The organism is Massilia aurea (assembly GCF_040790145.1).
GTDB lineage: Bacteria > Pseudomonadota > Gammaproteobacteria > Burkholderiales > Burkholderiaceae_D > Telluria > Telluria aurea_C.
Map to the genome: position 1 here is coordinate 1,035,605 of NZ_JBFMMP010000001.1, position 57,671 is coordinate 1,093,275.

Here is a 57,671-nt window from a genome sequence, read left to right on the forward strand (position 1 = left end):
CTGGCGATCCGCTTTGGCGAGCTGCCCGACCAGCGCCTGGTGGCGCGCCGCATCATGTCGAACCGGCGCTTGCTGTGCGCGTCACCGCGCTACCTCGAACGGCACGGCGCGCCATCGGCGCTGGCCGACCTGGCCAACCACCGCTGCATCGTGCACCGGCAAAACGACGATGCGCACGGCGTCTGGCGCCTCGAGCATGAGGGAAGGAGTGTGTCGGTAAAGGTCGAGGGCGCGCTGTCGAGTAACGATGGTGACATCGTGCTGGGCTGGGCGCTCGATGGCCACGGCATCCTGGTGCGCTCGGAATGGGATCTGGCGAAGTATGTCGAGAGCGGCCGGCTGCGGATCGTGCTGCCCGGGTATGCGCAGCCCGAAGCCGACCTGTTCGTCGTCTATCCAAGCAAGCGCCGGCAATCGGCGCGGGCGCGCGCGTTCATCGATTTTCTGGTGGAGCAGTTCGGGGCGTGACGACTTTACGCAGTCCCCGTTAACGCAAAGACGTCGTTCCCGCGGAGGCGGGAACCCAAGTACCCGGCGCTGCCACTAATGCAGATGCTGGTAGCTACGCATGAAACTTGGGTTCCCGCCTTCGCGCAGTGCTGTCCGGAATATTTATACGCAAAGTATGCACGTCATTCCCGGCCTCGTCGGCCACCTTGGCGGGAATCCAAGTGGAGTTACAGAATGCTCATTCTTTTGCGTGGCCCGAACGTTCATCGAAGGGCGCTTTTTAGGCCGCTAGCCGGCGACACTTAGGTTCCCGCCTGCGCGGGAACGACGTGCGTGGGCTGGCGGAGAAAGCGATCCCCGCCAGCGTTCTTACTTCACACCCGCCGCCGCCAGCGCCGTCATGTTGACGATGCGGCGCACGGTCGCGCTCGGGCTCAGGATGTGTACCGACTTGGCTGCGCCCAGCAGGATCGGGCCCACGGTCACGCCCTTGCCGGCTGCGACCTTGAGCACATTGAACAGGATGTTGGCAGCGTCCAGCGACGGCATCACCAGCAGGTTTGCGCTGCCCGAGTAGCCGGCGTCGATCTGGTACAGGTCACGGATTTCTTCCGACAATGCGGCGTCGCCATGGATCTCGCCCACGACTGCCAGGTCGGGCGCCTGTTCGGCCAGCAGTGCGCGCGCTTCGCGCATGCGCTTGGCCGATGGGCGCTCGGACGAGCCCTGTGACGAGTGCGACAGCAACGCCGCCTTTGGCTCGAGGCCGAAGTGCTGCAGCGTCTCGGCCGCCAGGCGCGTGATCGCGGCCAGCTCTTGCGCGCTCGGTTGCTCGTTGACGTACGTGTCGGTGATGAACAGCGTAAGCTTGTCGAGCACCAGCGCGTTCATCGCGGCCAGCACTTCGGCGCCCGGCGCCACGCCGATTTCGTTGCGCACGTGGTTCAGGTGACTGTCGTAGCTGCCGGTCATGCCGCAAATGAGCGCATCGACCGTGCCAGCCGCCAGCAGGCGCGTACCCTGCAGCGTGGTATCCGGTTCGGCCGCGATCACCGTGTAATGCGTGCCTTCCTGCAGGCGCAGGCCGGCGTCCTTGATGGCGCGCTGCAGCATCGCCGTATCGCCGATCAGCACCGGATGCGCGATGCCTTCGTCGACCACGGCCTGCACCGCGCGCAGCACGCGCGGCTCGCTCGCTTCGGCATACGCCACCTTGCGCAGTTCGGCGCGCGCCTTGTTGAACACTGGCTTCATGAAGAAACCGGTGTGATAGATCATCTGACCGAGCTTGTCGCGGTAGGCGTCCATGTCGGTGATCGGCCGCGTCGCCACGCCCGATGCGGCGGCCGCTTCGGCCACGCGCGGTGCGATCGCGGCCAACAGGCGCGGATCGAACGGTTTCGGGATGATGTATTCAGGACCGAAGGTCAGGTCTTGCCCTTCGTAGGCCAGCGCCACCACGTCGCTCGCTTCGGCTTCAGCCAGTTCGGCGATCGCCGTCACGCAGGCCAGCTTCATTTCGTCGGTGATGCGCGTGGCGCCGCAATCGAGCGCGCCGCGGAAGATGTACGGGAAGCACAGCACGTTGTTGACCTGGTTCGGGTAGTCCGAACGGCCGGTGGCGATGATGACGTCCGGCCGCGCGGCCTTGGCCACTTCAGGGCGGATCTCTGGCTCGGGATTGGCCAGGGCCAGGATGACCGGCTTGGCGGCCATCGTCTTGACCATCTCGCCCGTCAGCACGCCGGCGGTCGAGCAGCCCAGGAACACGTCGGCATCCTTGACGACGTCAGCCAGCACGCGCGCATCGGTCGCCTGCGCGTAGCGCGCCTTGTTCTCTTCCATGTTCGCGTCGCGGCCCTGCCAGATCACGCCGCGCGAGTCGACGACGTAGATGTTCTCTTGCTTCACGCCGAGCAGCACCATCATGTCCAGGCAGGCGATTGCTGCGGCGCCGGCGCCCGAGGCGACCAGCTTGATCCGGCCGATGTCCTTGCCCACGACTTTCATCGCATTGAGCAGCGCGGCGGTCGAGATGATCGCGGTGCCGTGCTGGTCGTCGTGGAAGACCGGGATGTTCATTCGCTCGCGCAGCTTCTTCTCGATGTAGAAGCATTCCGGCGCCTTGATGTCTTCCAGGTTGATGCCGCCGACGGTCGGCTCGAGCATCGCGATGGCGTCGATCAGTTTATCGGGGTCGAGCTCGTCGAGCTCGAGGTCGAACACGTCGACACCGGCGAATTTCTTGAACAGGCAGCCCTTGCCTTCCATGACCGGCTTGGCGGCCAGCGGACCGATATTACCCAGGCCCAGCACCGCAGTGCCGTTGGTGATCACGGCCACCAGGTTGCCGCGCGAGGTGTAGTCGAACGCGGTGGCCGGGTCGGCGGCGATTTCTTCGCAGGCGTACGCCACGCCCGGCGAATACGCCAGCGACAGGTCGCGCTGGTTCGACAGCGGTTTGGTGGCGATCACTTCGATCTTGCCACGCGTCGGGCTGCGGTGGTATTCCAGCGCGTCGATACGCAGCTGGGTGTTCTGGGCTTCGTTCAGATTGCTGTCGGTGCTCATGGTCTTCCTATAGCTTTTGATGATGCGGTGCGGGAGGCGGCGCGGCGAAACACGCGCACGCAACGATCCCCCCAATCTTGGGCAAACATTCTAGCCGAAGCGACACCATCGCGTGCGGGTCTGCTTCAGCACGGTCGTTCGGTTTCGCTGTGCATTCAGCAATTAGATGAAGCGCCTGGCCGCGATGCCCAGCGGCCGTTCTTCGGTCCAGCCGATGTCGACGAAGAAGCGCAATACGTTGGTGTGCAAGCTACAGGCTGCTCAACAATTGCGTGGCGTCCGGTCGCGGGCGCGGCGTCTTGACGGTCGACGCCGTGCCCAGGCCGATGAAGCAGATGGCCCGCTCGTGCGCGGCCAGCCCCAGCAAGGTACGCATGCCGGCGAAGTCCATCGCTGCGCCGCTGGCCAGACCGCTCGCAAAGCCGAGCAACTGGCCCGCGACGAGCATGTTCTGGATCGCGCAGCCGAGCGATACAAGTTTTTCGTGCGTCGGGACGATGGTGCCCGGCTCGTCGCGCAGCACGGCCACCAGCAAACACGGCGCGCGCAGGGCCTTGTCGTGCGCCGTGGCGAGCGCTTCGTCGCCGCAGGCCGGATCGCGCGCCAGCACGGCGGCGGCGAATACCTCACCCAGCAGATGCCGCTTGTGTTGCGGGATCAGGATGAAGCGCCACGGCCGCAGCAGACCATGGTCGGGCGCATGCGCCCCTGCTTCGACGATGCGCAGCAGGGCCGCGTCGTCCGGACCGGGCGCGGCAAGGCGGCGCAGCGTGTAGTTACGCCGCGCCGCCAGGATCGTCAGGAATTCATCGGCGCCAGCCTGGTGGTCGGTTTGCATGGCGCCAGTATAGCCACAGCGCCGCCGGCCTGCCGGAATGGACTAGTACACGTCGCGCCGGTAGCGGCCCGCGTCGAGCAGGCGATCGCGCTCGGCCTCGCCCAGAATGGCCGCCAGCGCCGCATCGACCTCCCCCGCCATGCCCTGCAGGCTGCCGCAGACGTGGATCACCGCGTCGCGCTCGACCCAGACCCGCAGCGTGTCGGCGCGGGCGCGCAGGCGGTCCTGCACATACTCGGGCGCCGCGTCGCGCGAGAACACCAGGTCCAGTTCAGGCAACGCGCCGTCAATGCGCCAGGCGGCGATTTCGCGCGCGCACAGGCTGTCGAACTCGCGCTGGCGCTCGCCGAACAGCAGCCAGTTGCGCCGCTGCCCGGCCAGCACCCGGCTGCGCAAATGACCGCGCAAGCCGGCCAGGCCCGAGCCGTTGCCGATATAGATGCAGGGCCGCTCATCTTGCGGGCCGTGGAATCCGGCATTGGTCGCCAGGCGTGCACGCACCATCCCGCCGATAGCCAGGTGCTTGGTCAGCCAGCCGGAGGCCAGGCCCATCCCCTGCTCGTGGCGCTGCTGGCGCACCAGCAGCGTCAATGCGCCATCCTGCGGGATGCCGGCGATGGAGTAGCGGCGCGGCGCCGAGGTTTTGAGCGCATCCGCGCAGTCTTGTGGCGTGGCGAATGGATGCTCTGCGCCTGGCAGCTCGCTCCAGGCCAGCGCCTCGGACAAAGCCTGCGCCTGGCCCTGCCAGGTGACGGTCACCGCGCCATCCAGGCCGCTGGCCGCGAGCCAGGCATCGACGGTCGCCGGCGCGTGGCGCACGGCGACGTCGAGCAGGTCGCCGGCCTGCCACTCGGTTCCAGCATCCGTCTGCAGCACGATCTCGTACAGCGGCGCGCCGAGGCTGCCGGGATTGAGCAGCGTGCGCTCGACGAGCGGCCAGTCGGTCATCGGCGCGGCGTCGTTGGCGGCAAGCGTCGTGCCTGCGGCGGCGCCCAGCTCACCCAGTGCATGCATCCAGCGGCCAAGCGCCGCGGCGTCGCCCTGGTCGACGTCGATGCGCGGGAACAGCGGCGTGGCGCCGAGCGCGCCCAGGCGCTCGTCGAGGGCAATGCCGTAGCCGCAGTACTGCGCATAATTGCGGTCGCCGAGCGCCAGCACGGCGTAATTGCAGCCGGCCAGCGCCAGCGGCCCGGCATGCAGCTCGCGCGTGAAGCGCCGCGCCGCATCGGGCGCCTCGCCTTCGCCGAAGGTCGCGGCGACGAATAGCGCGTGCTCGTAGCCGGCCAGTTCGGCCGGCTGCAGCGCCGACACCGCGCGCAAGTCGACCGCGCGGCCGCCGGCGCGCAGCGCGGCGGCGCTGTGCAGCGCGATCTGCTCGGCCTGGCCGCCCTGTGTGGCGAACGCCAGCAGGATCGGCGCGCCGCCCCCGGCCACTCCCGGCGCGCCTGCCATCGCCAGCGCCCGTTCGCGCGCCAGCGCGCGTTTCTGGCACCGCCGGCCCAGGTACAGCATCCAGCCGGTGATCGCAAAGCCGAGCAAGGCCAGGCTGGCGAGCATCATGATGATCCGCCCCGGCAGGCCGAAGTAGCTGCCCGTGTGCAGGGGGCGAATCGTGCTCAGGGCACGCTGGCCGAGCGCTTGCCCGCCATAAGTTTCGTCCTTGAGCAGCGCGCCGTCGCTGGCGCGCAGGGACATGCGGTTGCGGGCGCGGTCGTGTGGACCGTCCTGCGAAATCCACGTGAGCTGGTAGGCGCCGCTGCCGCGTTCAGGCAGACGGATCGTGGCGTTGGCCCAGTTCGGGGCGTGTTTCAGGAAGGTGTTCCAGGCCGGATCGAGCGAGGTCGGGCCGCTTGGCGCCGCGGCGCGCTTGCGTTCTCGCGGCTGCATCTGAGGCTGCGTGCGTGCGGCGGCGGCGGCAGGTTTGTTACCGGCCCAGCCCTGCACCGTGTCGCGCACGACATCGAAGCTCCAGTAGATGCCGGTGCCGGCCACGATCAGGTACGCCACCAGCGCCCAGGTCCCGGCAATCGCGTGCAGCGCCCACAGGAACGAGCGGCCACGCAGTTTGGTGTTGAAGGTCAGCCAGGTGCGCCAGTCGCTCAGCTTCTTCGGCCAGCGCAGATACAGGCCGCTGAGCGCCAGGCCGACGAGGCACAGCGCCAGGATGCCGAGCACGATGCGGCCCGGCGCGCGCGGCAGCAGCAGCCAGCGATGGAGTTCCTCGACCCAGGTGAACGCGGCGTCGAAGCGCAGCGCAGGCAGCACGGCGCCACTGTACGGATGGACGCGCACGTCCGGGCCGCGCCTGTCGCCCGGCGGCGGCGCGAAGCGCACCATCGCCGTGCTGCCCGGGTCAGCCTCCAGCACGATGCTCACCACGCGTTCGCCGGGCCGCGCGCGCTGCGCCGCCTGCAGCAGTTGCTCGGGCTGCAGGCGCGGGCGCGCTTCGACGTCGACCGTCATCACGCCGGGATTGAGCACGTCGAGCAATTCGTGCTCGAACGACAGGATGGCGCCAGTCAGGCCGATCACGGCCAGCAGCGTGCCGGCCGTGATCCCGACGAACCAGTGCAGCTGGAACCAGACTTCGCGCAGCGACGGCAAACGCCAGCTGCGCCACGCACGTGCCGGCGCAGCCGGGAGAGCTGGCGGCGCTGCGATGGCCACGGCGCGTTCGACCGCCATGCCCGCGCTCACAGCGCCACCTTCATCGACAGCTTGACCAGGCGCGGCAAGCCCGCGCTCAGGCGCGTGCCGGCGCCGGCCCAGTACCGCTTGTCGGCCGCATTGTCGACATTGAGTTGCCACGTGGTGCGCTTGCCGGCGAACTGGCCGACGTAGCGCGCGCCCAGGCTGAACAAGGTGGTGCCGCCAAGCCAGGCCTGGTTCAGGTCATTGACCGGTCGCCGGCCGGTGTAGTACGCGCCGCCGGTCAGCGCCAGGCCCGGCACCGCAGCGAGATCCCAGGCCAGGAACGTGCTGGCGGTGCGGCGCGCCGCGTTCTCGGGCAGCTTGCCGTTGTACGCCGCATTGATGTTGCGGAAGGTGGGATCGAGCCATTGGGCCGAACCTTGCCACGACAGGCTGCGCAGCACGCGGCCCTGCGCCGACAGTTCCAGGCCGCGGTAGCGCTGCTCGCCATCGGCGGTAAAGACGTTGGCGGTATTGGTGTAGTAGCCTGGCCGCTCGATGTCGAACAGCGCCGCCTGCGTGAGCAGCCCGCCGGCCGTGCGCCAGCGCGCCCCGACTTCGCGCTGCGTGCTCACGCCCGGCGCCATGCGCGTGCCTTCGTTCGCGCTGCCGGCGGGTGCGGCCTCGCCTTCTTCCAGCCCTTCGGCCGCCGACGCATACACCGAGATATCGTCACGCACGCGGTACACCAGCGCTGCCATCGGCGTCGTCTCGCGCACGTCGTAGTCGTTTGCGCCCTGCGTGCTGCGGTAGTCGACGCGGCGCACGCCGCCGATGAATTGCCAGGCTCCGAGGCTGATGCGATCGACCACGTACAGGCCCTTGTCGCGCGAATCGAGCGCCGCGGTCGTGGGCGCGGCCGGCCGCGCCCCGATCGAGAAATCGGTCACGGGCAGTGGTGCATACAGGTTCTGCGCGGGGATCGTGTAGTTCGACTGGTAGATCGGCGCCTGGCCCTTGTCGGTATCGCTCATGCCGATCGTCAGGTCGTGCATCAAGGGCCCGGTGCGCAGCTGCCCGGCCAGTTCGGCGCGCAGCATGCGCGAATCGACGTCGGCATGCTGCAGATTGCCGGTGATGCGGCCCGCCCCGGTCGCGACGCTCGCCGCGTTATTGAAGCGGAAGATCGGCAGTGCGCGGTCGCGCTTCGTTTCTGCGTGGCCCGCTTCGAGCGTCAGCGCCCAGGCGTCGTTCAGGGCGATGTCGGCGCGCACCTGCGCGTTGCGCGAATGCGTCTCGAACCTGGCCCAGTCGGGGCCGACGAGCCGGCGCGGATCGACTGCGCGCGGCAGCGTGATCACGCCGCCCACGACCGGGGGCAGGTTGATGCCGGCCTGCTCGGTCACGCGGCGCTTGTCGTACTCGAGGTCGGCGCGCAGGCGCACGCGCGCATTCACGCGCCAGTCGAATGCACCGGCGATGAACCCGCGATTGCCATTGCCGACGCCATCGAGGTGCGAGCCGAGCGTGCCGCCGGCTGCGTTGATGCGCACGCCAACCGCGTTGTCAAAGCCGAAGCGGTGCGCGGCGTCGAGCGTGGCCAGCGCCGTCCCGTTGTCGTCGAGATTGACGCCGACGGTGGTCAATGGCGCGCTGCCGGCGCGCTTGGTGACGAAGTTGACCACACCGGCCGGCGACGTGAAGCCGTAATACAGCGCGGTCGCGCCCTTGAGCACCTCGACGCGCTCCTTGTTCTCCATCGACACCTGGCCGAAGTTCATGATCGGCAGCGAGCCGTTGAGCCGGTAATTGGTGCGGTTCTCGACGGCGATACCACGGATGACCAACTGGTCCCAGGTGTCGCCGCCATTTTGCTGGCGCGTGACGCCGGCGGTATTGCGCACTGCGTCATAGAGCCCGGCGGCCGCCTGCAACTCAAGCACCTCGCGCGTGATGACGTTCACGGTCGACGGCACGTCCATGACATCGCTGCCGCGAAAGCTGCCGGCTTCCACCGTATTGGGCATGAATCCCTGCGCGCGAACGGCTGTCACGCGCACCGCCGGCATCGCTGGTTCATCGGGTTCCTGCGCCGCTGCCGTCAAGGGAAACGCCTGGCACAGCGCGATAACGAGAAGCGAGGGACGCAGTGCGGCGGGCAAAGGCATGGTATGCGAAGTTTAATATGAGAAATCCCGGATTCTATATTGAATGAGAATCATTTTCAACAACATGGGGGGGGTTACCGGGTTATTTGCTGCGAGCGCACATCCACTGCCTCGCTTACCTATCTTGTTTTTTGATCGAGGCATCAGAAAACGTTATTTACGTGCGCATTACATTCACTTCTATGATGACTTGCCTGCATCGCTTCGCGCGTTGTTTGTCCGACCCGAAATCACGCCACGCGCGGGGCAGCCTCGAGCACAAAAGCCTATAACAGGAGACAAGCATGCCGAATCATTCCATCATCCGCCGGTCGGTCACTGCCGCCATCGCCATGCTGGCGTCGGGCGCCGTCCTGGCCGCGGACTACCCCGAGAAAGCCATCACCCTGGTCGTCCCCTTCTCGGCCGGCGGCCCCACCGACGTGGTGGCCCGCATCCTCGGGCAGACCATGTCGAAGTCGCTCAAGCAATCGATCATCGTGGAGAACGCCCTTGGGGCCGGCGGCACGCTCGCCGCCGGTCGCATCGCGCGCGCCGCGCCCGATGGCTATACCCTGCTGCTGCACCATAACGGCATGGCCACCAGCACCGCCCTGTACCGCAAGCTCGCCTTCAATCCGATGACCGACTTCGAGTACATCGGCCAGGTGGCCGACGTGCCGATGGTGCTCATGGCGCGCAAGGACCTGCCGGCCAACACGCTGCCAGAGTTGATCGCGCTGATCAAATCGAAGAAGGACGCCATGACGCTGGGCCACGCCGGCCTGGGCGCCGTGTCGCACCAGTGCGGCATGCTGTTCCTGAGCGCGATCGGCGTGCCGCTGACGACCGTTCCGTACAAAGGTACGGCGCCGGCGCTGAGCGATATGCTGGGCGGCCAGATCGACCTGTTGTGCGACCAGACGACGCAGACCACGTCGTACATCAAGACCAACCGCGTGAAGGTGTACGGCGCGACGACGAAGACGCGCATCCCGTCGCTGCCCAATCTCGCGACCCTGGGCGAACAAGGCCTGGCCGGGTTCGAGATGTATGTCTGGCACGGCATGTATGCGCCGAAAGGCACGCCGGCGCCGGTGGTCGCGCGCATCGGCACGGCGCTGCGCGAGGCACTCAATGATCCGAACGTGAAGGCGCGCTTTGCCGAACTGGGCGCCGAGCCGGTGTCGGACGCGAAAGCGACGCCGGAAGGCTTGCGCACGCACCTGAAGGCCGAGATCGACAAGTGGGGGCCGATCTACAAGAAGAATGGGGCGTTTGCGGATTGAGTTAGCCCAAAGACCGTCGTACCCGCCACTGGCGGCTACGACTTCCCGCGGAGGCGGGAACCTAAGTTGCAAGCTTCGCCACTTACGCAAACGTTAGTGGCGAATCTTCGTACTTGGGGTCCCGCCTCCGCGGGAACGACGTTTTGGGCTGGCAGTTTCGTTACACCGCACCGTGCGCGTGCATCCCCGCGATCGCCGCCGCGTCATACCCGAGCTCCGCCAGGATCGCATCGGTATGCTGTCCCAGCGCCGGCACCGCATCCATGCGCGGCATCACATTGTGCGGCAAACCTGGCGGCAGCATGGCCGGCACGCGGCCGTTGGCCGTGTCCACTTCGGTCCAGCGCCCGCGTGCTTTCAGCTGCGGGTGATCCCAGACTGCCTGCATGTCGTTGACCTGGGCGTTGGCGATGTGGGCCAGTTCCAGCCGTTCGCGCACCTCGTGCGCGGTGAGCGTCGAGAAGGCCGTCACGATCACGGCCCCCAGCGCCTCACGCGCTTCGACCCGGCGCGCATTGGCGTTGTAGCGCGCGTCGGTGGCCAGTTCCGGCGCCTGCAGCACGATGGCGCAAAAGGCCGCCCATTCGCGCTCGTTCTGGATGCCCAGCATGACTGACTTGCCGTCGCCGGCCATGAATGGCCCGTACGGGAAGATGGTCGCGTGGGCCGCGCCCGTGCGCGCTGGCGGCGCCGCCCCCTCGTAGGCGTAGTACAGCGGATAACTCATCCACTCGGCCATGCTCTCCAACATCGACACGTCGATGCGGCAGCCCTCGCCCGTGCGGCCCCGCTGCAGCAGCGCGGCCAGGATATTCGTGTACGCGTACATGCCGGCGGCGATATCGGCAATCGAGCAGCCGGCCTTGGACGGTTCGTCGGGCGTGCCGGTAATGGACAGGAAGCCCGATTCGCTCTGGATCAAGAGGTCATACGCCTTGCGGTCGCGGTACGGACCGTCGCTGCCGTAGCCCGAAATGTCGCACACGATCAGGCGCGGATGGCGTTGTTTCAGGACTTCGTACGACAGGCCAAGGCGTTCGGCCGCGCCGGGGGCGAGATTCTGCACCAGCACGTCGGCGCGTTCGAGCAGGCCCGCCAGCACGGCGTCGGCCTGCCCATGCTTGACGTCGAGCGTGAGACTTTCTTTCGAGCGGTTGGTCCAGACGAAGTGCGACGCCAGGCCATTGACGCGTTCATCGTAGCCGCGCGCAAAGTCGCCGCTGCCGGGCCGCTCGACCTTGATGACACGCGCGCCCAGGTCGGCGAGCTGGCGCGTGCAAAATGGCGCCGCGATGGCGTGTTCCAGCGTGACGACGGTGATGCCCTCCAAGGGTCGCATGGGTTGCATGATCGCGTCTCCTCAGAATGAGCGTGGCAACCCGAGCACGTGCTCGGCAACGTACGACAGGATCAGGTTCGTCGAGATCGGCGCCACCTGGTACAGGCGCGTCTCGCGGAACTTGCGCTCGACGTCGTATTCGGATGCGAAACCAAAGCCACCGTGGAACTGCAGGCAGGCGTTGGCTGCTTCCCACGATGCTTCGGCGGCCAGCATCTTGGCCATATTGGCTTCGGCGCCGCACGGCTTGTGCGCATCGAACAGCGCGCACGCTTTAAAGCGCATCAGGTTGGCCGCTTCGACGTTGATGTAGGCACGCGCGATCGGAAACTGCACGCCCTGGTTCTGGCCGATCGGGCGGCCGAACACCACGCGCTCATTGACATACTTGCTGATCTTGTCGATGAACCAGTAGCCGTCGCCGATGCATTCGGCGGCGATCAGCGTGCGCTCGGCGTTCAGGCCGTCGAGGATGTACTTGAAGCCCTTGCCTTCCTGGCCGATCAGGTTTTCGGCCGGGATTTCCAGGTTCTCGAAGAACAGCTCATTGGTCTCGTGGTTGACCATGTTCTGGATCGGCTGCACGACCATGCCCTGCGCGATGGCGTCCTTGATATCGACCAGGAAGATCGACATGCCTTCGGACTTTTTGGTCACCTCGGCCAGCGGCGTCGTGCGCGCCAGCAGGATCATCAGGTCGGAGTGCTGCACGCGCGAGATCCACACCTTCTGGCCGTTGATCACGTAGCGGTCGCCCTTGCGCACTGCCGTGGTCTTGATTTTGGTGGTGTCGGTGCCGGTGGTCGGCTCGGTCACGGCCATCGATTGCAGGCGCAGTTCGCCGCTGGCGATGCGCGGGAGGTAGTGGCGCTTCTGCGCTTCGGAACCGTGGCGCAGCAGCGTGCCCATGTTGTACATCTGGCCGTGGCAGGCGCCGGCATTGCCGCCCGAGCGGTTGATCTCTTCCATGATGACCGACGCTTCGGTCAGGCCCAGGCCCGAGCCGCCGTATTCCTGCGGGATCAATGCGGCCAGCCAGCCCGCTTGCGTCAGCGCGGTGACGAATTCTTCGGGGTAGCCGCGTTCGTCGTCGACCTTGCGGAAGTACTCGGCCGGGAATTCGGCGCACAGCGCGCGCAGCGCATCGCGGATATCTTCAAAATCGTTTTCTGCGTTCATGTGTCGGTCTCCTGATCCGGGTATGGGTGGCTCAGGCCAGCAGCGCCTGGGCGCGCATGGCCAGCTGGCCGTCGTGGGTCTTGGCCCACAGCGTGATGGTGTGGCCGTCCGGCTCCACGCGTGCGCACACGCTGAAGCGATGGATGTCGAACAGCGGCTGCACGGCGCGAAAGGAAAACTCGGTGACGACGGCATCTGGCCGTTCGCGCCGCACCAGGTCGAGCAGCAGGCTCGCAATCAGCGGGCCATGCACGATCAGGCCCGGATAGCCCTCGACCTGCGTCACGTAGGGCTGGTCGTAGTGGATGCGGTGGCCATTGAAGGTCAGGGCCGAATAGCGAAACAGCAGCACCGGATCGGGCGTGATCTCGCGGATCCAGTCGTGGTCGACGTCGGCGGGCACCGGGGCCGGCACAGAATCACCCGGCTGCGGATTACCGCGGTAGACGATATCGTGTTCTTCCTCGATCGCCAGCCCGGCCGCGCCTTCGATCACATGGCGCACCAGCACGAACACGAGCTTGCCGCTGCGGCCTTCCTTGGTCGTGATGCCCGCGATGGTCGACACGCGCCGCGCCTGGTCGCCGACCTGCAGCGGCGCGATGAATCGCAGGCGCCCGCCGGCCCACATGCGGCGCGGCAGGTCCACCGGCGGTAGAAACCCGCCGCGCAGAGCATGGCCGTCCGGCCCGATCTGCGATTGGCGGTGCACCGGCAGGAAGTACAGCCAGTGCCACAGCGGCGGCACGGCGCTGCCGGGTCGCGGGGCCGGATCGTCGCGATCGAGCAGCGCCGCCATCGCGGCCAGGGGCGCGGCGGTAATGGCGTCAAGGCGTTCTTCGGTGCGGCCCTGCCAGGTGTCCAGGTTGTCCATCGTTGTCTCCTATGGTCTTGTTCTAAAGGGCGGCTTCGTCGACGATGCGCTGGGCCTTGAGGATCACGGGCCGGTCGACCATCTTGCCGTCGAGGGCAACGGCGGCGCCATTGGCCTGGCTGGCCGCGGCGAGCACGCGCGTGGCCCAGGTCACCTCGTCTGCCGTGGGCTTGAAGCCCGCGTTGACTTGCGCTATCTGACGCGGATGGATACAGAGTTTGGCGCCGAAGCCGAGGCGGCGGGCGCGGACGGTGTCGGCGATCAGCTGGGCCTCGTCGTCCAGCGCGACGGTCACGCCATCGATGGGTGGCGCCAGGCCGGCCACGCGCGAGGCCTGCACCAGCATCGAGCGGAAGTACAGCAGTTCCTGGTCGTCGCCCACGATGCCCAGGTCGAACTGGAAGTCGATCGAGCCGAAGGCCAGGCGCGCAACGCCCTTCACCTGTGCCAGCGCGGCCACCGCCGCCATGCCGCAGGCGGTTTCGATCAGCGGCAGCACGGGCAGGCCCACATGCGCGACGCGCTCCAGACCCTCGATGGACTCGGCCTTTGGCAACATGATGGCGGCCACGCCCGCGTGGCGGCACAAGGCCAGGTCGGACTCGAACCAGGCCGTGTCTTCGGCATTGATGCGCACCACGACGGGCATCGATGGATCGAGCGCGGCGGCGACCTGGGTACGCGCGTGGTCCTTGTCGGCCGGCGGCACGGCATCTTCGAGGTCGACAATGACGGCATCAGCGCCACAGGCGGCCGCACGGGCGAAACGCTCGGGCCGGTTACCAGGGACGAACAGGTAAGAACGGGGGATGGCAGACATGACGGGCCAGTCGCGTGTGGAATGAGGCCCATCATAAATTTGAATGAAGGTGGTACAGAAATAGAAAAAACTGATTCCAGGATCACGCGCGCGCATGCCTGCGAGGCATCACGAAGCGGCATTGCACAGTCGCCAGGAATCGCTTATGTTGATGGCTCATTCACGCGCCCCCCCCTCACCATGGACATCAAGCAGATCCGCACGCTCATCGCCATCGCCGAAACGGGCAGCGCCACCAGGGCCGCCGAACTGCTGCACCTGGTGCAGCCGGCCGTGTCGCGCCATATCCGCATGCTCGAAGACGAATGCGGCGCCATCCTGTTCGAGCGCGAGCGCCATGGCATGGTGCTGACCGATGCCGGCCGCACGCTGGCCGAGTACGGGCGGCGCGCGCTGCGTGAACTGGACAAGGCGCGCGCCGAGATCGGGCCGGCCGCCAACGCGATCTCGGGGCGCCTCATGATTGGCCTGCTGGCCAGCACCAGCAATCTGCTGGCAACCGAACTGGTGGCGCGCGTACGCGCAAAGCACCCTGCCGTCACGGTCGGGATCAATGTCGGTTATGCGGGCAATGTGGTGCAGTGGCTCGAGGCCGGCGAAGTCGAACTGGCGCTGCTGTACGACACGCGCGCGTCGCAGGGCCTGCAGGTCGAGGCGCTGCTCGACGAGCGCCTGTACGTCATCGGCCCACCGGGCGAGATCGATTCATCGACACCGTTCCCGCTCAAGCACCTGCGCGACCGCCCGATGATCCTGCCGAACGCGCCGCACGGCCTGCGCAGCATCATCGAGCACGCGCTGGCGGTGGCCGGCATCAGCGTCGACGTGGTGGCCGAGACCAATGCGCTCGACCTGCAAAAGTCGCTGGTGACGAAAGGCTTCGGCTACAGCATCCTGCCCAGTTCCGCGATTCTCGACGAACTGCGCGACGGGACGCTGTCGGGGGCGCCGGTGGGCACGCCCGACCTGTCGCGCCGGATCGTGCTGGCGCGCGCCGCCACGCGCCGCGCGTCGCCCGTGAGCGTGGCAGCCGCGCCGGAGCTGGTCGGCCTGATGAAAGAGATGGTTCTCAGTGGCGCCTGGCCGGGCGCGGCATGGATCGGACGCTAGGCGCGCGCCGTTGCAGCAGCTTCGGCCGCATCGACATGCAAATCAATTGCTCAACAATTCGACTCTGACCCTAATTGTGAAGGAGGCTCAGCCTAAATCTTACAATTAGGGTCAGAGTCGAATTGTTTGACAACTTTTGGGAATTGCCCAACAAATCGACTCCGACCCCACTTGTTTGCGTTGCGGATCAATTGCTCAACAATTCGACACTGACCCTAATTGGATGTTGGCGTTGCGATGGAGGCGGTGGAGCCGAGCTTCAGGCCCAGATCGAGCGTGGCGGCGACGTTGCGGGCGGTGCTGCGCAGGTTGAATTCGGCGCCGGCCAGCGCTTCGGCGACCGTGCCGGCCTTCATGATGGTGCTGAAGGTGGCGTCGATGCCGTGGGCGTGGACGGCGCTGGCGTCCTGGCCCAGGCAGCCGCCGATGGCGATCACCGGTTTGCCGTGGCGCGCGGCCACGCGGGCCACGCCGATCGGGGTCTTGCCGTTGACGGTCTGGCTGTCGATGCGGCCTTCCCCGGTGATGACCAGGTCGGCCAGCGCAACGGCGGCGTCGAGCCCGACGGCGTCGGCCACGATCTCGCTGCCCGGGCGCAGGCGGCCCTTCAGGAACACCAGCATCGCGGCAGCGATGCCGCCGCCGGCGCCGGCGCCAGGGACGGCGGCCACGTCCTGCCCCAGGTCGCGTGCGATGACGGCTGCGTAGTGGCGCAGGTTGGCGTCAAGCTGCTCGACCATCGCCGGCGTGGCGCCCTTTTGCGGGCCGAAGATTGCTGACGCGCCGGTCGGGCCGACCAGTGGATTGCTCACGTCGCACGCCACCTCGAACACCGATTCGAGCACGCGCGCATCGAGCTGCGTGACGTCGATGCGCGCCAGCTGCGCCAGCGCCGCGCCGCCCGGCGCCAGTGGCGCATCGTGCGCATCGAACAGGCGTACGCCCAGCGCCTGCAGCATGCCGGCGCCGCCGTCGTTGGTGGCGCTGCCGCCCACGCCGAGAATGAAACGGCGCGCGCCGGCGTCGAGCGCGGCGAGGATCAGTTCTCCGGTACCCCGGCTGGTGGCGCGCAGCGGATCGCGCTGCGTGGGCGGGACCAGTTCCAGGCCGCTGGCCGCAGCCATTTCGATCACGGCGATGACGTCGCCGCCCGTCAGGCCATAGAAGGCGTCAACGGGCGTGCCCAGCGGACCGGTGGCGCGCAGGTCCACGCGCCGCCCGCCAGTTGCGGCGATCATTGCCTCGACGGTGCCTTCGCCGCCATCGGCGACAGGGATCTTGACGTAGTCGGCGTCAGGGAAAATCTCGCGAAAACCGGCCTCGATGGCGCTCGCTGCTTCCAGCGCCGACAGGCTTTCCTTGAATGAATCGGGTGCGATCACGATGTGCATGGTACGCTCCAATCAACGATTGACGAGGCGCGCAGGCACCACCAGCACCAGCATTGCGCCGATAAACAGGACGGTCGACAGGATGTACAGCGCCATGTCCGTGCTGCCGGTGGCGTCCTTGATCCAGCCGACCAGGAACGGGCTGAGGAAGCCCGCGATCTGGCCCATCGAGTTGATCAGGGCCAGGCCGGCGGCCGCTGCGGCACTGCCCAGGAACGCGGCCGGCAAGGGCCAGAACATCGGCAGGCCGGTGAGCGCGCCCATCGTGGCCAGGCTCAGGCCGATCATCACCAGCACCACGTTGCTTGAAAAGTTCGCGGCCAGCAGCAGGCCGACCAGCGCCATCAGGAGCGGCGCCGACAAGTGCCAGCGGCGCTCGCGCCGGCGGTCGGCCGAGCGACCCACCAGCACCATGAAGACACCGGCGAACAGGTAGGGAATGGCGCTGAGCCAGCCGACCGTGGTGGCGCTCTCGAAGCCGAGCGACTTGATGATCGACGGCAGCCAGAAGTTGATCGCGTAGACGCCCATCTGGATGCTGAAATAGATAAAGCCGAGCATCCACACATGCCAGTCGCGCAGCACGGCGCCGAACGAATGCACGGCGTGCACGCCGCTCGAACGCTGCGCTTCGTCGTCGTCGAGCGCCTTTTGCATCGCGGCTTTTTCATCGTTCGTCAGCCATGGCGCGCTCGCCAGGCTGTCGTTCAGGTAGAACAGCACCGCTGCGCCCAGCAGCACGGTTGGAATCCCCTGCAGCAGGAACAGCCACTGCCAGCCATCCATGCCGCCCTGGCCGCTTGAAAAGTGGCTGAGCATCCAGCCCGACAACGGGCCGCCGATCAGGCCCGAAACGGGAATGGCCGACATGAACAGCGCCATCACCTGGCCGCGCTTGTGCGACGGGAACCACTTGGTGAAGTACAGGACCATGCCCGGGAAGAAGCCCGCTTCGGCCACGCCGGTAAAGAAGCGCAGCACATAGAATTCGACGGGCGTGGTCACGAACAGCATGCAGGCCGACAGCGCGCCCCAGGTCATCATCATCACCGCGATCCAGCGCCGCGCGCCAAGCTTGTGCAGGATGAGGTTACTCGGCACCCCGAAGGTCACGTAGCCGATGAAGAAGATGCCGGCGCCCAGGCCGTACACGGTCTCGCTCAGTTGCAGCGCATCGAGCATCTCGAGCTTGGCGAAACCGACGTTGACCCGGTCGAGGTAATTGAAGAAGTAGCAGACGAAGATGAAGGGAATCAGGCGCCACGTGGCCTTGCGGTAAGCGCCGTCGAGCAGGCTCGTGGCGGGTGTGCTTGCGGTGGTACTCATGCTGTCTCCGGGTTTCTAATTAGGTAATCCCCAAGATTATCAGCCAAAGCAGGGCCATCGAGCGTCGGTGGCGCGCACAACACACACCATCATGTTCGCGCCTTTTTTGGTGCATTCGCACAAGACGCGCCCCAAGCGAGGTTCGCCATCAAGGGCACGCCCAGCGCCAACCGGTGCAGCGTGCCGGACCAGGCAGGCCACAGGGCCACCAAATTTGTGCATAATCACAAACGCATCCATTCCACCCACTTACCGCCATGCACATCCTCGACACCGGTCTCGCGCAGGAAATCGTCGCGCGCACCATGCGCATCATCCCGTTCAACGTCAACGTGATGGACGCGCACGGCGTGATCCTCGCCAGCGGCAACCAGGCGCGGGTCGGCGAGCTGCATGCCGGCGCCCTGCTCGCCCTGGCCAAGAAGCTGACGGTGGAAATCGATGCGGCCGCCGCGCACAAGCTGCATGGCGCCCAGCCGGGCATCAACCTGCCCCTGTGCGTGGGCGGCCAGATCTGCGGCGCGGTGGGCTTGTCCGGTGCGCCCGACGAGGTGCGCCAGTTCGGCGAGCTGGTACGACTGAGCGCCGAGATGATCCTGGAGCAGGCAGCGCTGACCCAGGAGTTGCAGAGCAACTCGCGCTACCGCGAAGCCTTCGTGCTCAACCTGATCCGCTACGAGCCGGGCGCGCGCGCCGAACTCGAAGGCTGGGCGCAGCGCCTGGGGATCGATGTCGAACGCATGCACCTCGTGTTTCTGGTCGAACTGCAGGGCGTGCCCGAGTCGGTGGACGCCTCGCTCAGCGCCGTGCAACTGCTGCAGATGCGGATCCTGGCGCGCCGCGACGACGCCCTCACCGCCACCGTCGGCCCGTCCGAACTGGTGCTGCTCGACGCCTGGGAGCCGGCGCGCAAGGGTCTCGAGACGACCCCGCAGCGGCGCCTCGAAGCGCTGACGCAGCTGGTGCGCGACGAATGCGCGCTGCCGTTCACGCTGTCGATGGGCATCGCACTGCCCGGTATCGACGGCGCGGCCATCTCGTACGGGAGCGCGCGCACCGCCAGCCGGCTCGGGCGCGCGCGCCATTCGCAGCAGCAGGTGTTCAGTTATTACGAGATGGCGTTACCCGTGCTGCTCTCTGGCCTGGACAGTGGCTGGCAGGCGCACCAGCTGCGCATGCCGATCGCGCGCCTGGCGCACGACAAGAGCCGCGCGATGCTGCGCACGACGCTCTCGGCCTGGTTCGCGCACAACGAGAATGCCGCGGCCACCGCGGCCGCGCTGGGCATCCACCGCAACACGCTCGACTACCGCCTGCGCCGCATCGGCGAACTCACGGGCCTGGATCTGGGGCGCAGCGAAGACAAGCTGCTGTTGTATGTGTCGTCGCTGATCAGTCCAGCATGACCGCCGGCCCTGAAGCCGGCGTCAGCTGGCCAGCGCCTCGGCGCTGACCGTCAGCCCGGCGACGGCGCGCTCGAACAGCGGCGCATATTCGAGCGCGCGCACCCGGTCATCGCGCAGCGCGGCCAGCATTGCCGCGCGCAGGTACAGGGGCGGCGGCGCCAGGCCCGGGACCGCAAACAAAAACACGCCGCCCGCCTGGCCGACAGCCACCAGGCGGCCCGTGACGTAGATGCCACCTTCGAGGAATTCGACGCCCATGCCAGGCTGGAACGACGCCAGCAAGGCGTCTTCATCCGGCGTGGCGATCAGCTCGCGCGGCTCGGCGTGCAGCGCGGCCACGGCGCCATGCCGCGCCAGCGCCGGCGCGAGATCGGCCTCCGCCAGCCAGGTGCCGGTGTCGTGCGCCAGCGCCGCACGCTCTTCGATCGGCGCGAAGTAGTGACGCAGCACGTCCAGCCCCAGCCCGCCGGCCAGCGGGTCCTGGCGATTGGCCATCACGTCCATGTGCACCGCCACCAGCTGGTCGAGCAGCATCTTCGAATGCGCGTCTGGCAGGCCCAGGCGCGCGATCCCTACGCGCAATCGCTTCACCAGGCCGGGCAGCATGCGCATCAACGCCGCATGTTCGCCCGCATCGAGCTTGGCCTGGGCGCTCCAGACCAGGTCGGCCAGCAGGCCCGCATGGCCCCGTTCGTCCGGCGCGCCGCGCGCCATGACCTGCGCCCAGGTCGTGTGCAGGAAGTGTGCGATGCGCGGGTCGGTGCGCAGCGGTGTGATGAGCGGCGCCAACGCCGCCTGCGCCGCAGCCACGCGGCCATGCAAGGCCCCGGCCTCGTCGATGGCGGCCACGCACGCGGCGTGCCGCGCATCGCTCGCGCGCAGCGCGGCGCCCACGGCCTCGTCGAGGTCCGCCCGCGCGCCGTCGATCACGGCCGGATCGCCGTCGAAACGGCGCAGCACGTCGTCGACCGCCCGCTCGACGAGCGCGGTCAATGCCGCGCGCAGCACGGCGTCGGTGTCAGCGTCAAGTGCCGCCACCACGTGGCCGATGCGATCGACCAGCCGGCGCGCCGCATGGTCAGCCTGCACCGGCAGCGCGCCATCGGCCAGCACGACCCGGACGAAGGGCACGAACAGGCGGCCCACGTGCGCGCGCAGGTCGGCGTCGAGCAGGCGGTCCTCGAGCATGAACCCGAACAGCAGCGCCGTCAGCTCGATCCGCTGGCGCAGGCTGCGTGCGACGTCGTCGGTGGCGATCAGGCGCGCCAGCTGCAGCGGGGACTGCTCACCGGCACGTTCCATGCTGGCCCGCTGGGCAACGCGCAGCGCCTCGAGCAGTTGCGGGCCGGGCGTTTCGGCCCGCGCCGGCGGCGCACCCGCGCGGGCGGCAAGCGCGCGCGCGCGCGCCGCGCCGTCCTGCGCGCCCATCTTGCGCACCAGTGCGCGCAACGCCTGCGCGTCGTCGAAGCCATCGATATCGGGAAAGGCCGACGCGACCTGCGGCGCGCCGCTCATCATCTGGCGCAGGGTCGGCAGCAAAGCGCTGGCGCCGGGCGCAGTATTGGTCGCAGTATTGGTCGCAGTATTGGTCGCAGTATTGATCGCAATACCGGTCGCACCACCTGCGCCGGCCGGCTGCGCGACCGCCTCGGCGGCCCGCTGCCAGGCCAGGCGTTCGCGTTCCGCCCTCGTGAGCTGGCTTGGGCGCGCGCTCAGGCGGCCGATGACGCCGCGCTGTTCGAACACCTCGAGCACGGCGCCGTAGTACAGGTTCAGGTGCGCCGCCATCGCCGTCGACAGGTGCTGGAACAGGATACGGATGCGCAGCTCGTCGCGCACCATGGCGCTGACGGCTTCATACAGCGCCCGGGCGAGCAGCCAGGGGCGGAAAGGGTTCTCGCGTTCGCGCACTTCGCTCACGCCATGGAGCTGGGCGATGATCACGTTCAGGCGGCCCAGACTGAGCTGGTCGACATCGCGCAGGCGCACCAGCAGGCGGTCGACCAGTATCTGGCGGTCCATCACGGTATCGTCCATCAGCGACAGCTCGTCGGCGCGCACCGCGCGCAAGCCGGCGCGCAGGTCGGTATGCATGGTCTGCATCGCGCGCTCGAGCAGCAGCGCGAAATGCTGGCGCATCTGCTCGCGCAGCGCCTGGCCGTCATAGCGCACCAGAGTGCGCGCGCTCGACAGGGCCGCCAGCTCATCGCCGGCGGTCGTGCGGGCGGCTTGCGCCATCGACGCCTCCGCCTCGGCCAGCATGTGTTCGGTCAGAGTGGCAAAGCCGGAGAGGGCCCGTTGTTGGGCGAGCTGGGCAAGCTGTTTTGGAAATTGCATCGTGCTGAATATGGTCCCGCCGACAGGGCAATGCAGGGAGCAGCCGTGGCCACCTGGCTCGTAGCGGCAAGGACGTCACTATTACCCTACGGAATCTGCAACGATAGCATAGGGCAGGTACCTCTTTCCAGCAATCCGCCGCCATTGGGTGGAATGTTACAGGCGCGCAGACACATTTTGTAGCATTGCTTACCGGAACGCCTCACCTGTTGTGCCGCGCCCGTAGTCTAATGAAGTCATCGATTCGAGGAATCGGCCACCAGGAGAAATAAAAATGAAAACCAAGTTCATCGCAGCATTGCTTGCATTGACCTTTACCGCGAGTGGCAGCGCTTTTGCACAACGCGGTGACCATGATAACGATCGCGACCGCGACGGCAAAAAGTATTCGCAGCAGCATGACGACCGCCGCGGCGATGACCGCCGCGACAACGATCGCAAGGACAGCCCGCGCGCCAATGACAACAAACACCGCAACGACAGCGCGCAGCATTATCGCCGCGACGATTCACGCGGCGGCGGTCCCCGTCACGATTTGCGCCGCGGCGGCAAGCTGCACAAGGAATACCGCGATCAACGCTATGTGGTCAACGACTGGCGCGGTCGTCACCTGAGCGCGCCACCGCGTGGCTATCATTGGGTGCAGACGGGTAACGATTATGTGCTGGCAGCGATTGCCACCGGCATTATTGCCCAGGTCTTGTTCGCCAATTAAACCCGGCACGTACTGCCTGCGACAACCGCCCGTCGAACGACGTGGCGGTTTTTTTGCGTCGCTGCGTACCATATTTACAACATCGATTCAGCCGTCTCCAATTGTTGCATCCGCTCAATGCAGTGCGCGTTTAATATCGGTCACTACGCGTGTTGTAACTACGGAGAATCGATGAATACCAACCTGACACCAGGCGCCCGCGCCGTGCGCGGCGTCCTTCTGACATGTGCCTGGACTGCAACGGCCCTGACCAGCGTTCCGCTTGCGGCGCAGACGTTGCCGGAAGCGTTGCCGGACGAGCTGCCGCGGGTGGAAGTCACCGGCTCGGCAATCCGCCGCGTGCAATCCGAAACCGCCCTGCCGGTGCAAACGATCTCGCGCGCCGAAATCGAAAAAACGGGCGTGACCACTGCCGCCGAACTGATGGGCCGCGTCTCGGCCAACTCCAACGGCCTGACCGATGGCGCCAGCATCAACGTCGGCGGCGACCAGCGCGGCTTCAACAGCGCCAACCTGCGCGGCATCGGCACCTCGTCCACGCTGGTGCTGCTCAATGGCCGGCGCATGGCCAACTTCGCTTCGCCCGGCGACGACAGCGGCGTCGACCTGAACAACATCCCGGCCGCCGCCCTCGAACGCGTCGAAGTGCTACTTGACGGCGCCTCGGCGCTGTACGGCACCGACGCGATCGGCGGCGTCATCAACTTCATCACACGCAAGGATTTCCAGGGCCTGGAAGCGAACGTGTATGTCGGCACCACCGACGAAGGCGGCGCCGGCAAGCGCACCGCCAGCATCAGCGCCGGCAAGGGCGTGCTCGAGCGCGACGGCTACAACGTGTTCGCCGTGGCCGACTTCCAGCGCACCAATCCGCTCAGTACGTCGCAGCGCAGCTTCATCCCTGGCCTGCAGGTCGAGCAGCGCCTCGGCCACCTGCTCTCGGGCTACACCAGCCCGGCCAATATCCGCTTGAGCTCGGCCCAGCGCGACCATCTGCAGGAGATCGGTTTTACCATCAACGGCCAGCCGATCACGAACCGCCTGATCAACCTGTCGGTCCCCGGCTGCGCGCCGCCGGCCAACGTCTACCTGCCCGATGGCACGGGCGGCGTTGACGCCTGTACCTATAACTACATGGGCGACACCGAGCTGTATCCGAAGTCCGAAAAAGCCAGCCTGCTCAGCCGCGCCGTGATCAAGCTGGGCGGCTCGCACCAGGCCTACGCCGAAGTGGCGCTGAGCCGCTCGAAGACCGACTACACCGGTTCGTCGGCGCGCGTGACCGGCTACATCGATTATTCGCGGGTGCCGCAACTGGCCGGCACTGGCCTGGACGGGCTGGACGACGATTTCCCGGGCGAACTGGAATTGCGCATGCGCCTGAACGAAGCCGGCCAGCGCACCAGCACCCTCACCAGCGAAGGCGTGCGCGCCGTCGTCGGCGTGACGGGCACCGTGGGCGGCTGGGATTACGACGCCGCGTACAACCACAGCGTCAACACGGTCAAGGACCGCGACACCCACGGCTACGTACTGTACGACGAACTGCTCGAAGGGATCGCCGATGGCCGCATCAACCCGTTCGGCCCGTCGAGCCCGGAAGGCCAGGCGCTGATCGACAGCATCCAGGTCGACGACGTGGTGCGCCACGCGCGCGGCACGCTCGACGCGCTCGACTTCAAGTTCTCGCGCGCCCTGATGCCGCTGGCGGGCGGCGAACTGGCCGTGGCGATCGGTGGCGAAGCGCGGCGCGAGAAAAACAAGTTCACACCATCGGCGCTGCTCCTGAGCGACAACATCAACAATGACGCGGCGCCGGAAGGCGGCCGCGCCACCAGCGACAGCCGCGACGTGGCGGCGCTGTATGGCGAGGTGCTGGTGCCGTTTGCGAAGCAGTGGGAAGCGCAGCTGTCGGCGCGCTACGACCACTACGAAAACGTGGGCGGCGCGGCGAGCCCGAAGATCGGCCTGACCTACCGCCCGAGCGCGGCGCTGCTGCTGCGCGGCTCGGCCGGCCGGGGCTTCCGCGCGCCGTCGATGACCGAGCTGTACCGCCCGACCGTCTACAGCAGCACGGCCACCCTGCCCGACCCGGTGTACTGCGCCACGGTCGACAACAATTATTCGGACTGCGCCGACAACTGGGACACGCGCCGCTACAGCAACGAAGGCCTGAAACCCGAGCGCAGCCGCCAGTTCTCGCTCGGCGCCGTGTTCGCCGCCGGCAAGCACGTCAGCGCATCGGTCGACTACTGGAACATCAAGCGCACGGACCTCATCAGCGAGATCGGCGACGACATCATCCTGGGCAACCTGGCCAAGTACGACAACCTGGTGTACCGCGACGAAGACGGCTTGATCGACTACATCGAGCTGCGCAAGGAGAACCGCGGCGCGCAACTGGCACGGGGCGTCGACCTGGCGCTCACGGTGCGCGGCGTCGACACGGCCATCGGCCGTTTTGGCGGGCGCCTGAATGGCACTTATGTGCTGTCGTCGAAGATCCAGAATGCTCCAGGTGATGATTTCGTGAGCAACCTGAACCGCTTCGTGACCGACGGCGTGGTCCAGCGCTGGCGCCATACGGTGAGCTTCGACTGGGATCGCGGCCCGCTGTCGGCGAGCCTGCAGAACACGTTCTCGAGCGGCTACGAAGACCAGAACACGGCGATCAATATCGACGACGGCAGCGTGGTGGCGGCCAACCGGGTCAAGAAATACTCGCTGTGGGATCTGTCGGGCGCGTACGCGTTTGACGCGCATCTGAAACTGCGGGTGGGCGTGCAAAACCTGTTCGACAAGAGCCCGCCGTATTCGAACCAGGCGTATTATTTCTTGTCAGGGTATGACCCGAGCTATACCGATCCGCGCGGCCGGCGTTTTTATGCCAGCGCCAATTACGCGTTCCGGTAACGGGTAATTCACAGCGACTGGTTCGCGATGCGCACCAGTCGCCAGCAATCGTCCAGCTTGAAAAAATACGAGATCAGGTAGTCGGTGTCGGCCTTGAACAGGTCGAGCCTGGCGCTTAGCGTCGTCACCTCTTCCAGACGCATCCCGAGGGCGCCATCGGCGCGCTCCTGCGCCAGCGGCAGCACGGGAAACGCGACGAGTTCGCGCTGCGGTACGGCGGTAAATACGCGCTGGACCGCTTCGTCGGTGGCAAATCGTTGAATGAAAAACGAGATGTCCTGGGCCGGACAGGCCTGCGCCGGCGTGGACATGGCCTGTTGCTCTGCCTGGCCAGAACTGGCTGCCGCCAGCGACAGCGCAGCGATGATGATCTTGTTCGAACCGTGCACGTTCCGCTCCTCGTACCCTTCGTCAGATGGCAACCCACGACCGTGCCGGTTCAACCGGCCTCGTGTGATCGAAGTCCGAGTCTATCAGATGGACCGCGGCGCCCGGAGCACGGATCGCCGGCCTGGTGACGAGGCTGTTTCGGTTGAAAATCGTGCATTTGCGGAGACGATTGCGTGTCATGGCTTGATTACAACGAATAAGCTGGCATTATGTTGAATTCAAGACATGACTACCTGCGGCGCCAACGGTCTCAGGTATGGAAAATCGCACCGCACTGACAGAATGACGATGAATCGATTTCGAACTACCGGTATCTCAGGCGACCTCCAGGGCGATCTGCCCGCGCACCAAGACCTGTTCGACAGCACCCGACCGCACTGCCCGCGCCTGCTGCTGGTCGACGACGAGCCGCGCGTGCTGGCCTCGTTGCAGGAAATGCTCGAAGGTCGCGGTTATGCGATCAGCACCGCCGCCACCGGCAGCGCCGCGCTGGCCTGCCTGGTGGCGCAACGCTTCGACCTGGTGCTGCTCGATCTGCTCATGATGGATGTCGACGGCCACCAGGTCATGGACTTCATCAACCTGCACGACATCAAGGCCGACGTCATCATCGTCAGCGGCGTGGTGGGCATCGATTCGGCCATCGGCGCCCTGAAGCGCGGCGCCCACGATTATCTGCGCAAGCCGTTCAGCCGCGAAGAACTGCTGCACACGGTGGAAAACGCCCTGCGCCAGCGCGAACTGCAGCAGACTAACCGCCGCATGGCCGCCGCGCTCGAGGTGTCCGAGAAAAAATACCGTTACCTGGTCGATGCCTCGCCCGACATGATCTACATGCTCGGTCACGAAGGCCGCTTCACCTACGTCAACGACCGCGCCTGCCAGATGCTGGGCTACGAGCGCGACGAACTGCTCGGCCGGCACTACACGACGCTGCTGCATGCCGACGATGTCGAGCGCGCACGCTATGTGTTCAACGAACGGCGTGTCGGCGAACGCGCCTCGCGCGACGTCGAGCTGCGCGTGACGTGCCGGGCGGGGCCGATCCAGGCGCGCGCCGCCGGCACGACCGTTATGACGATCTCGCTCAACGCGATCGGCATGCACCGCGAAAAGCAGGAACCGCACACGCCGACCTACGTGGGCACGTATGGCATCGCGCGCGATGTCAGCGCCCGCAAGCGCGCCGAAGCGGTCATTTATCACCAGGCCTATCACGATATCCTGACCGACCTGCCCAACCGCGTGCTGTTCAAGGACCGTCTCGGACTGGCCATGCTGCAGGCCCGGCGCAAGCGCACCGAACTGGCGGTGATGTTCATCGATCTCGACCGCTTCAAGCTCGTCAACGATACCCTCGGCCACGTCCATGGCGACGGCTTGCTGCAACAGGTGGCGGCGCGCCTGAAGGATTGCCTGCGCAAGGGTGACACGCTGGCGCGCCAGGGCGGCGACGAATTCACGATCGTGCTGCCCGAACTGCGCTCGCGCGACGATGCGCGCGTGGTCGCGGACAAGTTCATCGAGCGGCTGCAGCAGCCGTTCGACCTGGGCGGCAATGAAGTGCATATCTCGGCGTCGATCGGCATCGCCATCTATCCGGAACACGGCGAATCGATCGACGAGCTGCTGCGCAATGCCGACATCGCGATGTACCAGGTCAAGGACCTCGGCAAGAATGGCCACGCGTTCTACGATGCGTCGATGCAGGACGCGCTGCACCAGAACATCGCGCTCGAACACAATCTGCGCCGCGCGCTCGAGCGCAACGAACTCGAGATGTATTACCAGCCGCAGATCGACGCCGCCAGCGGCCGCATCATCGGCGCCGAGGCCCTGATACGCTGGAACCATCCGCTGCGCGGCCTGATCATGCCCGCCGAGTTTCTGCCGTTTGCCGAAGAAAGCGGCCTGATCGTGCCGATCTCGGAGTGGATGATCGACACGCTGTGCCGCGACATGGCGCACTGGGGAACGGACGGCGAGGACGCGCTAACGCTGTCGCTCAATCTGTCGCCGCACTACCTCGATCACAGCCGGTTCTACGAGACGATGCAAAGCGCCTTGCAGCGCTACGGCATCGGTCCGGGACGGATCGCGGTCGAGATCACAGAGAACATCTGCATCCGCAATCCGCAGCATGCGATCGAGCAGCTCAAAAGACTCGGGCAGCTGGGTGTGTCGGTGGCGATCGATGATTTCGGCACCGGCTATTCATCGCTGGCTTACCTGCACCGGTTTCCGATCCAGACGATCAAGATCGACCAGTCGTTCGTGCAGCAGATCAGCGACCCGGATGGGCATTATCCGGTGGTGCTGGCGATTATCTCGATTTCGCGCGGCCTGAATCTCGACCTGGTGGCCGAGGGCGTGGAGACCGAGGTGCAGGCGCGCTATCTGCGCGCGCATGGGTGTTCGACGATGCAGGGCTTCCTGTTTCACCGGCCGATGCCGTTGAAAGGGTTCGTGAATGTGCTCAACGCCTAGAGTCCTGAATTGGAAGTTCGTTGAATAATAAATGTGGCGAAGTCGGCCTGAAACAAGGAGCAAAGCACAGCAAGGCCGGGGCCTTGCGCGCATTTGCGACGCAGTGTCAGGGCGACGCTCGCCGTATTTATTCAACGAATCTCTGATTCAGGACACTAGCGCACGGTAGCGGCCTACTGGACGATCACGTCCATGGTCACCGTCCCCGTCGCGCCAGGCAGCATGGTTCCGGTCAGGAGCCACTCGGCATTGCCGGCAACGCCCACTTCGGGCTTGGCGCCCACCGCGCAATCCGACAGCCCGGCCGCGAGCAGGCCGCACGCGGCGCCGGCGAACGTCGTCGATGGTGGCGTCACATTGGCGATCTTCACATTGTCGAGTGTCGTGCTGCCGGTATTGGTGTAGGTGATCGTGTAGGCGATCCGCGTGCCCGGCATGGCATTGGTCTTGTCGACGGCATTGGCCAGCGTGAAGCCGTCACAGGCTTCGCAGATCCCATTGACCGTGACGACCACCTGCCCCAACCCAATCCCGAGCAGTTGCAGCAACGGGTCGACCACGCCGCCGAGGATCGGGCCCAGGATTGGCGAAAGCGCGCCGACGACGATCGTCCTGACCAATTCGACGACGACATCGGTGACCAGGTTCAGCAGCCCTAGGTCGAGCAACGGAATGCGCAGGCTCAGGTTCGCCACCAGCCCATTGACCAGGTTCGTCACGAACACCGTGCTGGTGCTCACGGTACGCGTTTGCGGGAAGGTGCCCGACATCGTCACCGTGCTGGCATATGGCGACTCGCCCCGGGCCCACGTCTTGATCTCGATATCGAGCAGGTTCAGCCCGGCCAGCTTCAGGCCGCCGATCTTGCCGTAGCCCAGGTCGGTGGCCGCGTTGATGCGGCGCGAGCGGTTGAAGAACACGCTGTCGTCGATCTTGCCGATATAGATGTCGGCCACGCCGGGCAGCGCCTGCAGCGTGACGGCGCGGCTGACGGCGTCCACCGCCGTCAGCGTGCCCTCGCCTCGCCCGATCTCGACATACACGTCGAGCTGGCCGATCGCGATCGACGTTTCGCCCAGCAGCGCAGTGAGGAGATTGGTTACTGGCGCGAGCGTGATCAGGTCGAGCTTGAGCTTGACCCGGACCGCGGCGCTATGGAAGGTCGAACCGGTCGGGCCGCACAGATACACCGCCGGCTCGATTACCTGGGTGGACAGCTGCACGCTGTTGAGGATCCCGAGCGCGCCGAGCACGCCACCCGAGATGCCGATCGGCGCCGGTGTCGTCACCACATTGCGCCGGTTGTATAGCTGGATCAGGCCGGTGAGCATGTCGAGCGCATTGACCGTGGTCCTGGTCAGCGTGGCCGCGTCGGCGGTGACCTTGACCAGGTCGCCCACGCGCACGGTGGCGCCAGCGGTATCGATCCGGGATGCCAGGCGGCTGAGGGCGCCGGTCAGGCTGGTATCGGCCTGCGCCTGTGCCTGCACGCCCAATGCGGCGACGACCTGGCCGAGCGTGACGTTCGTGTTCAACGCCTGCGATGGGCTCGAGACGCCTGTCTGCAATTGCAGCTTGGTGAGAAAACCGAGCAGGTTGACGTTGCCTTGCGCGAGGTTGTTCCAGTCGACCGCGGTCAAGTTCAGGTTAGTGCCGAGCAAGCCACCCAGCAACGGGTTGAGCAAGGCGCCTTGCGTGCTGTCCACGCTCAGCAGGCGCGGCCCGGCCGACAGGCAAGCGCCCGTCGTCGTGCATGCAGCCCTGGCCTCGACGCTGCCGAGCAGGACGAACAGGAGCAGCCATTGCAACAGGCGCGTCAGGAAATGATGGGGGCGAAAGGCGGTCATGAGCTGGAAGGGGGTGCGTGAATGCAGCGACGCGCGGATAGGGCGGCGTCTCGTTATCCCCCTGGTGCAGGTTCATGGCACAAAAGGCAGAGCGAAGGTATCGATTTTACTGAGTTATGCCAGGCAGGTCAAATAATTGTTCCCTCAAGGCAATGCATTGGTGAACATGCATTGCCCCGGCCGAGCCTGCTGCTGAAGGAATTACTCGCCCGTGATCCGGGCATCTTTCACGAATTTTCCCCAGGTTTGAAACTCCTTGCTCGTGTGCGCCGCCAGTTCCTGCGGCGTCATGTAGACCGCGTAGGCGCCCTGCTCTTGCGCCTTGCGCTTGAATTCGTCGGTCGCCATGATTTTCCTGATCTCGCCCGTGAGCCTGTCGACGATCGGCTTTGGCGTGTTGGCCGGCGCGTACACGGCGAACCATGAGCTCACGTCCAGCTTTTCATAGCCCTTGATTGTCGCCGTGGTCGGCACGTTGGGCAGGCTCGGCAACGCGATATTACCGGTCACGGCAATGGCGCGAAGCTTGCCGGACTTGATGTGCGCCAGCAGCGGCGGTGCCGTCGTGAAGGTCATCTCGACATTGCCGCCCAGCAGATCGGTAATCGCCGGGCCCGTGCCTTTGTAGGGAACGTGGGCGATATTGGTGCCGGCGAGCCGGTTGAGCATTTCACCCGTCACATGCTGCAGCGACCCGTTGCCCGACGACGCGTAATTGAGTTTGCCGGGATGCGCCTTGGCGTAGCTGACCAGTTCGGGCAGCGTCTTGATTGGCAGGTCGGGCCGCACCACGAATACTTGCGGCGCCACGATCAGGTTGGCGACCGGCGCAAAATCCTTGATCGGATCAAAGCCGGCCTTCACCACGTGCGGCGTGATGACATGAAAGCCCGAATACTGGACCAGCAAGGTATAGCCGTCCGGCTTGGCGCGCTTGACGGCCGACGCGGCAATCGCACCCGCCCCGCCCGGCCGGTTCTCGACCACCACCGGTTTGCCCAGCGCCTTGGACAGCGGATCGGAAATCATGCGCGCGGCCAGGTCGGTCGTGCCGCCCGGCGCGGCCGAGACCATCAGCGTGACCGCGCGGGTTGGGTAGGCATCCTGCGCTTGCGCGCCGATGCTGGCAAGTGCCGTTGCGGCGGCGATGGCAAGCATGCCAAGACGAATGCGCGGTGAGTACATCGATTTCATGGTGTCTCCTGATTATTCAAATAATTGTTGTGTCCTGCTTGTCCTGCAATATCGTCAGTGTGAACGCGCCTGCGCGCGCTCCCTGATCATGTCGAGATCCTTCGGTGGCCGGTGCAGGTCGAGCCGGCGGCCGGCCTTGACGATCTGGCTCGGTGTCTCATGCTTGATCAACGCCGGCAACCGCCTGGATGCGTCCAGCAAGCGGTCCAGATCGACGCCGGTGTCGTAACCCATCAGTTGCAGGGCATGCACCACTTCTTCGGTGCAGACATTGCCCGAGGCGCCGGGTGCATACGGACAGCCGCCGATGCCGCCGAGCGACGCGTCGAAGCGGTCGGCGCCGGCATCGATCCCGGCCAGCACATTGGCCAGGCCCATGCCGCGCGTATTGTGGAAATGCAGGCTCAGTTCGGTACCGGGCCAGGCGGCGCGAAAACGCCGCGTGAGCGAGGCCACTTGGCTCGGGTACGCCATCCCGGTGGTGTCGCACAAGGTGATCCCGCCGGCGCCAGCCTCGTCGATGAAGCGCGCGCACCAGGCCAGTACGGTGTCTTCCGGCACGTCGCCTTCCATCGGGCAGCCGAACGAACACGACAGCGAGATATTGACGGCCAGCGACGCTTGCCGCGCCAGCGCCGCCACCTCGCACAGGCCCTGGAACGACTGCGCCTGCGTCATGCGCAGATTGGCCAGGTTGTGCGTGTCGCTGGCGGACATCACCAAATTGAGTTCGTCGGTTCGGCTCTCGATGGCGCGCTCGGCGCCGCGCACGTTCGGCACCAGCGCGCTGTAGATCACGCCCGGGATGCGCTCGATGCCGAGCATGACGTCCTGCGCATCGGCCAGCGCGGGGATGGCCTTGGGCGAGACGAAGGCGGTCACTTCGATCTTGGCCATGCCGGCGCGCGAGAGGCTGTCGACCAGCGCGATCTTTTCCAGGGTCGGCACAAAGACAGACTCGGCCTGCAAGCCGTCGCGCGTGCCGACTTCTTGCATGTGGATGCGGCGGCCGACGCCGTTCCAGGTATTCATGCTGTTCATGCTATTCATGCGATTACGCCTTTGCCGCGCAGGGCGGCGATGTCGGCATCGTTCATGCCAAGCTCGCGCAGCACGCCATCGGTGTCGTCGCCGAGGCCGGGCGCGGATGTGCGCACCGTGCCTGGCGTGCCGAGCAGTTTGGGCACGATGCCCGGCACCTCGAGGTCGTAGCCGTCGCGCGTGGACTGGGCCAGGATCATGTCGCGGGCCCGGTAATGCGGATCGTCTGCGATGTCCTTGGCCGTGTACACCTTGCCGGCCGGGACGCGTGCGCCGCCCAGCATCGCCAGCACTTCGGTGATCGGGCGCGTCGCCGTCCAGACGCCGATGGCGGCATCGATCTCGGCCACGCGCACGACGCGCCCGGCGTTGTCGGCCAGCGCCGGGTCGCGGGCCAGGTCGTCGCGTCCGATCACGGCCATCAGGCGCTTGAAGATACTGTCGCCATTGCCCGCGATGAGCACGTAGCCATCGTTGCAGCGATACGCGTTCGATGGCGCGATGCCGGGCAGCGCGCTGCCGGCCGCTTCGCGCACAGCGCCAAACGCGCTGTATTCGGGCAGCAGGCTTTCCATCACGTTGAACACGGCCTCGTGCAGGGCGACGTCGATCACCTGTCCTTTGCCGCCATTGACCTTGCGGTGGTACAGCGCGGTGAGTACGCCAATGGTGCCGTGCAGCGCGGCCAGCGTGTCGCCGATCGACACGCCACAACGCACCGGCACGCGCTCTGGTTCGCCGGTCAGGTGGCGCAGGCCGCCCATCGCCTCGCCGATGGCGCCAAAGCCGGGCAAGTCGCGGTACGGGCCGGTCTGGCCATAGCCCGAGATGCGCAGCATGACCAGGCCCGGATTGATGGCGGACAGTTCGTCCCAGCCCATGCCCCAGCCTTCGAGCGTGCCGGGCCGGAAATTTTCGATCAGCACATCGGCCTCGGCAATCAGCTTGCGCGCGATGTCCTGGCCTTCAGTACTGCGCAGGTCGAGCGCGATCGAGCGCTTGTTGCGCGACTGGACTTGCCACCACACCGACGTACCTTCCTTGATCATGCGCCAGTTGCGCAGCGGGTCGCCGCTGCCGGGCGCTTCGATCTTGATGACGTCGGCGCCGAATTCGCCCAGTGTCTTGCCGGCGAACGGGCCGGCAATGAGTTGCCCCATTTCGATGACGCGCACGCCGCGCAAGGCGCCGTCGGGGATGGTGTTAGTAAGGTTCATGCTGGATCTCGTCGATTGTTGTGCCCTGTCGACCCAGCATAGAGACAACGGGCCCCGCCCGTCCAACCGTTTCTTTTCAACGAGCGTTCGTCAACCGCGAACGCTCGTCATCACGCCTGCACGGTCTTCGGCAGCCCCGAGATGCGCGAGCAGCGCGCGCGTCACCGGCGAGAGCCCCTTCTCTTCGCGCACGACAATGCGCAATTCGCGCTGTGCCCACGGTTCGTCGATCTCGGCGGCCACCAGGCCAAGCGGCTGGCCGATGGCAAGAAACACTTCGTGGGGAATGACGCCCAGGCCCATCCCCACCTGCGCCATGCGGCACACGGCGTCGAAACCGGGCACGTGGATGCGGGTTTTCAATGGCCGGCCCGCGCCACGTGACGCCAGGTGCATGCGCTTGTTGATCGAGCTGTCCGCATGCAGGCCCACGTGGTCGAAGTCGAGCGTGTCGGAGAATGGCACGCGGGGTCGCCCAGCCAGCGCGTGGTCGTGGCGCATCACCAGCACGATGCGGTCGCGCCGGTAAAGAAAGCTGTGCAGCGCGCGGGTATCGGTGTCGCCCGAGCAGATGCCGATATCGGCGAAGCCATCCTCGACGCCCTTGACGACGTCGCCGCTGGGCCGCTCTTCCAGGTCGAGCCTGATCTGCTCGTGCAGCTCGAGAAAGCCGCGCAGGTCTTCGGGCAGAAATTCGACGATGGCCGACAGATTGGCCACCATGCGCACATAGCCGCGCAAGCCCTGGGCGTGCTCGGCCAGCTCCTGGCCGATCTTGTCGACGCTGAGCAGGATGCGGCGCGCGTGCGTCAGCAGCGATTCGCCGGCCGGGGTCAAGCTCATGCCGCGCGCGGTGCGCACCATCAGGGCCACGCCCAGCGCAGCCTCCATCTCGGTCACCCGCTTGCTGGCGGCCGAGACGGCAATCGTTTCGCGCCCGGCGGCGCGGGTGAGTGAACCCTCTTCGTGGATGGCCAGGAACAGCTGCAGGCTGGTGAGATCAAGCCTTCTGAGAATATTGTTGAGTGCCATCGACGACGCTGGTACAGACAGTGACATGGGGGTCACGACTGTATCAGTTCTTCTCAGGCCAGGATGTTCCCGACTTTGGCCGCGCCCGCCAGGTGCCAGACGCGTTCAGACACGGCGCGCATCTCGGCCTCGCTCGCCGCCTCGCCGAACAGCGCCAGGCGCAGCGCTTTCTGTTCGAGTTCCGGGCGCGACAACGTGTTGCCGGGATCGCCCTTCGGTTCATCGACCCGGCCTGTGAGGCACCGGCCATCGGTGGTCTCGACGGTGACCTTGCCGATCCAGCGCGCCGGATACGCGTTGTCGACCTCTTCGTCGAGCGCCATGCCCACCTTGCCGCGAAACGCCGCGATCGGCGCCGCATTGAAGCTGGCGTCAAACTCGGTGAGACCGGCCACATCGTAATGCGCGATCAGGCCGAGCACCGTGCCCATCGAGAACTTGGCCTGGTGCACGGTCTGCGGATCGACGACCGCGCCCAGCACATCGATCGCACCCTGGTGCACGTGCGCGACGACGCGCGCGATCTCGTCCGGCTTCAGGCCGTGGCTCTTGATTACTTGCTGCAAGGCGTCGGCGGCCGGATGCGTGTGGCGGCACGACGCGTGGAACTTGAAGGATGTCTCGGCCAGCGCCCAGCGCTCGCCCAGGCGGTCGGTCAGTTTGGCCGGATCGGCGTCGCTCGACATGCCCGCTGCCATGCCCTGCGCGCCGTCAAGGATGCGGCGCGCGCCGGTAAAGCCGTCCTGCGCCAGGTAGGCCGCCATCAAGCCATTGGCTGCGGCGCCGGCCGTGTGGAGCTGCTTCGAGTCGGCGGCGTCGCGCAAGAATTCCCACAGGCCCGCCGCCTGCGTGCCGGCCGAGCCGAACGCGTGCAGCATCTGCTCGGGCGTGAGCTTGAGCAAGTGCCCCGCTGCTGCCGCGGCGGCCAGCGTGCCGGCCGTGCCCGTCGTGTGGAAGATGCGGTAGTGCGAGCGGCCCAGGAATTCGCCGACGCGGATGCCGACCTCGTAGCCGGCCACGGCGGCCGTGAGCAGGTCTTGTCCGCTGGCGCCGATCGATTGGGCGACGGCCAGCGCGGCCGGAAACACGACCGCCCCTGGATGGAAGACCGAGCCGTTGTGCACGTCGTCCTGTTCGGCGACGTGCGAAGCGGCCGCATTGACCATCGCCGCGAACATCGGCGTGGTGGTGCGGCGCGAGATCAGTACTTCGCAGGCGCCGCTCGCCGGGCCCATCGTTTGCGCGAAGCGGTCGATGGTTTGCACGGGCCGCGACGTCGCCCCGGCCAGCGCCGAGCCGATCCAGTCGAGGAACAGGTCTTCGGTGCGCATGCGCACGGCGTCCGGAATCTGCATGTAGCGCAGGGATGCTGCGAAGGTGGCCAGTAACTGGCTTGGATGTCCGTGATCAACCATCAGTCTCCTCGTTTTCTCGATGTATTGCTCCGGCATCATAGAGAGTAATAGACGATCAGGAGAAATAGAAATAATTGATACCAGCATCATATCGCAGCATCATTCAGTGCTGCAGCGGTCAGCGCGGACGCGGTTCCAGCTTCGGCACGGGCGGCAGTGTCGCCCCGTGCGCCTTGATGTTCGACAGCAGCAGCCGAACCTGCGTACCCCAGCCGCCGATCAGGACATCGGTCTTGCCGTCGCCGTCGAGGTCGCCCTTGCCCATGCTCCAGCTGCGCCCGACCGTCACGCCTGGCAGCACGTCGGCCGTCACGTCGGTAAATTTTCCCTTGCCATCGTTCTGCCACGCCCGTGGCTGCAGCGGCACGAAGCCCGGCACCTGGATCGCGCCCACCAGCAGATCGGGCGCGCCGTCGCCATTGAAGTCGACAACGGTACCGGCCCAGCTCGAGAACGTGTGCGCCGGCAGCCGCGCGGCGGTCTCGTCGCGGTAATTGCCCTTGCCATCGTTGACCAGCAAGCGCGTCTGCGGATCCTTGTCCCAGCCAAAATTATTGCTGGTGATATTGAAGAACACGATGTCGAGCTTGCCGTCGCCGTTTACATCGAGCGCTTGCACGTCGCGCGTTTCCATCGGCTTGACCAGTTGCAGGCGGTCGGAGGCATCGGTGAAGCGGCCCTTGCCATCATTGATCAGGAGCCGGTTCGGCAACGCCGGGCTGGCCAGCACAAGGTCAAGGTCGCCATCGCCATCCATGTCGGCCAGCACCACGCCTTCGGTCTGGTCATTGGTATCGGGCAGATGCGTACGCGACGCGTCGATGAAGTGGCCGGGCCGGGCCGGATCGTTCAGGAACAGCAGGTTTTTTGCGCGCACGATCGGGGCATTCGGCGCGTGGCCGGTCTCGCCCGTGCTGCCGATGAAGATGTCCGGCCGGCCATCGCCGTTGACGTCGCCCACGGCCAGGCCATTGCCCTGGCTGCCGGCCGGAAGGCGCTCGCTGGCGTCCGTGAAGCCGCCCTTGCCGTTGCCCAGATAGAGCTGGTGGAATTCGTCCGACTCGGCCACGAACACCACGTCCATATGGCCGTCGCCATCGACATCGGCGGCGCGCACGTGTTCGCTGTCGTGCATGCGGGTGCCGAAGGCATCGGGGATATAGCGCAGCTTGCCGCCGCCGTCGTTGCGGTACAGGCGGTTCACGCCGTGCTCGACCGAGATGACCACGTCGAGGTCGCCATCGTGATCGACGTCGATGAAGACGGAATCGGTCGCGTGCAGGCTGGGCGCGAGCGGCACGTTCGGGCCGGTGGCATCGACCCAGGCTGAACCCGGTGCTTCGGGAATCGGCGAGAAGGCATCGCGGGCTGGATCCCGGTGCGCGCCGGATGGCGCGGCGCAGCCGGCGATTGCGGCCGCCAGCGTCATGATGGTCAGTGGTGTGGCAAGGCGCGATCGGGTGCGTTCGGGCATGGGTTCTCGTGGCAGGAATCAGTCGGAACGCCCATTTTACGGCGCATGCGCAACGCCATACAGCAACGCAAGCTGCGGCCGCTCTTGCGCACCTGCCCGGCGCTGCAGGTCAAGCTGAACGTCGACAATACCTTCGTCGACATCGTCGCGGCGTTGCACGGCCAGTGATGCTGATCGAGCCATCAAGTGGTGATCGAAGCGCCTCGGCTTGATGTACATCAGTGACGACCGGGCACGGCACGCAGTAAGGTCAAAGACCGTCTAACTTCCTTCAATCAAATGGCCTTCACTCACGCGACATATCACCCCAAACTTGCTGCGAGGATGGCCTGCGCCGCCTTCCTGATGTGGTCGATGTCTGCTGCCGGCGCGGCGCCCACGAACAATGCGTGCCAGGCGCCGCGCCCGGCCAATGCCACTCCCTCTACCGCGCCGTGGCTGGCGGGCGACGGCGCACTGGCGCGCGCGGCGCTGCAATTGCTGGCCACTGCGCCGACACACGGCCTCGACCCGCGCCGCTATGGCGTCGACGACCTGACCGGCCGTCTTGCCGACCCGGGCGGTGAGACAGCGGCATTCGCGCGCGACCTCGATGCCGCCATGGTCCGGTATCTGTGCGATCTGCATGGTGGGCGCGCCGCTGGGGCGCTACGCGTATCGGCCGCCACGGACAATGGCTTCGACCCGTTGCAGCGCCTGGACAGCGCCCGCGATGCGCCAACCCTGGCGGCTGCGGTGGATGCCGCCGCGCCCGCGATTGCGCTCTACGGCCGGGTCAAGGCGATGCTGGCACGATACCGGGAGCTGGACCGCCTGGCGCCGGCGTGGCCCGCGCTGCCGCCGCCAGTCAGCAGCGCCATCCGTCCGGGTGAACCGTATGCCGGCGCGGCGCAATTGCACGAACGCCTGCAACGACTGGGCGACCTGGATGCAGCTGCGGCCTACAGTGGCGACGGCCTGTATGCACCGGCGCTGGCGGACGCGCTGCGGCGCTTCCAGGCCCGGCACGGCCTCGAGGAAGACGCTGTGCTTGGCCCCGCCACCTTCACTGCATTGTCGGTGCCGCCGACGCACCGCATCGCGCAGCTCGCGCTGACGCTCGAACGCCTGCGCTGGCTGCCGGCGTCGTCGACACCGGGCCGCGTCATTGCCGTGAACGTGCCCACCTATCGTCTGTGGGCATTCGACACCACGGACAATGCCGCCGCGCCGGCGCTGGAAATGCGCGTCATCGTCGGCGCGCGCGGCCGCACGGCCACGCCCTTGTTCATCGGCTCGATGCGCCACCTGGAATTCGTTCCGTACTGGAACGTCCCGAGCAGCATCATGCAAGGCGAGATCATGCCGAAGCTGGCGCGCAACGCGGCCTACCTGCAGCAGAACGACATGGAACTGGTGGGCGCGGACGGCCGGGTGCTGCGTGTTGCCGCCAGCGAGGCGCTGGCCCGCCTGCGCGCCGGCGGTGCCCGGGTCAGGCAGCGCCCGGGGCCGCAGAACGTGCTGGGAGACGTCAAGTTCGCCATGCCCAACCCGATGAATATCTACCTGCATTCCACGTCGGCCAAGGAACTGTTCGGGCGCACGCGCCGCGACCTGAGCCATGGCTGCATCCGTGTCGAGCAACCGGCCACGCTCGCGCAATTCGTGCTGGCCGATCGGCAGCAATGGGGTGGCGCGCAAGTGGCCGCTGCCATGAATGCGGGCCGCAACCGCACCGTCAAGCTCGCCACGCCGGTGCCCGTTGTGCTGTTTTACGCCACTGCGCTGGTCGATCGTCAGGGCCGGGCCTTGTTCGCGCAAGATATTTATGGGCGCGACGCGGCGCTGATCGAGGCGCTGGGGCTGGAGTGAACGGTGCCTGCAAGGCGCGGATACGCGCCGCGTTTCATTCGTGCGATGCAGACGCAACAGGCTCGAGCGCCCTGACCGGTTGCGCCGCGCGCACCGGATACAGCGACAGCGCCAGCGCGCACAGGGCCAGCATGCCGCCAGCCGGCGCGATCCAGGTATAACCCAGGCCCATGCTGAGCACCGCGCCGCCCACCAGCGCGCCCAGCGCGTTGCCAAGATTGAAGGCACCGATATTCACCGACGACGCCAGCGCCGGCGCATCGTGCGCCTGCTGCATCACGCGCATCTGTACCGGCGCGGCCACGCCAAACGTGGCCGCGCCCCAGACCAGTAGCGCGATCGTGGCCCCGGTGTGCGTGACGGCGACGAACGGAAACACGAAACTCACCAGCGCCAGCACGATCAGGAAACCTGCGAGCGTGCCCTTGAGCGACTTGTCGGCAAGGCGGCCGCTGATCGCATTGCCGATCGTGAAGCCGATGCCGATCACCACCAGCATGGCGGTGACGAAACCGGCCGAGGCCGCCGTCAGTTCTCCCAGCACGGCGGCGATATAGGTGTACAGCGTGAACATGGCGCCGGCGCTGAATGCGGTCGTCAACAGCGCGTTGAGTACGGCGGGCCGCAGCAGCACGCGCAGTTCGGCCCGGACGTCCGGGCGTGGCTGCGCTTCGCCGCGCGGCAGCGCCCAGTAGACGGCGGCCATCGCCGCCAGTCCGAGCGAGGCAGTGGCGCCAAACGCGACGCGCCATCCCACCGCATTGCCAAGCCAGGTGGCGGCCGGGACGCCGCCGATATTGGCCACCGTCAGCCCCATGAACATGGTCGCCACCGCCGCCGCGCCACGGCCCGGCCCCACCATGCTGGCCGCCACCATCGCCCCCAGGCCGAAGAACGCGCCATGCGACAGGCTCGTGACCAGACGCGCGGCCAGCAGCGTGTAGTAGCCGGGCGCGACCGCCGAGAGCAGGTTGCCGATCACGAACAGCGCCATCAGGCCGACCAACGCGTTGCGGCGCCTTACCGCGCTGAGAAGTAACGTGATCAGCGGCGCCCCGAGCATCACGCCGGCCGCATACGCGCTGATCAACATGCCGGCGGCGGGAATCGACACGTTCAAGCCGGCGGCAATCGCCGGCAGCAGCCCCATGGGGGCGAATTCGGTGACGCCGATGGCGAAGGCGCCAAGCGACAACGCCAGTAGACGGTAGTTCATATTGGATCCTGCGCGTCGTTAATATCTTAGCAAATATACCTGTTCACCATATCGCCTGCAACGTCGGCCTCTTCCGTGCGTGCGTGGGGGCATATCGCTGTTCCCACCTTCCCGGTAATGAGATATCATTATCAATAAGAATCCAAACACTGTCGGGTCGACGGGTCTACCTGCGCGCGCCCGTTTGACGAGAGACCCCATGATCAACATCGACCACCTGACCAAACGCTACGGCGAGCGCGTCGTCGTCAACGACCTCAACCTGCATGTCGAAGCGGGCCAGGTCTATGCGCTGCTCGGCCCGAACGGCGCCGGCAAATCCACCACGATTGGCTGCCTGCTCGGCTTCGTCAAACCCGACGCCGGCCGCATCACGCTGGCCGGCTCGCCGCTCATGCCGGCCAAGGCCGCCATCCAGCACGCCGCCTACATCGCCGAAAACGTCGCCCTGTACGACCGCCTGACCGGTGTGGAGAACGTCGACTTCTTCATGCGCCTGCTGGGCCGCCGGCTCGCGGCAAAGGAGATCGAAGCCCTGCTCGAACGCGTGGGCCTGCCGCAGCACGCCTGGCACCGCCAGGCGCACGGTTACTCGAAAGGCATGCGCCAGAAGGTCGGCATCGTCATGGCGCTGGCCAAGGGCGCGCGCGTGCTCGTGCTCGATGAGCCGACGTCGGGCCTGGATCCGGAAGCAAGCGTTGCCTTCGGCACCCTGATCCGCAGCGTGGCCGACGACGGCGCGGCCGTGATCATGGCCACCCACGACCTGCTGCGCGCCCAGGAACTGGCGGACCGCTGCGGCGTGCTGGTGGGCGGCCATCTGGTGAGCGAATGGAAACTTGGAGAACTGAATGCAGGCGAACTCGAACGCAATTACCTCGACAGCCTTGCCGCCCGGAGTTCAGCAAGTGCGTAATCTCGTGTGGCGACAAGCCTTCATCGGCGCCTGGCAGGCCGACTGGCGCGAGCGCCGACGCGACTGGCGCGTGGCCCTCGTGCTGACACTGGGCCTGACGCTGGCCGCGTGCGCGGCGCTGCTCGCCTCGCTCGACCTGGACCGCACCCGCTCGGCGCGCGCCGTGGCGGCTGCGGCAGAAGCCGAGCGCTGGGTGCATCAGGGTAGCAAGAATCCCCATTCCGCCGCCCACTATGGCGTGTACGCGTTCAAGCCGCTGCCGACGCTGGCGGCGATCGATCCCGGCATCGAGCAGTATGTGGGCTCGAGCATCTGGCTCGAAGCGCACAAGCAGAACGACATGGTGTACCGCCCCGCCGCCGACAGCGCGGGCGCCGATCGCCAGTTCCGCCTGAGCCCGGCCCTGGTGCTGCAGGTGCTGGCGCCGGCCGCGATGATCTTCCTGGGCTTCGGCATGTTTGCGGCCGAGCGCGAGCGCGGCATGCTGCCGGCGCTGCGCCTGAATGGCGCGCCGCTGGGCGCCATTGCCGCCGCGCGCGGCGCTGTCTTGCTGTGCCTTGCCCTGACGATGTCGCTGCCCGGCATCGTCGCCATCGTCGCCCTGAAGTGGCATGCCGGCGGCGGCGAGCCGGTGGCCGATCCCGGCCTGCGCGCACTGCTGTTTGCCGGCGGCTATCTCGTCTACCTGACCATCTGGGCTGCACTGATCACCGCTGCGTCGGCCTATGCGGCCACGATGCGCGCCAGCCTGGCGCTGCTGGTCACGCTGTGGACGGCGTTGACGCTCGTGCTGCCGCGCGCCGCCGTCGAACTGGCGCAATCGGCCGCGCCGCTGCCGTCGGCGCAGGCGTTCCGGCAAGCCGTCGACGAAGAACTCGGCATGCCCGACGATCCGGCGGAAGCGGAGCGCCACAAGCAGCAACTGTTCACCCAGTATGGCGTCGACAATGTCGCCGACCTGCCCGTCAACTGGTCGGGCATCAGCCAGCTGCGCAGCGAAGCGCATGGCGACGCCGTCTTCGATCGCCACTACGGCCCGCTGTTCGCGGCCATGGCGAGCCAGGACCGCGCCATCGCCCTGGCCGGGTGGCTGTCGCCCGCCGCCGCGATCGCCGGGCTGTCGAGCCGGCTGGCGGCCAGCGACAGCGCCAGCCACATCGAATTTCTGCGCGCGGCCGAGACCCATCGCCGCCTGATGCAGAACCTGCTCAACAGCGACCTGGCGCGCAACCCCGACCGCGATGGCGTCAAGTACCAGGCCAATGAGGCCCTGTGGCGCAGCATTCCACCGCTGGCCTTTGCCTACGGCGCGCTCGATGTGCGTGACGTGATCGTGCGCTGGGTGCTGCCGCTGCTCACGCTGCTGGTGCTCAGCATCGGCCTGGCCGCCGCGTCGCTGCGCCGCCTGCGCATCGGGAGCGTCAAATGATCCGCACCCTCGCACTGATCCGTTTCGACCTGCGCGCGCTGCTGCGCGAACGCGGCACGCTCCTGCTGCTGGCGGCGTCGCTCCTCTTGGGCCTGTACGGCCTGTTCGAAGGCGCCCGTTTCCAGCAACACACCCAGGCGGCGCACCAGGCCGCTTCGTCTCAAGAGACCGCGGCACGCACCGCAGCCAAGGACCTGGCGACGCGCTACTTCGCGCAGCCGGATGCGCCGGAGTTTGCCGGCCTGCTGTATTACCGCACGCCGGTGGACGTGCGCGGCTACGCCTTCCGCGAACACGTCGGCTTTGCCGCCATGCCCGCCCTGCCTGGCGCGGCGCTGGCGATCGGCCTGGCCGACATCCAGCCGGCCTACGTGCGGGTACGGGCCGAATCGATGGAATCGGTGCGCACCGCTGCCGAAATCGAACACCCAGCCCGGCTCGCATCGGGCCGCTACGACCTGATGTTCTTCGTCGTCTACCTGTGGCCGCTGATCCTGTTGACGCTGACGGCCTCCGTGCTCACGCAGGACCGCGAAAGCCTGCGGCTGCGCAGCCTGCTATTGCAGGGTGTCGGCACCGGGCGCATCCTGTTTGTGCAAGCCGGCGTGCGCGGTCTGATCGCCACGGCGCTGTTGATCGCGGCCGTCGTCGGCGGCGCGCTGCTGCTGGGCGCCGTGCCGTTCGATGGCGCCGGCATTGGGGCGCTGGCCCGCTGGGCCGGGATTGTGCTGCTGTACTCGGCGTTCTGGAGCGGCGTGGGGATCGCGGTGTGCGCGGCCTGCGCCAACCGCATGAGCGCCGCCTTTGCCGGCTTCGGCCTGTGGCTGCTGTTCGCGATCGTGATTCCCGCCGCGCTCGACGCCGTCACCCGCATCGCGGCGCCGGTGCCGCCACGCGAGCGCTATGTGCAAGCCATGCGCGATGCGCTCGACCAGGTCAATGCCGACCAGGCCGGCAGCCTGGCGCGCTTCTACGACAGCCATCCCGAATGGAAGCCCAGGCGCACCGCGCCAGGCGCTGTCGCGTCGAGTGTGTCGCGCCTGCACCGGGCCCAGGAAATCGACCGCATCATGCTGGGCGTCGAGCGCGAGTTCGTGGGGGCCGAAGACGCGCGCGCCGCCTTCTTCACCCGCATGAGCGTACTGAGTCCCGTGAGCCTGGCCAATGCCGCCCTGGCCGACGCCGCCGGCAACGACCGCGCGCGCCACCGCCGCTTCATCGGCGACGTGGCGCGCCACCAGGGCCGCTTGCGCGACTGGTTCCAGGACGCGATCCAGCGCGCGGCGCTGGGTGACGAGCAGGCGCCGTGCGCCCGCACCTGCCTGGGCGGCTATGGCTTCCGCGACTTCGATGCGGTGCCGCGCTTTGTCGCCTCGCCCGCTTTGGCGCTGGCGTCCGGCATGCCGGCGCGCACCTGGACGCTGCTGGCGTGGGCCTGCGCCTTCGCCATCCTGGCATGCATCGCGCTTGGCCGCGAGCGCAGCCGGCAGCGCCGCTGAAATTTTTTATCCTGTCATCCACCGTGGAGTATTGATCTTGCAATCCGTCACCCGTTTTACCCCGCTGCGCGCCATCCCCCGCGCCGTCATGCTCACCTGCGCATTCACTGGCGCTGCCATCGCGGAGGAGGATGCGCCACGGCCGCCATCAGAAGCGCAGGTCGTCGAAGTCAAAGGCCAGCGCGACGACGACGAACGACTGGCCCCTGGCCTGGGCGCCAAATCACTCCCCGGCAGCGTGACCACGGTGACCGCCGAAGATCTCGCCACGCTCGACATCGGCCGCGACATCTCGAACGTGTTCCGCCGCGTGCCGGGCGTGGTCGCCAACAATATCGACCAGGGCGACACCGGCAACGGCTTTCGCATGCGCGGCTTCGCCACCCAGGGCACGCACGGCGCCGACACCGCCATCTACATCGACGGCGTGCCGCAGAACATCCCGTCGAGCCAGGGCGGCGCTGGCCACGGCCCGGCCTTCCTCGAATGGATGACGGGCGACATGATCGACACCTTCGACGTCATCAAGGGCCCGGTCTCCGCGCTGTTCGGCGACCAGAACCGCGCCGGCTCGGTGGCGATCCGCACCCGCGAAGGCGGCGCGGCCACGCCATCGAGCGCCACGGTGACGGTGGAAAGCCATGGCGGCCGGCGCGGCTCGCTCGTGCTGTCGAACGATTTCGGCCGTGTCCGTTCGCTGGTGATTGCCGACCGCTACAGCCTGGACGGCTTCCGCCACGGCGCGGCGCTCGATCGCAGCAATCTGTTCTGGAAGCTGTCGACCACTATCGGCGACGGCGTCTACAGCCTGCGCGCCACCTATTACAAGTCGGACTATGCAGGCGCCGGCTACCTGTCGCTGCCGGCCATGGAAGCGGGCCTGGTCGATCCGCACGACACGATGTTCAACCTGCCGGGCTTTGGCGACGCGCACCGCAAGACGCTCGTGTTCAACCGCCGTCCGGCGTCCGGCGACGCCGGCTGGTTCGCCACGGCCTACGCCGAGGACTTCGCCCGCAGCCGCGCAATCCAGACCAGCACCACGCTGCACACCTATGGCTACGACGAGCGTGATATTTTTGGTGCGCGCGGCGGCAATACCTGGACGGTCGGCGAGGCCGGCCTGCTGACGATCGGCGCGGAAGCGCGCAAGGACAAGGGCGATGCGTTCCGCCAGCAATACCGCAACCTGCAGCCGACCGCCAACTATGTGAACAACCAGGACCTCGACCTGTTGACCTACGGCGCGTTCATCCAGGGCCAGTACCGCATCCTGCCAACGCTCAAGCTGCATGGCGGCGCGCGCTATGACCGCTTCGACTACGACCTGGTCAACCGCAAGCTGCCAGCCGCATCCACCGATTACAAGGCCTCGGTGGTCACGCCGAAATACGGTGCGATCTGGAATGTGCTGCCCGCCGTGGCGCTGTACGCCAATATCGCGCAGGGCTTCCGTTCGCCGGCCGCCGAGCAGATCAGCACCAGTGGCAGTCTCGGCCCGCTCGGCGCGCCCGGTGGGCGCAGCAATCCCGGCATCGAGCCGAGCCGCGTGCGGTCGCATGACATTGGCTTCAATGCGCGACCGCTGGACGGCCTGAGTGTGTCGGGCGCCTGGTACTACATCCAGAACGAGGACGAGATCATCAACACGGCGCCGGACGTGTTCGTGGCGTCGGGCCAGACCACGCGCCGCGGCATCGAGCTCGATCTGCGCTACGAGATCAGCAGCGCGTTGAACACTTACCTGAGCTACGGCCGCATCCTGCGCGCGCAGCTGGACAACCCGGCGCCCGGCGCGGGTGCGCGGCTGTCGGTGCCGGAAGACACATGGAAAGCCGGCGTCCAGTACCGCACGGCGATGGGCCCGGGCCGGCTGTCGCTCAGCGGCGACGTGTATGTCACGGCCGGCAATCCCTACTACATGGGCACGCCGCTGTACGAACGCAACATGCCGACCTACGTGCGCTACGACATGAAGGCGACCTACGACCTGGGCAAGTATCAGGGCGCGCTGTTCGCCACGCTGCAGCCGCACAAGTTCGCCAGCGATATCGCGTATGGCACGGCGGGTGGATTGCTGGTGACGACGGTGCCGCAGGCCACGGCCGGGGCGTCGCTGCGGTATTTCTTCTGAATATTGACAGGACCAAGCAATTAACTAACTAGTTAGTTATAATTCTCCGCAATCGATTGATGATCGTTTTCGGAGAATTTGGATGAAGAAAAATACGACCCAGCCCCCGGCGGCATTGAAAGCCGGGAGCATCTTGCTGGGGTTGGTCATGCTGGCCACCGGCCTGTTCTTCGCTGTCGGCGGCGCGAAGCTTGCGATCCTGCACGGCAGCCTGTACTTTTTGATCGCCGGCATCGTCATCGTTGCCGCGGCGATCCAGTTCATGCGCGTCAAGCCGTCTGGCGTCGTCGTCTACGGCGTGGCCTTCGTTGGCACCGTGGTCTGGGCGCTGGCGGACGCGGGGCTCGATTTCTGGCCGCTGGTGTCGCGCCTGATGCTGCCTGCCGGCCTGATGGTGCTGGCGCTGCTGGCGTGGCCGTCGCTGCGCAAGGCAGCCGGCGCCGGCGGTGCCAGCGCGGCAAACAAGGCTGTCTATGGCGCCGCCGCCGTGCTGGCAGTCGCGATGGTCATTACCTTCATCCAGATGTTCCAGCCGCACCCGAGCGTGCCCTTCAAAGGCACGCCCACGGCGCTGGTGCCGGTCGCGAAAGGCCAGGAACAGAAAGACTGGAGCCACTACGGCAACACCGCAGGGGGCAGCCGTTTCGCGGCGCTCGACCAGATCACGCGCGACAACGTCAAGGATCTGCAGGTCGCGTGGACCTTCCATACCGGCGACACCCCCATCAGCCCCACCGGCAATGGCGCCGAAGACCAGCAGACGCCGCTGCAGATCGGCGAGCGCGTGTACCTGTGCACGCCGCATAACAATGTGATCGCAATCGATGCCGACAGCGGCAAGAAGCTCTGGGAGCGCGACATCAATGCGCAGTCCCAGGTCTGGAACCGCTGCCGTGGCCTGGCGTACTTCGACGCCGCCGCCCCACTGGCGCAGCCGAGCGTGGCAGGCGCCACGCAGGTGATGCCGGCCACGGTTGCCGCAGGCGCCAACTGCCAGCGCCGCATCCTGATGAATACCATCGACGCGCGCCTGGTCGCGATCGACGCCGACAGCGGCGCCATGTGCGAAGGCTTCGGCAACAATGGCGTCGTCGACCTGAAAGCGGGCCTGGGCGCCGCCGCCGATCCGATGTACCAGCTGACGTCGGCGCCGACGGTCGCAGGAACCACCGTCGTGGTGGGCGGCCGCGTGGCGGACAACGTCCAGACCGACATGCCGGGCGGCGTGCTGCGCGGCTTCGACGTCATCACCGGCCAGATGCGCTGGGCGTTCGACCCGGGCCATGACGATCCGAACGCACGCCTGGAACCTGGCCAGACGTACGCGCGCAGCACGCCCAATTCGTGGGCGCCGATGTCGTACGACGCCGCCATGAACACGGTCTTCATCCCGATGGGCAGTTCGTCGGTCGACCTGTGGGGCGGCAAGCGCACGCCGCTGGACCATCGCTATGCCACGTCGATCCTGGCGCTCGACGCGACGACCGGCAAGGAAAAATGGGTGTACCAGACGGTCCATAACGATCTGTGGGACTTCGACGTGCCGATGCAGCCGAGCCTGATCGACTTCCCCGGCAAGGACGGCGCGACCACCCCGGCCGTCGTGTTCGGCTCGAAGTCCGGCCAGATCTTCGTGCTGGACCGCATGACGGGCAAGCCGCTCACCCGCGTCGAAGAGCGCCCGGTCAAGACGGCCGGCATCTTCCAGGAGCAGTACTCGCCAACCCAGCCGTTTTCTAGCGGCATGCCGCAGATCGGCGCCGACACACTCACCGAATCCGATATGTGGGGTGCGACGCCGTTCGACCAGCTCGCGTGCCGCATCAGCTTCAAGTCGATGCGCTACGAGGGCTTGTTTACAGCCCCCGGCACCGACGTCTCGCTCAGCTTCCCCGGCTCGCTGGGCGGCATGAACTGGGGCAGCCTGTCGACCGACCCGAACCACCACGTCATCTTCGTCAACGACATGCGCCTCGGCCTGTGGGTGCAGATGATCCCGCAGAAGGCCGACAGCGGCCCGGCCAGCAATGGCGGCGAAGCAGTCAACGCCGGCATGGGCGCCGTGCCGCTCAAGGGCACGCCGTATGCGGTCAACAAGAACCGCTTCATGTCGCCGCTGGGCATTCCATGCCAGAAGCCGCCGTTCGGCTCGCTCTCGGCGGTGGATCTGAAGACGCAGAAAGTGCTGTGGCAAGTACCAGTTGGCACGGTGCAGGACACGGGCCCGTTCGGCGTCAAGATGCGCATGCCGATGCCGGTCGGGATGCCGACGCTGGGCGGCACCCTGGCCACGCAGGGCGGCCTGGTGTTCATCGCCGGCACCCAGGATTACTACCTGCGCGCGTTCGACAGCGCGACGGGCAAAGAAGTCTGGAAAGCGCGCCTGCCGGTGGGCAGCCAGGGCGGACCGATGAGCTATGTGTCGCCGAAGACCGGCAAGCAGTACGTGCTGATCTCGGCGGGCGGCGCGCGCCAGTCGCCGGATCGTGGCGACTACGTGATCGCGTATGCGCTCGAGCGCTGATCGTTACAACGGACCGGAAATACTGATGCAAGCCAATCACAGAACCAGCATGGCGACTGCCGGCTACCTTGCCCTGCTGGCAATCACCTCAGTCGCCCCGGTGGCCGCACTGGCGCAGGAGCGCGGCGTGCCGGCTGCGGCAACGGTGCCGGCCGCGGCGACGCCGGCGCCGGCGCCGGCGGCCGGCGCGGCCACCCTCACCGGCGACTGGGGCGGCGCGCGCACGCGCTACCTCGATGCCGGCGTGACCTTCCGGGGCGACTACGTCTCGGAAACCTTCGCCAACGTCAGCGGCGGCCTGGCGCGTGGCACCGCCTATGCCCAGCAGCTGCGCGTGGGCGCAGACTTCGACATGGAGCGCATCGCGGGCTGGGCCGGCACGATGCTGCACGTGACGGTCAACGACCGGCGCGGCACCGGCATCTCATCGGACTACATCGGCAACCGGCTGCCGGTGCAGGAAGTCTACGGCGGCCTGTACACGCGCCTGAGCGAGGCCAGCATCGAGCACAACCTGCTCGATGGCCAGCTCAATCTGCGGCTCGGCTACTTCGCCATGGGCAATGATCTTGGGGGCATGGCCCTCGGCACCCAGTTCGTGAATGCCGCGTTTTGCGCGCATCCGCTGTCGCAATCGGGCAATAGTGGCTGGTACAACTATCCGAATGCGCGCTGGGGCGCCGCCATGCGCTACCGGCTGCGGCCGGACCTGCTGGTGCGTACCGGCGTGTTCCAGAACAATCCGCGCCTGGGCGAAGAACACAATGCGTTCAAGCCGTTTGCGTCGGGCACGATCGGCACGGTGCTGCCACTGGAGCTGGAGTATGCACCCGGCAGCGCGCCCGGCGGCACTGCCCTGCCCGGTCATTACAAGCTCGGCGTGTTCTACGATACGGCGCGCGCGCAGCGCCAGGGTGACACCGGCACGGTAGGCCAGCGCTATGGCGCCTATCTGCTGGCGGACCAGATGCTCGTGCGTGACCAGCATACCGGCCGCAGCCTGGCCGTGTTCGGCCAATTCACCGCCCATCCTCGCGCGTCGGCCCAGATCACGCGCTGGTATGCGGCCGGCCTGGTCAAGACCGGCACCTTTGCCGGCCGCGATGCCGATACGCTGGCGCTGGGCGTGGTGCATGCCAGACTGAATCCGCGCCTGCGCGCGAATGCGGTGGCCGCCAGTCTCGCCGATGGTGAACCTGCAGCGCTGCCTGCCGGCGAAACCGTGATCGAGCTCAGCTACGGCGTGCAGCCGCTGCGCTGGCTCGGAGTGCGCGCCAGCATCCAGTACATCGCCGATCCCGGTGCGTTTTCGGTTCGTTCGACCCCGGATGCGATTGCGCTTGGCACCCAGCTCAGGATTGCGTTCTGAACGGACGGTCAGGCTGAGCGCACTGAACGCAGGATGGTGTCGATCACGGAAGCGCGGCGCGCGGCGTGCACCTCGCGCGCGCCCAGGTCACGGTCGAAGATGAAGCTGAACGTGTGGCGGTTCGACACGTTGTAGAACGACAGCGCGCTGATTGACATGTGCAGGTCGACCGGGTCGACGTCGGCCCGGAACACGCCCTCGTCCACGCCGCGCCGGCACAGACGCGCCAGCACCGTGATGGCCGACTGGTTGATTGCGCGCAGCTGCGGAATCTGGCGGATGTACTCGCCCTGGTTGATGTTCTCGGCCATCACCATCCGGATGAACTCGGGATGCGCCGCATGAAAGTCGAAGCTCGCGCCCACCAGCTTGCATAACGCGGGCTCGGCCGCGAGGGCCTCGTCGATATCGAGTTCGCCCTCGATCTGGCGAAAGCGCCGGTAACTCTCTTCCAGCGCGGCCACGTACAAGCCGTCCTTGCTGCCGAAATGGTAGTAGATCATGGCCTTGTTCAGGCCGCTCTCGGCCGCGATGGCGTCGATGCGGGCGCCGCTCAGGCCCAGCCTGGAAAATTCGTGGAGCGCGACATCGAGGATTCGGGTGCGGGTGTTGTCCTGCTCGGCCTTGCCGGGAACGGCCTTCGATCTGCTCGCTTTGGTCATCCCATTATTTTAAACGATCGTGTCATGGCGGCGCCTCCAGGTTCCACGCAGCCATCGCATGAGTGAATTTCATTGATTCATTAGAAACGATCGTTTTTATTCAATCGACAAGCCAAGCATAATGTGTGGACTGGGCCTGGCATGCAGTGCTCCTCACCTCCCCACACCAGACGACGACGACCATGGATTTTAAGTTTGCAATCAAGACAGTCCGCTTCGACGAGCATTACCGCCCGTCGGACGGCACGCGCATCACCACCAACTTTGCGAATCTGGCCAGGGGCGAACAGCGCCAGGACAATCTGCGCAAAACACTGCGCATGATGGACGCGCGCTTCAATGCCCTGGCCCACTGGGACAACCCGGAAGGCGACCGGTACGCGCTCGAACTCGATATTGTCTCGGTCGAGATGGATCTGGGCGCCGAAGGCAATGGTGATGCCTTTCCATTGATTGAAATACTGAAAACCACGATCGTCGATCAAGAAACGGGCGCGCGTATCGAAGGCATTGCAGGCAATAATTTTTCGTCGTATGTCCGCGATTACGATTTCAGCGTGCTGCTGCTGGACCATAACAAGGATCGCCACGAATTCGGTATTCCGGCCAATTTCGGCGACCTGCACGGGAAGTTGTTCAAGGCCTTCCTGGGCTCGACGGTGTATCGCGAGAATTTTGGCAAACCGCCCGTCATCTGCCTGAGCATTTCAAACAACAAGACCTACCATCGCACCGAGAATCAGCATCCCGTGCTGGGTGTCGAGTACCAGCAAAATACAGCGTCGCTGACCGACCAGTATTTCAGCAAGATGGGATTGCAGGTCCGGTATTTCATGCCGCCCAACAGCGTCGCGCCGCTGGCATTTTATTTTTTCAGCGACCTGCTCCGTGATTACACCAATCTCGAACTGATCGGCACCATCAGCACGATGGAAGCCTTTCAAAAAATTTACCGGCCCGAGATCTACAACGCCAATTCGGCAGCGGCAAAGTGCTACCAACCGACATTGCAGCACCAGGATTATTCACTGACGCAGATTGTGTACGACCGGGAAGAGCGCGGCCAACTCGCGGTCAAGCAGGGAAAGTTTGCTGAGGAACATTTTATAAAACCGTACCAGCTGATCCTTGAGCAATGGTCGGCCAATTACATTCCCTGATTACCAGAAAATTCACCATGAAAAAACTGTTGCCCACTTCAACTGCCGGCAGCCTGCCGAAACCGGCCTGGCTTGCACAACCCGAAACGCTGTGGTCTCCCTGGAAACTGCAAGACGACGAGCTCGCCGAGGGCAAGCAGGATGCGCTGCGCCTGTCCCTCGACGACCAGCAACAGGCAGGCATCGACATCGTCAGCGATGGCGAGCAAACCCGCCAGCATTTCGTCACCACGTTCGTCGAGCACCTGAGCGGCGTCGATTTCGAGAAGCGCGAAACCGTCAGAATTCGCAACCGCTACGACGCGAGTGTGCCGACGGTCGTCGGCGCCGTGAGCCGGCCGACATCGGTATTTGTCGACGACGCGAAGTTCTTGCGCGGGCAAACCGACAAGCCGATCAAATGGGCCTTGCCCGGCCCCATGACGATGATCGACACGCTGTATGACAGCCACTATAAAAGCCGCGAAAAGCTGGCCTGGGAATTTGCGAAGATCCTCAACCAGGAAGCGCGCGAACTCGAAGCGGCCGGGGTCGACATCATCCAGTTCGACGAACCAGCATTCAATGTGTTCTTCGATGAGGTGAACGATTGGGGCATCGCCACGCTGGAACGAGCGGTCGAAGGTCTCAAATGCGAAACTGCGGTGCACATTTGCTATGGCTACGGCATCAAAGCCAATACAGACTGGAAAAAAACGCTGGGGTCGGAGTGGCGCCAGTACGAATCGATCTTCCCTCAGCTGCAACAATCCAGTATCGACATCATTTCGCTGGAATGCCACAACTCGCATGTTCCCATGGAATTGATGGAACTTATTCGCGGCAAGAAAGTGATGGTCGGCGCGATCGACGTGGCAAGCGACATCATCGAGACGCCGGAACAGGTCGCCAACACACTGCGAAAAGCGCTGCAGTTCGTCGATGCCGACAAGCTCTGCCCATGCACGAACTGTGGCATGGCGCCGTTGTCGCGTCGCGTCGCAAGGGCCAAGCTCAATGCCCTGAGTGCGGGTGCGGAGATTATCCGAAAAGAACTGTCGTCGTAGCGGGCGATCGATGGTCCTCGCGTTGGATGGCGGACGCCACCTTGACCGATATTGCACCTACGAACGCCGAAGCGATCCCGGCGATACCGCCGCTATATTGCGTGCCATATGGACGCATGCCTCGGCGACACTCAGCTGTCTCGCACGTTCATGCCAAGGCTCAGAACGTCATCTCGATCAAGCGCGCCTTGATCGCCGGCAGGTCGAGGATGTGGCTCGCGGCCTGGCCACTGAGACAGCCAAACCACGCACCATCGGCGGCAAGCCTGACAATGTTCAGTGACGCCTCGGCATCGGTCTCGGCATGGCGCACCAAGCGCCGCGCCAGCCAGGCATGCCAGCGCGCAGCAATGTCCGTTTCGGTCGTCAGCGAACCAAGCAGGGCTGACCAGGCACGCGTCGTGGCGTCGTCCATCGTGAGGGCCGCCTGGACATAGGCGCGGGTAAAGCTGCCTCGTGGCACCTCATCGGCAGCGATCAATACGTCGAGAGCAATATCGAGTTCGCGCATCAATTCGTCGACCATCGCATCGACCAGCGCTTGCTTGTTGGCGAAATGATGAAACAGGGCGCCCTTGGTCACGCCCGCCGCCGCCGACACGCCTGCCACCGTGACCGCAACCACCCCCTCGCTTGCAGCAATCGCCGTGGCACAGTCGAGCAACGCACGACGCACCGCGACGGGATCCTTGCGACGTTCGTACGCAGATCCCACCTCAGTGCCCTCCCGCGCGTGAAAACACGTTAATGATCACCACCCCAAGCACGATGAAGCCGATACCGACCATGGCGATCCAATCGAGCCTCTGCTGGAAAACAACGATCCCGACAATGGCCGTGAGGACGATACCAAGTCCAGCCCAGATCGCATACGCCACGCCGATCGGCAACGTGCGCAGCGCTTGCGCGAGAAGATAGAACGACACACCGTAGAAGGCCAGCGAAATGATCGCCGGCGTCAGTTTGGTGAACTGCACAGATTTGTTCAGGAACGCCGTGCCCACGACTTCACAAGCAATTGCGCCACCGAGCGCAGCCCAGGACAACATGGTCGGATTCATTTGAATCTGCCTTTCAACGATGATCGATTTGTGCAAAGATAACATACCGCGCGGTATCTTTAAAAGGAAATGTTGTCATGCCACACGAAAAATTTGTTGCACATAGCCCTTACTTGCCCTTCGACCCCAACGTCGCAGACTACAACACGACCTTCCAGCATTTATCACCTTGGCAATTCAATGGCTGGAAAAAAGAGTCGTTGTCCTGGAAGACCGGCTGCTATTTGCACGCCGGACTGAATCCTGCATCCCCCTATCGCCTCCAAGGGCCAGGTGCCCTTGATCTCTTGCGCGAGGCATGCATCAACGGCTTCACCAGATTTTCCGTCGGGTGCTCGAAACACGCCGTGATGTGCAATACGCAGGGCAATGTGATGGCTGACGGTATGGTCCTGCGCACCGGCGCCGCAGACTTCATGTGCTACTTCCTCAACCCCTACATCGACTATCTGGTCGCGTCCGGCCGCTATGACGTAACGGGCGAAGATTTGAGCGGCAAGACGTTCCTGTTCCAGGTGGCCGGACCGAAATCGCTGGCAGTACTCGAAGCGGCCACGTCCGACGATCTGGGCGATATCGCGTTCCTGTGGCACCGCCCCAGCACAATTGCCTTCGAGGGACGCGATATTCCGGTACGCATATTCCGACTGGGTGTCGCGCGGACCCTTGCCTACGAGGTACACGGTTGTATGGAGGATGCGCTGGATGTTTACCGAGCCATTGCGGCAGCAGGCAAGCAATTCGACATGGAGAGAATCGGCATGCAGGTGTACGGGATGCATCATACCGAAAGCGGCTTCGCGCAGTCATACATTCACTTTTTACCAGCATACACCGAGGATCCGGACTTCATGGCATTCATGGCCGGACGTGCCGACGTCTACATGCGCAACCTTCCCGGCAGCGCAGGCGCGGTGCTGGAGAAGCGTTACGCCAATCCAGTCGAGCTTGGTTGGGCGCACATGATCAGGTTCGACCATGACTTCGTCGGGCGCGCGGCACTCGAGCGCATCGTCGAAGAACCGCACCGCCGGATCGTCACGCTCGAATGGCATCGCGACGATATTCTCGAAGTCTACGCTTCGCAGTTCGACCCACATGCCGAGGTGGCGTTCATGGACTTCGCCGCCAATCCGATCTGGACAGCACACAATTCCGTCGTGTTCTGCGACAACGTGATGGTGGGTGCCAATCAGATCGGCGTATCGAGCGGACGGGTATTCAGCTACTTTTACCGGCAAATGCTGTCGCTGGCGCTACTCCAACCGGAATACGCGCGGATCGGCGAAACAGTCGAGGTGATCTGGGGCCATCCTGGCAGCCAGTCCAGGCGGATACGCGCAACCGTGGCACGTTATCCCTATCTCGATCTGCCGAAAAATGCCGACATCGACACGAACTCCGCCAAGCGCTCGCAACCCCTCGAAATGCACCCCGATTGAACAACGTGGATCCTGAAAAAAAGGTGCTTGTGCTGCCCATCGTCGCAGGAAGTCTGCAGGCAATCAATGGCATCGTCGGGTCGCCAGAATCCAGCAACGCTTGTGCGAAAAGGATGAAAACATTCATTTCGAACTTGTCTTGATGCCTTGAGATTGGGCGTATCTGATCGTGATTCAGTTTGGGTTTGCAGGAACGTGCGGGGGGAATAGTTTCTTTGGACTCCTGCACGATGATGGCAAAACCCCGATCGACGCCGTGCTCTTGAATCTATCTCATGGTACTTGCGAGCTTCGACAGCGATCTGCCAGACCGTTGGTGAGGACTCGGGAATCGCTGCGAGTATTGACGAGCCTGCTTACTTGAAGCAGAAGACCAAAACAAAACGGGCCTCAAATGAGGCCCGTGCGTTTTACGTCCTGATCGAACACGGCTTGGGAACTGCTGAGCTTTTCCGCCATGCTCAGATTTGCAGGGCGGCGACGAGCATCATGATTGCAACGACAAGATTGATTACTTGAGGCCCAAACCATAAAACGTGTACTGGAATGCGTCTCAAACAAGGCGCCTCCTCTCTCCAACGTTTGTCCGCCTGATCGCGGATTTCTTCAACGTTCGCATACGGGAAAGGCGTCGATGCCTCACGCAGGTCGGGTTCCTGCGCGGGCACGAGGGATCTCGCCTGACGTAGTCCTAATGCAGCGGGCGGGTTTGATTGTCGATGTCCTTGCGCTTCAACGTCATCTTGCTTGCCGATGGCGCGAATAGCAATTCCCCGATATGCATCTCGGGCCCATGGTCGTCCCCGGTCTTGTCCGGCTCCGGCTGAGTCGCCGTCAGTATCCGCTTGAAGGTCGAGGTGACGGTAAACACATCGTCATCGAAGCTGCCATGGGTCTTTGCGCGCGATGCCTGCAGCGAATCCTTCGCGTGGTCATTCGGCGCAATGACCTGTTCGGCCAACCCGCTAGCGAACAGCTCACGCATGTCGTCGGACTTGAGAAATTTTTCCATTCCGAGTACCGAAACGCCGGTGTTTCTCAGCGATTTCTCGGCGCGCTGTACTGGAGCATCGGCGCCCATCGGCGGAATACGTGGCGTCTCTTCCAGGGCATTCGATACCAGGTAGAGCAGCGACTTGTTATAGATGCGCGCGCAATCGTCGTCCCGCTCGGCCTTGTCATTGAGGCAGTAGATGGCAAAGTTGCCGAGGGTTTTACTCTGGATCGCCGGCAGGTACATTTCCTTGAACAGCGCAGTCGTGCAGGCCGGCGCCCACAGCGTGCAGCTTGCGATCTTCAGGCCAGCACCCTCGCCCCCCTGTAGCGGCCCGCTCGTGAAGCTGCCCTCGGCGGTCAGTAGCTGCACGAGCGGCCCTAGCAGGATCGATCCCGCGCTGTGGCCCACCAGGTGAATCTCCAGATCCGGGTAGCGCTGCTGTAGCTTCCTGATGTGGCCGACCACGACCGGCATCGCGCCTTGCGGCGAACTGGCCAAGTGGGCGTTCTCTTTCATTTCATCCCACGCCGCCTTACCCGTCAGCTGGCGCGCCAGCGGTTCGAGCGCATCATCGAGACGGTCGAGAATGAAGTCTTTGGCCTTGTCGAGCACACCTTCAGGACGACGCCGTCGTACCGAATCCTGCAGCACGTTGGTGACGGTAGTCCAATAATCGGTGCGCCAGATAAACGCCAGTGGATAGACGTCAGACTCGATCAGCGCGGCGCTGTATTCGGCGACGCGCTGCACTGCCGCTTCCTCAGAGACCAGGCCGCCGTGCGCGTACAGCAGCAGGCGCTTTTTGGCTTTACCCTCCATGCGCTCCGGGATATCGCGTTCGAAGATCGTGGCCACTTCCCGCGCGCTGGTGCCGTAATCCCCGCCCGGCCGCAGCAAGCCGTCGTTGCCGATGCTGACCAGGTAAGGGCGCA

At 65.6% G+C, this 57,671-nt stretch carries 42 protein-coding genes (2 of these 42 running past the window's edge); 18 read left to right on the forward strand and 24 right to left on the reverse strand.

Features of this window, described 5'->3' with window-relative positions; all coding sequences use genetic code 11:
- On the forward strand, window positions 1-468 hold the 3' portion of the coding sequence (locus AB2N08_RS04320; protein WP_367609376.1) for a LysR substrate-binding domain-containing protein. 426 nt of this gene lie to the left of the window's left edge; the window shows 468 of its 894 coding nt (coding positions 427-894); its start codon lies beyond the left edge, outside the window; its stop codon occupies window positions 466-468.
- A gap of 351 nt (window positions 469-819) precedes the next feature.
- Here AB2N08_RS04320 and AB2N08_RS04325 read toward each other — a convergent pair whose 3' ends face one another.
- From AB2N08_RS04325 to AB2N08_RS04340, 4 genes are all read right to left on the reverse strand, one after another.
- Complete coding sequence (locus tag AB2N08_RS04325; RefSeq protein WP_367609377.1) at window positions 820-3,021, reverse strand: NADP-dependent malic enzyme; 2,202 nt, start codon at window positions 3,019-3,021, stop codon at window positions 820-822.
- Window positions 3,022-3,271: 250 nt separating this feature from the next.
- Window positions 3,272-3,859, reverse strand: coding sequence for a nitroreductase family protein (locus AB2N08_RS04330; RefSeq protein ID WP_367609378.1), 588 nt, complete (start codon window positions 3,857-3,859; stop codon window positions 3,272-3,274).
- Between the two features lie 42 nt (window positions 3,860-3,901).
- Complete coding sequence (locus AB2N08_RS04335) at window positions 3,902-6,544, reverse strand: PepSY domain-containing protein (protein WP_367609379.1); 2,643 nt, start codon at window positions 6,542-6,544, stop codon at window positions 3,902-3,904.
- A gap of 8 nt (window positions 6,545-6,552) precedes the next feature.
- Complete coding sequence (locus AB2N08_RS04340) at window positions 6,553-8,658, reverse strand: TonB-dependent siderophore receptor (protein ID WP_367609380.1); 2,106 nt, start codon at window positions 8,656-8,658, stop codon at window positions 6,553-6,555.
- 284 nt (window positions 8,659-8,942) lie between these two features.
- Here AB2N08_RS04340 and AB2N08_RS04345 point away from each other — a divergent pair, with 284 nt between their 5' ends.
- The gene (locus tag AB2N08_RS04345) at window positions 8,943-9,926 is read left to right on the forward strand and encodes a tripartite tricarboxylate transporter substrate-binding protein (RefSeq protein ID WP_367609381.1); all 984 of its coding nucleotides are present in this window, start codon (window positions 8,943-8,945) and stop codon (window positions 9,924-9,926) included.
- A gap of 160 nt (window positions 9,927-10,086) precedes the next feature.
- On the opposite strand, the gene AB2N08_RS04350 is transcribed toward AB2N08_RS04345, so the two are convergent.
- The 4 genes from AB2N08_RS04350 to AB2N08_RS04365 are packed head-to-tail and all read right to left on the reverse strand — an operon-like array spanning window position 10,087 to window position 14,138.
- Entirely contained in the window at window positions 10,087-11,265 is a 1,179-nt protein-coding gene (locus AB2N08_RS04350) for a CaiB/BaiF CoA transferase family protein (protein WP_367609444.1), read from the reverse strand.
- 21 nt (window positions 11,266-11,286) lie between these two features.
- Entirely contained in the window at window positions 11,287-12,444 is a 1,158-nt protein-coding gene (locus AB2N08_RS04355) for an acyl-CoA dehydrogenase family protein (protein ID WP_367609382.1), read from the reverse strand.
- A 31-nt stretch (window positions 12,445-12,475) separates the two neighbouring features.
- Window positions 12,476-13,318 (reverse strand): FAS1-like dehydratase domain-containing protein, encoded by an 843-nt coding sequence (locus tag AB2N08_RS04360; RefSeq protein ID WP_367609383.1) that lies wholly within the window; start codon window positions 13,316-13,318, stop codon window positions 12,476-12,478.
- Window positions 13,319-13,340: 22 nt separating this feature from the next.
- The gene (locus AB2N08_RS04365) at window positions 13,341-14,138 is read right to left on the reverse strand and encodes an HpcH/HpaI aldolase/citrate lyase family protein (protein WP_367609384.1); all 798 of its coding nucleotides are present in this window, start codon (window positions 14,136-14,138) and stop codon (window positions 13,341-13,343) included.
- Between the two features lie 180 nt (window positions 14,139-14,318).
- Between AB2N08_RS04365 and AB2N08_RS04370 the strand changes: the two genes are divergently transcribed.
- Entirely contained in the window at window positions 14,319-15,248 is a 930-nt protein-coding gene (locus AB2N08_RS04370; protein ID WP_367609385.1) for a LysR family transcriptional regulator, read from the forward strand.
- Window positions 15,249-15,463: 215 nt separating this feature from the next.
- Here AB2N08_RS04370 and AB2N08_RS04375 read toward each other — a convergent pair whose 3' ends face one another.
- The gene (locus AB2N08_RS04375) at window positions 15,464-16,639 is read right to left on the reverse strand and encodes a glycerate kinase (RefSeq protein WP_367609386.1); all 1,176 of its coding nucleotides are present in this window, start codon (window positions 16,637-16,639) and stop codon (window positions 15,464-15,466) included.
- 12 nt (window positions 16,640-16,651) lie between these two features.
- Window positions 16,652-17,965, reverse strand: coding sequence for an MFS transporter (locus AB2N08_RS04380; RefSeq protein ID WP_367609387.1), 1,314 nt, complete (start codon window positions 17,963-17,965; stop codon window positions 16,652-16,654).
- Window positions 17,966-18,222: 257 nt separating this feature from the next.
- Between AB2N08_RS04380 and AB2N08_RS04385 the strand changes: the two genes are divergently transcribed.
- Complete coding sequence (locus AB2N08_RS04385; protein ID WP_367609388.1) at window positions 18,223-19,371, forward strand: sugar diacid recognition domain-containing protein; 1,149 nt, start codon at window positions 18,223-18,225, stop codon at window positions 19,369-19,371.
- A gap of 21 nt (window positions 19,372-19,392) precedes the next feature.
- On the opposite strand, the gene AB2N08_RS04390 is transcribed toward AB2N08_RS04385, so the two are convergent.
- Entirely contained in the window at window positions 19,393-21,708 is a 2,316-nt protein-coding gene (locus AB2N08_RS04390) for a DUF1631 family protein (protein ID WP_367609389.1), read from the reverse strand.
- 274 nt (window positions 21,709-21,982) lie between these two features.
- Here AB2N08_RS04390 and AB2N08_RS04395 point away from each other — a divergent pair, with 274 nt between their 5' ends.
- Entirely contained in the window at window positions 21,983-22,423 is a 441-nt protein-coding gene (locus tag AB2N08_RS04395) for an RcnB family protein (RefSeq protein WP_367609390.1), read from the forward strand.
- Window positions 22,424-22,594: 171 nt separating this feature from the next.
- Window positions 22,595-25,336: a TonB-dependent receptor gene (locus tag AB2N08_RS04400; RefSeq protein ID WP_367609391.1), complete on the forward strand. Its 2,742-nt coding sequence runs from the start codon at window positions 22,595-22,597 to the stop codon at window positions 25,334-25,336.
- A gap of 8 nt (window positions 25,337-25,344) precedes the next feature.
- Here the strand turns inward: AB2N08_RS04400 and AB2N08_RS04405 are convergent, their stop codons facing one another.
- Window positions 25,345-25,725, reverse strand: coding sequence for a hypothetical protein (locus tag AB2N08_RS04405; protein ID WP_367609393.1), 381 nt, complete (start codon window positions 25,723-25,725; stop codon window positions 25,345-25,347).
- Window positions 25,726-26,014: 289 nt separating this feature from the next.
- Between AB2N08_RS04405 and AB2N08_RS04410 the strand changes: the two genes are divergently transcribed.
- Window positions 26,015-28,213: a putative bifunctional diguanylate cyclase/phosphodiesterase gene (locus AB2N08_RS04410; protein WP_367609395.1), complete on the forward strand. Its 2,199-nt coding sequence runs from the start codon at window positions 26,015-26,017 to the stop codon at window positions 28,211-28,213.
- Between the two features lie 173 nt (window positions 28,214-28,386).
- Here AB2N08_RS04410 and AB2N08_RS04415 read toward each other — a convergent pair whose 3' ends face one another.
- The 7 genes from AB2N08_RS04415 to AB2N08_RS04445 form a co-directional block, all read right to left on the reverse strand.
- The gene (locus AB2N08_RS04415) at window positions 28,387-30,060 is read right to left on the reverse strand and encodes a hypothetical protein (RefSeq protein WP_367609396.1); all 1,674 of its coding nucleotides are present in this window, start codon (window positions 30,058-30,060) and stop codon (window positions 28,387-28,389) included.
- 201 nt (window positions 30,061-30,261) lie between these two features.
- Complete coding sequence (locus tag AB2N08_RS04420) at window positions 30,262-31,254, reverse strand: Bug family tripartite tricarboxylate transporter substrate binding protein (RefSeq protein ID WP_370662390.1); 993 nt, start codon at window positions 31,252-31,254, stop codon at window positions 30,262-30,264.
- A gap of 54 nt (window positions 31,255-31,308) precedes the next feature.
- Window positions 31,309-32,295 carry a hydroxymethylglutaryl-CoA lyase gene (locus AB2N08_RS04425; protein WP_367609446.1) on the reverse strand — a complete coding sequence of 329 codons (987 nt, stop codon included), beginning with the start codon at window positions 32,293-32,295 and terminating at the stop codon, window positions 31,309-31,311.
- A gap of 5 nt (window positions 32,296-32,300) precedes the next feature.
- A complete protein-coding gene (locus AB2N08_RS04430; protein ID WP_367609397.1) occupies window positions 32,301-33,512 on the reverse strand; it encodes a CaiB/BaiF CoA transferase family protein in 1,212 nt (403 codons plus the stop codon).
- A gap of 90 nt (window positions 33,513-33,602) precedes the next feature.
- Window positions 33,603-34,544 (reverse strand): LysR substrate-binding domain-containing protein, encoded by a 942-nt coding sequence (locus AB2N08_RS04435; RefSeq protein WP_367609447.1) that lies wholly within the window; start codon window positions 34,542-34,544, stop codon window positions 33,603-33,605.
- Between the two features lie 53 nt (window positions 34,545-34,597).
- On the reverse strand, window positions 34,598-35,962 hold the full coding sequence (locus AB2N08_RS04440; RefSeq protein WP_370662396.1) for an MmgE/PrpD family protein: 1,365 nt from the start codon (window positions 35,960-35,962) through the stop codon (window positions 34,598-34,600).
- Window positions 35,963-36,077: 115 nt separating this feature from the next.
- Window positions 36,078-37,433, reverse strand: coding sequence for an FG-GAP repeat domain-containing protein (locus tag AB2N08_RS04445; protein ID WP_367609400.1), 1,356 nt, complete (start codon window positions 37,431-37,433; stop codon window positions 36,078-36,080).
- Between the two features lie 45 nt (window positions 37,434-37,478).
- Between AB2N08_RS04445 and AB2N08_RS04450 the strand changes: the two genes are divergently transcribed.
- Window positions 37,479-37,601: a hypothetical protein gene (locus tag AB2N08_RS04450; RefSeq protein WP_367609401.1), complete on the forward strand. Its 123-nt coding sequence runs from the start codon at window positions 37,479-37,481 to the stop codon at window positions 37,599-37,601.
- 177 nt (window positions 37,602-37,778) lie between these two features.
- The gene (locus tag AB2N08_RS04455) at window positions 37,779-39,284 is read left to right on the forward strand and encodes a L,D-transpeptidase family protein (protein WP_367609403.1); all 1,506 of its coding nucleotides are present in this window, start codon (window positions 37,779-37,781) and stop codon (window positions 39,282-39,284) included.
- A gap of 34 nt (window positions 39,285-39,318) precedes the next feature.
- Here AB2N08_RS04455 and AB2N08_RS04460 read toward each other — a convergent pair whose 3' ends face one another.
- Window positions 39,319-40,500: an MFS transporter gene (locus tag AB2N08_RS04460; protein ID WP_367609404.1), complete on the reverse strand. Its 1,182-nt coding sequence runs from the start codon at window positions 40,498-40,500 to the stop codon at window positions 39,319-39,321.
- 199 nt (window positions 40,501-40,699) lie between these two features.
- Here AB2N08_RS04460 and AB2N08_RS04465 point away from each other — a divergent pair, with 199 nt between their 5' ends.
- The 6 genes from AB2N08_RS04465 (at window position 40,700) to AB2N08_RS04490 (ending at window position 50,371) form a co-directional block, all read left to right on the forward strand.
- Window positions 40,700-41,416 carry an ABC transporter ATP-binding protein gene (locus AB2N08_RS04465; RefSeq protein ID WP_367609406.1) on the forward strand — a complete coding sequence of 239 codons (717 nt, stop codon included), beginning with the start codon at window positions 40,700-40,702 and terminating at the stop codon, window positions 41,414-41,416.
- Complete coding sequence (locus AB2N08_RS04470) at window positions 41,409-42,845, forward strand: DUF3526 domain-containing protein (protein ID WP_367609408.1); 1,437 nt, start codon at window positions 41,409-41,411, stop codon at window positions 42,843-42,845. Before AB2N08_RS04465 ends, AB2N08_RS04470 begins: the two co-directional genes overlap by 8 nt.
- Window positions 42,842-44,344 carry an ABC transporter permease gene (locus AB2N08_RS04475; protein WP_367609410.1) on the forward strand — a complete coding sequence of 501 codons (1,503 nt, stop codon included), beginning with the start codon at window positions 42,842-42,844 and terminating at the stop codon, window positions 44,342-44,344. Before AB2N08_RS04470 ends, AB2N08_RS04475 begins: the two co-directional genes overlap by 4 nt.
- A gap of 37 nt (window positions 44,345-44,381) precedes the next feature.
- Window positions 44,382-46,478, forward strand: coding sequence for a TonB-dependent receptor (locus AB2N08_RS04480; RefSeq protein WP_367609412.1), 2,097 nt, complete (start codon window positions 44,382-44,384; stop codon window positions 46,476-46,478).
- An 82-nt stretch (window positions 46,479-46,560) separates the two neighbouring features.
- A complete protein-coding gene (locus AB2N08_RS04485) occupies window positions 46,561-49,002 on the forward strand; it encodes a glucose/quinate/shikimate family membrane-bound PQQ-dependent dehydrogenase (RefSeq protein ID WP_367609413.1) in 2,442 nt (813 codons plus the stop codon).
- Between the two features lie 25 nt (window positions 49,003-49,027).
- Window positions 49,028-50,371, forward strand: a complete 1,344-nt coding sequence (locus AB2N08_RS04490) for a carbohydrate porin (protein WP_367609414.1) — start codon at window positions 49,028-49,030, stop codon at window positions 50,369-50,371.
- A gap of 8 nt (window positions 50,372-50,379) precedes the next feature.
- On the opposite strand, the gene AB2N08_RS04495 is transcribed toward AB2N08_RS04490, so the two are convergent.
- Entirely contained in the window at window positions 50,380-51,033 is a 654-nt protein-coding gene (locus tag AB2N08_RS04495; protein WP_367609415.1) for a TetR/AcrR family transcriptional regulator, read from the reverse strand.
- Window positions 51,034-51,215: 182 nt separating this feature from the next.
- On the opposite strand from AB2N08_RS04495, the gene AB2N08_RS04500 reads away from it, so the two are divergent.
- Both AB2N08_RS04500 and AB2N08_RS04505 read left to right on the forward strand, forming a co-directional pair.
- Window positions 51,216-52,193, forward strand: coding sequence for a DUF1852 domain-containing protein (locus AB2N08_RS04500; RefSeq protein ID WP_367609448.1), 978 nt, complete (start codon window positions 51,216-51,218; stop codon window positions 52,191-52,193).
- Window positions 52,194-52,210: 17 nt separating this feature from the next.
- Window positions 52,211-53,239, forward strand: a complete 1,029-nt coding sequence (locus AB2N08_RS04505) for a methionine synthase (protein WP_367609416.1) — start codon at window positions 52,211-52,213, stop codon at window positions 53,237-53,239.
- 160 nt (window positions 53,240-53,399) lie between these two features.
- Here the strand turns inward: AB2N08_RS04505 and AB2N08_RS04510 are convergent, their stop codons facing one another.
- Both AB2N08_RS04510 and AB2N08_RS04515 read right to left on the reverse strand, forming a co-directional pair.
- The gene (locus tag AB2N08_RS04510; protein ID WP_367609418.1) at window positions 53,400-53,915 is read right to left on the reverse strand and encodes a TetR/AcrR family transcriptional regulator; all 516 of its coding nucleotides are present in this window, start codon (window positions 53,913-53,915) and stop codon (window positions 53,400-53,402) included.
- 40 nt (window positions 53,916-53,955) lie between these two features.
- Window positions 53,956-54,300, reverse strand: coding sequence for a DMT family transporter (locus tag AB2N08_RS04515; protein WP_367609420.1), 345 nt, complete (start codon window positions 54,298-54,300; stop codon window positions 53,956-53,958).
- Between the two features lie 77 nt (window positions 54,301-54,377).
- Between AB2N08_RS04515 and AB2N08_RS04520 the strand changes: the two genes are divergently transcribed.
- A complete protein-coding gene (locus AB2N08_RS04520; RefSeq protein ID WP_367609421.1) occupies window positions 54,378-55,742 on the forward strand; it encodes a hypothetical protein in 1,365 nt (454 codons plus the stop codon).
- A 691-nt stretch (window positions 55,743-56,433) separates the two neighbouring features.
- Here the strand turns inward: AB2N08_RS04520 and AB2N08_RS04525 are convergent.
- Window positions 56,434-57,671, reverse strand: partial view of an N-acetylmuramoyl-L-alanine amidase gene (locus tag AB2N08_RS04525; protein WP_367609422.1) — the 3' end only. The gene runs 1,759 nt beyond the window's last position; the window shows 1,238 of its 2,997 coding nt (coding positions 1,760-2,997); its start codon lies off the right edge, out of view; it ends in the stop codon at window positions 56,434-56,436.

Excerpts from the sequence above, each read along its gene's own strand:
- AB2N08_RS04460 (WP_367609404.1), bottom strand. The coding sequence starts at position 40,500 with ATGAACTACCGTCTACTGGCGTTGTCGCTTGGCGCCTTCGCCATCGGC.
- AB2N08_RS04350 (WP_367609444.1), bottom strand. The coding sequence starts at position 11,265 with ATGCGACCCTTGGAGGGCATCACCGTCGTCACGCTGGAACACGCCATC.
- AB2N08_RS04495 (WP_367609415.1), bottom strand. The coding sequence starts at position 51,033 with ATGACCAAAGCGAGCAGATCGAAGGCCGTTCCCGGCAAGGCCGAGCAG.
- AB2N08_RS04340 (WP_367609380.1), bottom strand. The coding sequence starts at position 8,658 with ATGCCTTTGCCCGCCGCACTGCGTCCCTCGCTTCTCGTTATCGCGCTG.
- AB2N08_RS04355 (WP_367609382.1), bottom strand. The coding sequence starts at position 12,444 with ATGAACGCAGAAAACGATTTTGAAGATATCCGCGATGCGCTGCGCGCG.
- AB2N08_RS04390 (WP_367609389.1), bottom strand. The coding sequence starts at position 21,708 with ATGCAATTTCCAAAACAGCTTGCCCAGCTCGCCCAACAACGGGCCCTC.
- AB2N08_RS04425 (WP_367609446.1), bottom strand. The coding sequence starts at position 32,295 with ATGAACAGCATGAATACCTGGAACGGCGTCGGCCGCCGCATCCACATG.
- AB2N08_RS04490 (WP_367609414.1), top strand. The coding sequence starts at position 49,028 with ATGCAAGCCAATCACAGAACCAGCATGGCGACTGCCGGCTACCTTGCC.
- AB2N08_RS04435 (WP_367609447.1), bottom strand. The coding sequence starts at position 34,544 with ATGGCACTCAACAATATTCTCAGAAGGCTTGATCTCACCAGCCTGCAG.
- AB2N08_RS04420 (WP_370662390.1), bottom strand. The coding sequence starts at position 31,254 with ATGAAATCGATGTACTCACCGCGCATTCGTCTTGGCATGCTTGCCATC.
- AB2N08_RS04475 (WP_367609410.1), top strand. The coding sequence starts at position 42,842 with ATGATCCGCACCCTCGCACTGATCCGTTTCGACCTGCGCGCGCTGCTG.
- AB2N08_RS04375 (WP_367609386.1), bottom strand. The coding sequence starts at position 16,639 with ATGCACATCGTGATCGCACCCGATTCATTCAAGGAAAGCCTGTCGGCG.
- AB2N08_RS04485 (WP_367609413.1), top strand. The coding sequence starts at position 46,561 with ATGAAGAAAAATACGACCCAGCCCCCGGCGGCATTGAAAGCCGGGAGC.
- AB2N08_RS04335 (WP_367609379.1), bottom strand. The coding sequence starts at position 6,544 with ATGGCGGTCGAACGCGCCGTGGCCATCGCAGCGCCGCCAGCTCTCCCG.
- AB2N08_RS04520 (WP_367609421.1), top strand. The coding sequence starts at position 54,378 with ATGCCACACGAAAAATTTGTTGCACATAGCCCTTACTTGCCCTTCGAC.
- AB2N08_RS04505 (WP_367609416.1), top strand. The coding sequence starts at position 52,211 with ATGAAAAAACTGTTGCCCACTTCAACTGCCGGCAGCCTGCCGAAACCG.
- AB2N08_RS04410 (WP_367609395.1), top strand. The coding sequence starts at position 26,015 with ATGAATCGATTTCGAACTACCGGTATCTCAGGCGACCTCCAGGGCGAT.
- AB2N08_RS04455 (WP_367609403.1), top strand. The coding sequence starts at position 37,779 with ATGTGGTCGATGTCTGCTGCCGGCGCGGCGCCCACGAACAATGCGTGC.
- AB2N08_RS04515 (WP_367609420.1), bottom strand. The coding sequence starts at position 54,300 with ATGAATCCGACCATGTTGTCCTGGGCTGCGCTCGGTGGCGCAATTGCT.
- AB2N08_RS04370 (WP_367609385.1), top strand. The coding sequence starts at position 14,319 with ATGGACATCAAGCAGATCCGCACGCTCATCGCCATCGCCGAAACGGGC.
- AB2N08_RS04365 (WP_367609384.1), bottom strand. The coding sequence starts at position 14,138 with ATGTCTGCCATCCCCCGTTCTTACCTGTTCGTCCCTGGTAACCGGCCC.
- AB2N08_RS04465 (WP_367609406.1), top strand. The coding sequence starts at position 40,700 with ATGATCAACATCGACCACCTGACCAAACGCTACGGCGAGCGCGTCGTC.
- AB2N08_RS04445 (WP_367609400.1), bottom strand. The coding sequence starts at position 37,433 with ATGCCCGAACGCACCCGATCGCGCCTTGCCACACCACTGACCATCATG.
- AB2N08_RS04330 (WP_367609378.1), bottom strand. The coding sequence starts at position 3,859 with ATGCAAACCGACCACCAGGCTGGCGCCGATGAATTCCTGACGATCCTG.
- AB2N08_RS04395 (WP_367609390.1), top strand. The coding sequence starts at position 21,983 with ATGAAAACCAAGTTCATCGCAGCATTGCTTGCATTGACCTTTACCGCG.
- AB2N08_RS04500 (WP_367609448.1), top strand. The coding sequence starts at position 51,216 with ATGGATTTTAAGTTTGCAATCAAGACAGTCCGCTTCGACGAGCATTAC.
- AB2N08_RS04430 (WP_367609397.1), bottom strand. The coding sequence starts at position 33,512 with ATGAACCTTACTAACACCATCCCCGACGGCGCCTTGCGCGGCGTGCGC.
- AB2N08_RS04345 (WP_367609381.1), top strand. The coding sequence starts at position 8,943 with ATGCCGAATCATTCCATCATCCGCCGGTCGGTCACTGCCGCCATCGCC.
- AB2N08_RS04400 (WP_367609391.1), top strand. The coding sequence starts at position 22,595 with ATGAATACCAACCTGACACCAGGCGCCCGCGCCGTGCGCGGCGTCCTT.
- AB2N08_RS04380 (WP_367609387.1), bottom strand. The coding sequence starts at position 17,965 with ATGAGTACCACCGCAAGCACACCCGCCACGAGCCTGCTCGACGGCGCT.
- AB2N08_RS04450 (WP_367609401.1), top strand. The coding sequence starts at position 37,479 with ATGCGCAACGCCATACAGCAACGCAAGCTGCGGCCGCTCTTGCGCACC.
- AB2N08_RS04360 (WP_367609383.1), bottom strand. The coding sequence starts at position 13,318 with ATGGACAACCTGGACACCTGGCAGGGCCGCACCGAAGAACGCCTTGAC.
- AB2N08_RS04415 (WP_367609396.1), bottom strand. The coding sequence starts at position 30,060 with ATGACCGCCTTTCGCCCCCATCATTTCCTGACGCGCCTGTTGCAATGG.
- AB2N08_RS04325 (WP_367609377.1), bottom strand. The coding sequence starts at position 3,021 with ATGAGCACCGACAGCAATCTGAACGAAGCCCAGAACACCCAGCTGCGT.
- AB2N08_RS04385 (WP_367609388.1), top strand. The coding sequence starts at position 18,223 with ATGCACATCCTCGACACCGGTCTCGCGCAGGAAATCGTCGCGCGCACC.